57 protein-coding genes, 1 tRNA gene and 1 pseudogene (2 of these 59 only partly in view) are annotated in these 55258 nt (G+C 60.3%); 34 read left to right on the forward strand and 25 right to left on the reverse strand.

The annotated features are described in order from the left end of the window. Positions 1–549: the 5' end (the start) of a hypothetical protein gene (locus M5C71_RS23325; protein WP_248768831.1), read on the reverse strand. 939 nt of this gene lie to the left of the window's left edge; only the first 549 of its 1488 coding nucleotides appear in the window; its start codon is at positions 547–549; its stop codon lies beyond the left edge, outside the window. A gap of 224 nt (positions 550–773) precedes the next feature. Between M5C71_RS23325 and M5C71_RS23330 the strand changes: the two genes are divergently transcribed. After that, positions 774–1478: a cyclase family protein gene (locus M5C71_RS23330; RefSeq protein WP_103495271.1), complete on the forward strand. Its 705-nt coding sequence runs from the start codon at positions 774–776 to the stop codon at positions 1476–1478. A gap of 29 nt (positions 1479–1507) precedes the next feature. Here the strand turns inward: M5C71_RS23330 and M5C71_RS23335 are convergent, their stop codons facing one another. After that, positions 1508–2473: an NAD-dependent epimerase/dehydratase family protein gene (locus M5C71_RS23335; protein WP_103495272.1), complete on the reverse strand. Its 966-nt coding sequence runs from the start codon at positions 2471–2473 to the stop codon at positions 1508–1510. Positions 2474–2568: 95 nt separating this feature from the next. On the opposite strand from M5C71_RS23335, the gene M5C71_RS23340 reads away from it, so the two are divergent. Continuing rightward, a complete protein-coding gene (locus M5C71_RS23340; RefSeq protein ID WP_248768832.1) occupies positions 2569–3471 on the forward strand; it encodes a LysR family transcriptional regulator in 903 nt (300 codons plus the stop codon). 37 nt (positions 3472–3508) lie between these two features. On the opposite strand, the gene dmeF is transcribed toward M5C71_RS23340, so the two are convergent. Further along, positions 3509–4444 (reverse strand): CDF family Co(II)/Ni(II) efflux transporter DmeF, encoded by a 936-nt coding sequence (gene dmeF / locus M5C71_RS23345; RefSeq protein ID WP_103495274.1) that lies wholly within the window; start codon positions 4442–4444, stop codon positions 3509–3511. A gap of 73 nt (positions 4445–4517) precedes the next feature. Here dmeF and M5C71_RS23350 point away from each other — a divergent pair, with 73 nt between their 5' ends. Further along, complete coding sequence (locus tag M5C71_RS23350) at positions 4518–4793, forward strand: metal/formaldehyde-sensitive transcriptional repressor (RefSeq protein WP_103495275.1); 276 nt, start codon at positions 4518–4520, stop codon at positions 4791–4793. 106 nt (positions 4794–4899) lie between these two features. Here the strand turns inward: M5C71_RS23350 and M5C71_RS23355 are convergent, their stop codons facing one another. The 3 genes from M5C71_RS23355 to M5C71_RS23365 all read right to left on the reverse strand — a co-directional run bounded on the left by M5C71_RS23355 (position 4900) and on the right by M5C71_RS23365 (position 7394). Beyond that, on the reverse strand, positions 4900–5394 hold the full coding sequence (locus M5C71_RS23355; RefSeq protein WP_248768833.1) for a class I SAM-dependent methyltransferase: 495 nt from the start codon (positions 5392–5394) through the stop codon (positions 4900–4902). A gap of 1 nt (position 5395) precedes the next feature. Then, a complete protein-coding gene (locus tag M5C71_RS23360) occupies positions 5396–6409 on the reverse strand; it encodes a GlxA family transcriptional regulator (protein ID WP_247263377.1) in 1014 nt (337 codons plus the stop codon). A gap of 70 nt (positions 6410–6479) precedes the next feature. Next, positions 6480–7394 (reverse strand): LysR family transcriptional regulator, encoded by a 915-nt coding sequence (locus M5C71_RS23365; RefSeq protein ID WP_248768834.1) that lies wholly within the window; start codon positions 7392–7394, stop codon positions 6480–6482. A gap of 144 nt (positions 7395–7538) precedes the next feature. On the opposite strand from M5C71_RS23365, the gene M5C71_RS23370 reads away from it, so the two are divergent. From M5C71_RS23370 to M5C71_RS23380, 3 genes are all read left to right on the forward strand, one after another. Then, positions 7539–8414 (forward strand): aldo/keto reductase family oxidoreductase, encoded by an 876-nt coding sequence (locus tag M5C71_RS23370; RefSeq protein WP_248768835.1) that lies wholly within the window; start codon positions 7539–7541, stop codon positions 8412–8414. Between the two features lie 143 nt (positions 8415–8557). Further along, positions 8558–8797 carry a hypothetical protein gene (locus M5C71_RS23375; RefSeq protein WP_100940111.1) on the forward strand — a complete coding sequence of 80 codons (240 nt, stop codon included), beginning with the start codon at positions 8558–8560 and terminating at the stop codon, positions 8795–8797. A 137-nt stretch (positions 8798–8934) separates the two neighbouring features. After that, a complete protein-coding gene (locus M5C71_RS23380) occupies positions 8935–10326 on the forward strand; it encodes a glycerophosphodiester phosphodiesterase family protein (RefSeq protein ID WP_152739886.1) in 1392 nt (463 codons plus the stop codon). 107 nt (positions 10327–10433) lie between these two features. Here M5C71_RS23380 and M5C71_RS23385 read toward each other — a convergent pair whose 3' ends face one another. From M5C71_RS23385 to M5C71_RS23405, 5 genes are all read right to left on the reverse strand, one after another. Then, positions 10434–11078 (reverse strand): c-type cytochrome, encoded by a 645-nt coding sequence (locus M5C71_RS23385; protein ID WP_248768836.1) that lies wholly within the window; start codon positions 11076–11078, stop codon positions 10434–10436. Between the two features lie 40 nt (positions 11079–11118). Next, positions 11119–12555, reverse strand: coding sequence for a cytochrome C (locus M5C71_RS23390; RefSeq protein WP_248768837.1), 1437 nt, complete (start codon positions 12553–12555; stop codon positions 11119–11121). A 208-nt stretch (positions 12556–12763) separates the two neighbouring features. Then, complete coding sequence (locus M5C71_RS23395) at positions 12764–13315, reverse strand: cytochrome b (protein WP_248768838.1); 552 nt, start codon at positions 13313–13315, stop codon at positions 12764–12766. A 146-nt stretch (positions 13316–13461) separates the two neighbouring features. Beyond that, positions 13462–14805: an ATP-binding protein gene (locus M5C71_RS23400; protein ID WP_248768839.1), complete on the reverse strand. Its 1344-nt coding sequence runs from the start codon at positions 14803–14805 to the stop codon at positions 13462–13464. Continuing rightward, a complete protein-coding gene (locus M5C71_RS23405) occupies positions 14802–15461 on the reverse strand; it encodes a response regulator transcription factor (protein ID WP_248768840.1) in 660 nt (219 codons plus the stop codon). The genes M5C71_RS23400 and M5C71_RS23405 overlap by 4 nt, the downstream gene beginning before the upstream one ends. 197 nt (positions 15462–15658) lie before the next feature. On the opposite strand from M5C71_RS23405, the gene M5C71_RS23410 reads away from it, so the two are divergent. The 6 genes and pseudogenes from M5C71_RS23410 (at position 15659) to M5C71_RS23435 (ending at position 21948) form a co-directional block, all read left to right on the forward strand. Then, positions 15659–16129, forward strand: coding sequence for a DUF2271 domain-containing protein (locus M5C71_RS23410; RefSeq protein WP_103495284.1), 471 nt, complete (start codon positions 15659–15661; stop codon positions 16127–16129). Positions 16130–16154: 25 nt separating this feature from the next. Next, complete coding sequence (locus tag M5C71_RS23415) at positions 16155–18335, forward strand: PepSY domain-containing protein (protein ID WP_248768841.1); 2181 nt, start codon at positions 16155–16157, stop codon at positions 18333–18335. Beyond that, the gene (locus M5C71_RS23420) at positions 18325–19320 is read left to right on the forward strand and encodes an FAD:protein FMN transferase (protein ID WP_152739984.1); all 996 of its coding nucleotides are present in this window, start codon (positions 18325–18327) and stop codon (positions 19318–19320) included. Before M5C71_RS23415 ends, M5C71_RS23420 begins: the two co-directional genes overlap by 11 nt. Positions 19321–19374: 54 nt before the next feature. Further along, positions 19375–19833, forward strand: a complete 459-nt coding sequence (locus M5C71_RS23425; protein ID WP_248768842.1) for a hypothetical protein — start codon at positions 19375–19377, stop codon at positions 19831–19833. A gap of 4 nt (positions 19834–19837) precedes the next feature. Continuing rightward, a pseudogene (locus tag M5C71_RS23430) lies at positions 19838–19930 on the forward strand (RidA family protein); the annotation flags it as partial. Positions 19931–21094: 1164 nt separating this feature from the next. After that, positions 21095–21948, forward strand: a protein-coding gene (locus M5C71_RS23435) for an IS5 family transposase (RefSeq protein ID WP_103495021.1) whose coding sequence is annotated in 2 segments (ribosomal slippage) — positions 21095–21436 and positions 21439–21948 — 852 coding nt in all. Because the reading frame shifts where the segments join, the coding sequence is not laid out codon by codon here. 200 nt (positions 21949–22148) lie between these two features. On the opposite strand, the gene M5C71_RS23440 is transcribed toward M5C71_RS23435, so the two are convergent. The 4 genes from M5C71_RS23440 to M5C71_RS23455 form a co-directional block, all read right to left on the reverse strand. After that, on the reverse strand, positions 22149–22355 hold the full coding sequence (locus M5C71_RS23440; protein WP_248768843.1) for a hypothetical protein: 207 nt from the start codon (positions 22353–22355) through the stop codon (positions 22149–22151). Positions 22356–22644: 289 nt separating this feature from the next. After that, positions 22645–22941, reverse strand: coding sequence for a ferredoxin family protein (locus tag M5C71_RS23445; protein WP_103495289.1), 297 nt, complete (start codon positions 22939–22941; stop codon positions 22645–22647). Continuing rightward, positions 22938–23252: a hypothetical protein gene (locus M5C71_RS23450; protein ID WP_103495290.1), complete on the reverse strand. Its 315-nt coding sequence runs from the start codon at positions 23250–23252 to the stop codon at positions 22938–22940. The genes M5C71_RS23445 and M5C71_RS23450 overlap by 4 nt, the downstream gene beginning before the upstream one ends. A 12-nt stretch (positions 23253–23264) precedes the next feature. Then, the gene (locus M5C71_RS23455) at positions 23265–23819 is read right to left on the reverse strand and encodes a sigma-70 family RNA polymerase sigma factor (protein WP_248768844.1); all 555 of its coding nucleotides are present in this window, start codon (positions 23817–23819) and stop codon (positions 23265–23267) included. Positions 23820–24193: 374 nt separating this feature from the next. Between M5C71_RS23455 and M5C71_RS23460 the strand changes: the two genes are divergently transcribed. After that, the gene (locus tag M5C71_RS23460) at positions 24194–24955 is read left to right on the forward strand and encodes an SDR family oxidoreductase (protein ID WP_248768845.1); all 762 of its coding nucleotides are present in this window, start codon (positions 24194–24196) and stop codon (positions 24953–24955) included. A 104-nt stretch (positions 24956–25059) separates the two neighbouring features. Here the strand turns inward: M5C71_RS23460 and M5C71_RS23465 are convergent. After that, positions 25060–25147, reverse strand: a tRNA-Ser gene (locus M5C71_RS23465). Positions 25148–25269: 122 nt separating this feature from the next. On the opposite strand from M5C71_RS23465, the gene M5C71_RS23470 reads away from it, so the two are divergent. The 7 genes from M5C71_RS23470 to M5C71_RS23500 all read left to right on the forward strand — a co-directional run bounded on the left by M5C71_RS23470 (position 25270) and on the right by M5C71_RS23500 (position 29525). Beyond that, positions 25270–25938, forward strand: coding sequence for a Bax inhibitor-1/YccA family protein (locus M5C71_RS23470; RefSeq protein ID WP_218226906.1), 669 nt, complete (start codon positions 25270–25272; stop codon positions 25936–25938). Positions 25939–26049: 111 nt separating this feature from the next. Continuing rightward, entirely contained in the window at positions 26050–26442 is a 393-nt protein-coding gene (tusD, locus tag M5C71_RS23475) for a sulfurtransferase complex subunit TusD (RefSeq protein ID WP_100940103.1), read from the forward strand. A 1-nt stretch (position 26443) separates the two neighbouring features. Further along, positions 26444–26806 (forward strand): sulfurtransferase complex subunit TusC, encoded by a 363-nt coding sequence (gene tusC, locus M5C71_RS23480; RefSeq protein ID WP_248747125.1) that lies wholly within the window; start codon positions 26444–26446, stop codon positions 26804–26806. Then, entirely contained in the window at positions 26806–27105 is a 300-nt protein-coding gene (gene tusB / locus M5C71_RS23485) for a sulfurtransferase complex subunit TusB (RefSeq protein ID WP_103498225.1), read from the forward strand. The genes tusC and tusB overlap by 1 nt, the downstream gene beginning before the upstream one ends. After that, positions 27102–27437 carry a TusE/DsrC/DsvC family sulfur relay protein gene (locus M5C71_RS23490; RefSeq protein WP_248768846.1) on the forward strand — a complete coding sequence of 112 codons (336 nt, stop codon included), beginning with the start codon at positions 27102–27104 and terminating at the stop codon, positions 27435–27437. The genes tusB and M5C71_RS23490 overlap by 4 nt, the downstream gene beginning before the upstream one ends. Next, complete coding sequence (locus M5C71_RS23495) at positions 27434–28435, forward strand: glycosyl transferase family protein (RefSeq protein WP_248768847.1); 1002 nt, start codon at positions 27434–27436, stop codon at positions 28433–28435. The genes M5C71_RS23490 and M5C71_RS23495 overlap by 4 nt, the downstream gene beginning before the upstream one ends. Before the next feature lie 88 nt (positions 28436–28523). Further along, on the forward strand, positions 28524–29525 hold the full coding sequence (locus M5C71_RS23500) for a glutathione S-transferase family protein (protein ID WP_248768848.1): 1002 nt from the start codon (positions 28524–28526) through the stop codon (positions 29523–29525). 182 nt (positions 29526–29707) lie between these two features. Here the strand turns inward: M5C71_RS23500 and cysG are convergent, their stop codons facing one another. From cysG to M5C71_RS23530, 6 genes are read right to left on the reverse strand one after another with little or no spacing between them, the layout of a single operon-like run. Continuing rightward, entirely contained in the window at positions 29708–31102 is a 1395-nt protein-coding gene (gene cysG, locus M5C71_RS23505) for a siroheme synthase CysG (RefSeq protein ID WP_177104216.1), read from the reverse strand. Continuing rightward, the gene (gene serS, locus M5C71_RS23510) at positions 31103–32383 is read right to left on the reverse strand and encodes a serine--tRNA ligase (protein WP_103498220.1); all 1281 of its coding nucleotides are present in this window, start codon (positions 32381–32383) and stop codon (positions 31103–31105) included. 15 nt (positions 32384–32398) lie between these two features. Further along, complete coding sequence (gene crcB / locus M5C71_RS23515) at positions 32399–32773, reverse strand: fluoride efflux transporter CrcB (RefSeq protein ID WP_100940095.1); 375 nt, start codon at positions 32771–32773, stop codon at positions 32399–32401. After that, positions 32770–34095, reverse strand: coding sequence for a replication-associated recombination protein A (locus M5C71_RS23520; protein ID WP_100940094.1), 1326 nt, complete (start codon positions 34093–34095; stop codon positions 32770–32772). Before M5C71_RS23520 ends, crcB begins: the two co-directional genes overlap by 4 nt. 19 nt (positions 34096–34114) lie before the next feature. After that, entirely contained in the window at positions 34115–34738 is a 624-nt protein-coding gene (lolA, locus tag M5C71_RS23525) for an outer membrane lipoprotein chaperone LolA (RefSeq protein WP_103498219.1), read from the reverse strand. A gap of 57 nt (positions 34739–34795) precedes the next feature. Continuing rightward, a complete protein-coding gene (locus M5C71_RS23530; protein WP_248768849.1) occupies positions 34796–37207 on the reverse strand; it encodes a DNA translocase FtsK in 2412 nt (803 codons plus the stop codon). A gap of 157 nt (positions 37208–37364) precedes the next feature. Between M5C71_RS23530 and trxB the strand changes: the two genes are divergently transcribed. From trxB to infA, 4 genes are all read left to right on the forward strand, one after another. Beyond that, positions 37365–38315, forward strand: a complete 951-nt coding sequence (trxB, locus tag M5C71_RS23535) for a thioredoxin-disulfide reductase (protein ID WP_103498217.1) — start codon at positions 37365–37367, stop codon at positions 38313–38315. After that, positions 38315–38995 carry a leucyl/phenylalanyl-tRNA--protein transferase gene (gene aat / locus M5C71_RS23540; RefSeq protein WP_248768850.1) on the forward strand — a complete coding sequence of 227 codons (681 nt, stop codon included), beginning with the start codon at positions 38315–38317 and terminating at the stop codon, positions 38993–38995. The genes trxB and aat overlap by 1 nt, the downstream gene beginning before the upstream one ends. 102 nt (positions 38996–39097) lie before the next feature. Next, positions 39098–39805: an arginyltransferase gene (locus M5C71_RS23545; RefSeq protein ID WP_103498215.1), complete on the forward strand. Its 708-nt coding sequence runs from the start codon at positions 39098–39100 to the stop codon at positions 39803–39805. A gap of 146 nt (positions 39806–39951) precedes the next feature. Next, positions 39952–40170 carry a translation initiation factor IF-1 gene (gene infA, locus M5C71_RS23550; protein ID WP_002553999.1) on the forward strand — a complete coding sequence of 73 codons (219 nt, stop codon included), beginning with the start codon at positions 39952–39954 and terminating at the stop codon, positions 40168–40170. 240 nt (positions 40171–40410) lie between these two features. Here infA and clpA read toward each other — a convergent pair whose 3' ends face one another. Both clpA and clpS read right to left on the reverse strand, forming a co-directional pair. Further along, the gene (clpA, locus tag M5C71_RS23555) at positions 40411–42681 is read right to left on the reverse strand and encodes an ATP-dependent Clp protease ATP-binding subunit ClpA (RefSeq protein ID WP_103494146.1); all 2271 of its coding nucleotides are present in this window, start codon (positions 42679–42681) and stop codon (positions 40411–40413) included. Between the two features lie 28 nt (positions 42682–42709). After that, positions 42710–43072 carry an ATP-dependent Clp protease adapter ClpS gene (gene clpS / locus M5C71_RS23560; protein ID WP_040069302.1) on the reverse strand — a complete coding sequence of 121 codons (363 nt, stop codon included), beginning with the start codon at positions 43070–43072 and terminating at the stop codon, positions 42710–42712. A gap of 220 nt (positions 43073–43292) precedes the next feature. Between clpS and cspD the strand changes: the two genes are divergently transcribed. After that, positions 43293–43574 (forward strand): cold shock domain-containing protein CspD, encoded by a 282-nt coding sequence (gene cspD / locus M5C71_RS23565; RefSeq protein ID WP_305123111.1) that lies wholly within the window; start codon positions 43293–43295, stop codon positions 43572–43574. Positions 43575–43650: 76 nt separating this feature from the next. Here cspD and icd read toward each other — a convergent pair whose 3' ends face one another. Then, the gene (icd, locus tag M5C71_RS23570) at positions 43651–44907 is read right to left on the reverse strand and encodes an NADP-dependent isocitrate dehydrogenase (protein WP_248768851.1); all 1257 of its coding nucleotides are present in this window, start codon (positions 44905–44907) and stop codon (positions 43651–43653) included. Positions 44908–45403: 496 nt separating this feature from the next. Here icd and M5C71_RS23575 point away from each other — a divergent pair, with 496 nt between their 5' ends. The 9 genes from M5C71_RS23575 to aceA form a co-directional block, all read left to right on the forward strand. Further along, a complete protein-coding gene (locus M5C71_RS23575) occupies positions 45404–47629 on the forward strand; it encodes an NADP-dependent isocitrate dehydrogenase (protein ID WP_248768852.1) in 2226 nt (741 codons plus the stop codon). Positions 47630–47700: 71 nt separating this feature from the next. Continuing rightward, positions 47701–48147 carry an NUDIX hydrolase gene (locus M5C71_RS23580; RefSeq protein WP_248768853.1) on the forward strand — a complete coding sequence of 149 codons (447 nt, stop codon included), beginning with the start codon at positions 47701–47703 and terminating at the stop codon, positions 48145–48147. 60 nt (positions 48148–48207) lie between these two features. Then, positions 48208–49341, forward strand: coding sequence for a tRNA 2-thiouridine(34) synthase MnmA (mnmA, locus tag M5C71_RS23585; RefSeq protein WP_103494151.1), 1134 nt, complete (start codon positions 48208–48210; stop codon positions 49339–49341). Further along, on the forward strand, positions 49338–49961 hold the full coding sequence (hflD, locus tag M5C71_RS23590) for a high frequency lysogenization protein HflD (RefSeq protein WP_103494152.1): 624 nt from the start codon (positions 49338–49340) through the stop codon (positions 49959–49961). Before mnmA ends, hflD begins: the two co-directional genes overlap by 4 nt. Positions 49962–50073: 112 nt before the next feature. Then, the gene (gene purB, locus M5C71_RS23595) at positions 50074–51444 is read left to right on the forward strand and encodes an adenylosuccinate lyase (RefSeq protein ID WP_100940081.1); all 1371 of its coding nucleotides are present in this window, start codon (positions 50074–50076) and stop codon (positions 51442–51444) included. Positions 51445–51528: 84 nt separating this feature from the next. Beyond that, entirely contained in the window at positions 51529–52695 is a 1167-nt protein-coding gene (locus M5C71_RS23600; RefSeq protein ID WP_152739825.1) for a cupin domain-containing protein, read from the forward strand. Beyond that, the gene (locus M5C71_RS23605) at positions 52688–53113 is read left to right on the forward strand and encodes a GNAT family N-acetyltransferase (RefSeq protein WP_103494154.1); all 426 of its coding nucleotides are present in this window, start codon (positions 52688–52690) and stop codon (positions 53111–53113) included. The genes M5C71_RS23600 and M5C71_RS23605 overlap by 8 nt, the downstream gene beginning before the upstream one ends. A 134-nt stretch (positions 53114–53247) precedes the next feature. Beyond that, a complete protein-coding gene (locus M5C71_RS23610) occupies positions 53248–54045 on the forward strand; it encodes a secretin N-terminal domain-containing protein (RefSeq protein ID WP_177104238.1) in 798 nt (265 codons plus the stop codon). Between the two features lie 503 nt (positions 54046–54548). Beyond that, positions 54549–55258 carry the 5' portion of an isocitrate lyase gene (aceA, locus tag M5C71_RS23615; protein WP_103495052.1) on the forward strand. Its footprint extends 616 nt past the window's final position, so the window shows 710 of its 1326 coding nt (coding positions 1–710); its start codon is at positions 54549–54551; its stop codon lies off the right edge, out of view.

Raw genomic sequence — 55258 nt, forward strand, 5'->3', positions numbered from 1 at the left:
GCTGCGAAAGATCACGGTCTGCCTGATCTCATCGCCGCTCGCGCCCGCGACTTCGGGGCGCTCAAGCCCGGTCAGCAGGAAAACACTGGCCCCATCCGGGCTGGCCACCAGGCAGGCGGCGTCGCTGACATGGGCCACCATTTGAAACTGGCCTTGAGCGTCCAGGCGCGAGATAAAGGAGGTTTCCTTGTCCCGGCCCGAGAGAAGGCCGGAGAAAGCCCCCGAGTCTTCCGGCGCCAGATCCTTATTCTCAACCGGCTTGCCATGGAGTACGGCATCCAGGTCCACCACGTCGGCGGTGGGCTGCAGCTGTTTCGCGTCCCCCTCCAGGCGCCCCACCAGCCAGGTGCCCTGCGGGGTCACCACCACACCGGTGCAGTACTGGGTCATCGCGCGCTGACGGGTGTCCTGCACGGCGCCGACCTGCTGCTTGTCCGGGCTGCTCCCGCCCCACTCCAGCTTGGCGCTGGTAATCACCCACATGTACCAGAGCCCGGCGCCGACCAGCAGCGCGACAAACAGTTTGGTGAACAACTTTGATCGAGGCATGAGGGGATCCGAATCCATGGAAAAGGCTGAGAAGCTTTTCGCATTTCTTTCACCGGGAGTAAATTTTTATTGCTTGCGAACACCGGGCCCCAGTCGAAAAAATGTCAGCGCTGTGACGCCGATTCCATTCATCACACCCGGAAAACGTGCCGCCGCAACGACAGGCCTTGTGGAAACGGGCCGCTATCCTCCACCCTTTCGCCAAGGACCCGGGAGTCAAAGGAATGCAGAGCATCCAGTTTCAAAGAATCATCGATCTGAGCCACGTCATTACGCCGTCCATCCCCCTTTGGCCCCACGACCCTCCCGTTGCCTTCAGTGAGGTGGCCTCACAGGCACAGGACGGTTACTACCTGCGCAGTTTCAGCATGGGCGAACACAGCGCAACCCATATGAATGCGCCCAATAGTTTTCACCCCGATGGCATCGGGATCGATGCCTACACCCCGGAGTCGCTGGTACGACCGGCCGTGGTAATCGATGTGCGGGCGCAGGCACAGGCCAATCCCGACTATGTGATCAGCCCTCAAGATATCGAGCGTTGGGAGCAGGCCCATGGTCGCATCGCCCAGGGCTGTGTCGTGCTCTTCCATACCGGGTGGCAAGCGCTGTGGAACGACCCCAAGCGCTTTTTCAATGAGGATGACCAAGGTGGCCTGCACTTCCCCGGGGTCGGCGCCGATGCGGCAAGGCTGCTGGTCGAAGAGCGTGAGGTCGCCGGGATCGGGATCGACACCCACGGGGTCGATCCTGGTCAGAACACGGCATTTGCCACCAACCACCAAGTCCTGGCGAAAAATGGAATCATTCTGGAGTGCCTGACTCATCTGGATCAATTGCCCGCCACCGGCACCACGCTGGTCATCGGGATCCTGAAACTCAAGGACGGATCCGGCTCCCCCGCCTCCGTGCTGGCCTTTGTGCCCTGATCTTGTCAGGGTTCGAGCGCCTGATCCCCCTACAAACAGCCCACGCCCTTCAGCGTTACTTCCACCGCCTGATCCAGCGGCGTATGCGGCTCGGCCCCCAGCACGCTCAACAGATAGGCATTATTCATCCGTACCGGCGTACGCCACAGGTAACGCATCTCCAGCATTTCCCGAAAGGTGGTCACCAACGGCGAGGCCAGTCCTACCAGCCACCAGGGAAAGCGCCGCAGCCTGGTCTGGCCGCCCGCGCGCTCGACCACGCGGCTGATAGCGGCTGCTATCTGGGTGCCGTCGGCGTCCCAGTAGCCCTCCATATGAAAGGTCGCGAAGGGAGGCAAGTCCCCTCGACGCACCACCAGTTCGACCATGGTCCGCGCCACGTCCGGCAGATAGGCCCACTGATGACCGACGCCCGGATCACTTGGCAGATTGATCACTTTCACTGCCTGCCCGGGCTTGATCATCCCCTGGGAAAACCAACTGTTACCAGCCTGCGGGCCGAAGAAGTCGCCCGACCGCACGACAATCGCTCGAACCCCGTCCCGCGTCGCATCCTGCAATCGCTGCTCAAGCTCGACGCGAATACGCCCCTTGCGCGTCAACGGACGTTGCACCGCCTGTTCATTCAATTCGGCAAAGGCATCCGGGCCGTAGTTGTAGACCGTGCCCGGCAACACGACGGTCGCCCCTTCAATACGCGCCGCCGCAATCGTATTGTCGATCATCGGCAGCACCTGCTCGGCCCAGTGCCGATAGCCCGGCGGGTTGACCCCATGCACGATCACGCTGCAACCCCGCGCCGCGCGCACCACGTCGTCACGGTTGAGGGCGTCGCCACGCAACCACTGGATACCGTCGCGCTGTTCGGCCGCCGTCGCCAAACCCCGCTTGAGTGCCTGCACCTGCCAGCCGCCGTCACGCAGTTGCCGCGCCACTTCGCCGCCAATGCCACCGCCGGCGCCCAGTACCAAAACCTTGTTGCTCTGTGCTGCCATGTCAATTCTCCAGGAAGGTAACGATGAACAGAGTCTGGGCCTGCCCCTTCAGGAAATAAATTGCCTAGCACAAGCTATCCGCCATACATTTATGCATGGACCAGATCATGAGTTGGGAGCTGTACCGAACCTTGCTTGCCGTGCTGACGGAGGGCTCGCTCTCGGGCGCCGCACGGGCGCTGGGCATTGCCCAACCCACCGTGGGCCGACATATCGCCGCGCTGGAAGCGTCATTCAAGCAACCGCTGTTCACCCGTTCGCAGACCGGCTTGCTGCCCACCGAGACCGCCCTGGCGCTACGCGGCTATGCCGAAGCCATGCAGCACACCGCCGCCGCACTGGAGCGTGCCGCCACTGGACAGGGTCAGACGGTGAACGGCACGGTGCGGATCTCCGCCAGTGAAATCATTGCCATCGAGGTGCTACCTCCGGCACTGGCACTGCTGCGCCAGGAGCATCCGCAACTCAAAATCGAGCTGCTGGCCACCGACAAGATGCATGACCTGCTGCAACGGGAGGCGGATATTGCAGTGCGCATGACCGCGCCGAAACAGGATCAGCTGATCGCCCGGCGTGTCGGCCAGGTGGAACTGGGGCTTTATGCACATGTGGACTATCTGCAACGACACGGCACGCCTAGCACAATGGCCGATCTGTCGAGCCATGCCTTGATCGGCTTCGATGTCGCCACTCCCTTTATCCGTGCCGCCAGCAAACAAGTGCCCGGCTGGAATCGCGAGGCCTTCACGCTGCGCACCGACAGCACCCTGGCGCAACTGGCAATGATCCGCGCCGGCTGCGGCATCGGCATCTGCCAGAGCGCCCTGGCGATCCGCACGCCGGCATTGGTGCGGCTGTTGCCGGAGCGGTTCACCTTCCAGCTGGAAACCTGGGTGACCATGCACGAGGACCTGCGCACCAGCCCCCGTTGCAAGGCGACCTTCGATGCGCTGGTGGAGTGTCTGCAGGCCCATATCCGTGTGATGGGCCCATCATGAGTTTACCGGCCTTTACCCGGTGAACAGACGGCCAGCGTCACGCCAGCAGATGAAGCTCAACCGTGACGTGCACCAACTCTTCATGGATCGCCAGTTGCGCCTTGAAGTAGTCCGGCGTGGCCGGCAAGTGCGTCACCAGGCTTAGCACGCAGGCGAACTGGCCCTTGCCGACCCGCCAGACATGCAGGTCGCTGATGCTGGCTGGAATCGGGCTGGCCGCAATGACCTCGCGGATTTCCTCGACCACCGGCGCATCCATTTCCGCGTCCAGCAAGATACGGCTGGTCTGGCGGATCAGCCCATAGGCCCAGCTCGCCACCAGCCCCGCGCCGACAATCCCCATCAGCGGGTCGAGCCACGCCGCGCCCCAGACCTTGCCACCGATCAGCGCCAGGATCGCCAGCACCGAGGTGGCCGCATCGGCCACCACATGCAGGTAGGCGGAACGCAGGTTCAGATCGTGGGCATGTTCATGGCCGTGGTCATGATGATGGTCGTGGTGGTGATCGTGGGCATGGCCGTCCTTGAGCAGCCAGGCGCAGGCCAGGTTGACCATCAAGCCGACGATGCCGATGACAATGGCTTCGTCATAATGAATCGCCGCGGGTGAAATCAGCCGTTCAACCGACTGATACAGCATCAGCCCCGCCACCATCACCAGGAACAACGCACTGGTGTAGCCGCCCAGCACTTCGATCTTCCAGGTACCGAAGGCAAAACGGTTGTCACTGGACAGGCGCCGGGCAGCGCCATAGGCCAACACCGACAACCCCAGCGCCAACGCATGGGAACTCATGTGCCAGCCGTCGGCGAACAGCGCCATCGAGTTGTAGTACCAGCCGCCGGCGATCTCGGCGACCATCATGATGGCCGTCAGGATCATGGCGCGCCGGGTGTTGGTCTCCGCCAGGGGATTTCCATCGTTGAGGATTTTCGAATGGCAGTTCTGATGAGTAGCATTGGGCGAAGACATTGGGCTACAGTCCTGATGACAAGGTCGAAACATACTATACCCCAGTATAGATAACACACAATGGGACAATTCCATGCCGCATACCATCAAGGATAAAAAGCGCCTGCTGACCCGTGTCAGGCGCATCAAGGGCCAGGCCGAGGCCTTGGAAAACGCGCTGAATATGGAAGTCGAGTGCACCGCCGTGCTGCAACAGATCGCGGCGATCCGTGGCGCGGTCAATGGTTTGATGAACGAGGTGCTGGAAGGTCATATCCGCGAACACCTGGGCGCGGACGATGTCACGCCGGCCCAGCGCCGCGAGGATGTGGATGAAGTGGTGTCGGCGCTGCGCTCGTATTTGAAGTGACTTCGGCGGGCCTGTAAGGGCCGCCCAGGGCGCATGGGAAAACCAGCACGCCAAGCTGGCGGGCTGGTGTTGGCTGGCGGACTACAAGGGTTGGCGCCCGACGAAACTAGGCATTGCCCCGGCCATCAAACTCGAACCAGAAACTGGCGCCGTGACTTTCGGCTCGACCGTGCATGAGTGCGGTCAACAGATCATGATTGAAATGTTCGTGATACGCGCTGCCAAACAGCAGCTTCGTCCGCGGGTTATCCGTCATCAGCGCCAGCAGCAGATACTGTTCCGTCCAATAGATCTGATGATCAATCAGCCATTTCGTCGGCAGGCCAAAGGGCAGAAAGACATCATGCACGTGGACAAAGATCTTCTTGGTGATTTTCGGCAGCAGGCGCAGGTAAATATGCAGGCAATCGCTCCCTGTCTTTACCGTATGCGTGGAATCGATAAACAGGATATCGCCATCTTCCAGCGTGGCGTTCAACCACGCGGCGGTCAGATCCTGGGCACGCATCGCTTGCAGCTCAAGTGCCCCCTCGTTAGCCAGGGTGGTGATGAACGGCCTTGGAAAGGGTTCGATGCAACGTAATGTGCCTGAACCGCTCACGCTATTTAACCAGGCGCGTTTCCTTGGACGGCCGGTAGCCGAAATACGCGCTGTAGCATTTGCTGAAATGGCTCGGCGAGACAAACCCGCAAGCCACCAGCACATCGACCTGGGACAGCTCGGTGTGCTGCAGCAGCCGACGTGCCTCGGTGATACGCAGCTCCAGGTAATAGCGTTGCGGCGTGGTGCCCAATTGCTCCTTGAACAGGCGTTCGAGTTGCCGGCGGGAACGGCCGGCATAGGCCGCCAGTTGCTCCAGTTCCAGAGGCTCTTCGAGGTTGGCGTCCATCAGCTTGACCACCTCCCGCAGTGGTGCGCTCACGCACACATTCTCCGCCGGTTTGATACGCCGATAGCGCGACTCCTCGAACGCCAGTATGTCCTCGATACCCTCGACCAGGGCTTTATCGTGCAAACCCTTGATCCAGTCCAACGCCATATGGAAAGCCCCCGAGGGGCTGGACGCGGTGAGCCGGTCGCGATCGATGACATAGGCCTCGCTGGTGACATGGGTCGCCTTGGAGATCTCCGCGAGCGCCGGCCGATGTTCGGGATGAATCGCACAACGATAGCCATCGAGCACACCCGCACTGCCCAGGAACCAGGCGCCATTCCACAACCCGGCCAGGCTGACACCCTGGTCTGACGCCGCTCTCAGCAGGCTGATGAGCTCATCGTCGACCTTCAGCTCGGTCCGGTAGCCACCGCAGATGACCAGCAGGTCGAGGCTTTGAATGGCCGCCGAATCGATACGGGCATCGGGGCGAATCACCAGGCCCAGGTCACTGATCACCTCCCCTTCATGCAGACCGAAGGTTCGCGAAGAGAACAACCCTGGACGCAGGAGGTTCGCCGTGACCAGCGTATCCAGGGCCTGGGTGAATGCCGGCAAGGAGAAATGCTCGAGCAACAAAAAGCCTGTCCGGGCCATTTGCGCGGGCGCACCGGGGTTTTCATTCAGATAGCGGAGGTTTTTCCCCTTCATGCCTCCACTGAATTGGCGTCGTTCGATCAAGGTCTGAATCACTCGGTGGTGTTAACCACTCTTGTTGGGTGTGTTGATGAATGCCCGATTGTAATCAGACTCAGGCTCGCGAAGGCAACGCTTGCGACAATTCGTGCAGATAGTCGACAAAAGCACGCAACGGGGCCGGCAAATGACGCCGTCCAGGGTAATACAGGAAGGGGCCGGAAAACGTCGGCCACCAAGGCTCCAGGATGGGTTCGAGCTCGCCGCTGTCCAGTTGCGGTCGCAGCAGGTCTTCAAACAGATGCACCACCCCCAGGCCTGCGACAGCGGCGCTGACCGTCAGATCCAAGGCTCCACTGGGCGTCACCAGCAGACGTTCGGGCGGATCAATCTCGATCTGCTCGCCATCGCGCTCGAATTTCCAGGTGGGTTTGTTGCCGCCGGAGAACTGACAGCGCAGACAGGAATGGGTCAACAACTCGCGTGGATGGGCCGGTCGGCCATACAGGTCCAGATATCCGGGCGCCGCCGCCGTGACGAAGCGCTGCACCCTCGGACCGATGGGAATCGCGATCATGTCCTGCTCCAGCCTTTCGTCGTAACGGATGCCCGCATCGCAGCCCACCGAAAGCACGTCGACAAATCCGTCTTCCACCACGACCTTGATGCGGATATCCGGATAACGTCCGAGAAATCCGGCAATGACCTCAGGCAGCACGATACGCGCGGCGCTGGTGGGCACATTGAGCCGCAGCGTACCGGAGGGCTTGTTGCGAAAGCCATTGAGCACATCCAATGACGCTTCCATTTCAGAAAACAGTGGCTCCAGCCGGGTTAACAAGTGTTGCCCGGCTTCGGTCAAAGCCACGCTTCGCGTGGTGCGGTTGAGCAGACGCAAATCCAGCTGCGCCTCAAGACGCTGTACGGCTACGCTCAAGCTGGCGGCGGAAACGCCACCGCTGCGTGCTGCCTCGCGAAAACCACCCGCCTGTGCGACAGCGACAAAAGCCGCCATATCGTTAAATTTCATGACAATTGTTCACTAATTTAAACAGCCCGTAAACTTTATGCCTGATTATCAAACAGCGCAATTGGAACTATATTCGGCCCATCGAACCCCGCCGCGGAACGCGCTGCGACTCGCATCGAAACAGACCGATAGAGGAAAACCCATATGAGCACTTCCGCCCTCCCTGCCCATTTCAGCTTCGCGGGTCGCAAGGTCCGGCGAATGGGCTATGGCGCCATGCAACTTGCCGGACCGCAGGTATTCGGGCCACCGAAGGATCGAGCTGCCTGTATCGCCGTATTGCGCGAAGCCATCGCCGCCGGCGTCGACCATATCGACACCTCCGACTTCTATGGTCCGCACATCACCAATCAGATCATTCACGAAGCCCTGCATCCGTATCCCGACAACCTGACCCTGGTCACCAAGATCGGCGCGCGCCGCAACGACAAGGGCGACTGGCTGGCCGCCCAGAGCCCGCAAGAGTTGCGTAGCGCCGTCGAGGACAACCTGCGCCATCTCGGCCTCGCCTCCCTGGACGTGGTCAATCTGCGTGTCTTTGGCCATGGCCTGACTCAGGACAGCATCGGCCATCTGGTCGAGGCCACGGCGCAGTTACAGCAGGAGGGGCTTATCCGCCATATCGGGCTGAGCAACGTAACCGCCGGGCAGATAAAGGAAGCCCAGGCGATCGCCGATATCGTCTGCGTGCAGAACCAGTACAACCTGGTCCACCGCGAGGACGATGGGTTGATCGACGACTTGGCGGCGCAGGGTATCGCCTATGTGCCGTTCTTCCCCCTGGGCGGGTTCACGCCCATCCAGTCAACGGCGCTGTCGGATATCGCGGCTCGCCTGCAAGCCCAGCCGATGCAAGTGGCGCTGGCCTGGTTGCTGCACCGCTCGCCCAACATCCTGCTGATTCCGGGTACGTCCTCGGTCGCGCACCTGCGCGAAAACCTGAAGGCCGGGCAGTTGCAGCTCACGCCGGACACGCTGGCCGAACTGGATGCGATTGGCGATAAACCGAAAGCAAGTTGATACCAGGCTGATAAACTGTAGAAACGACAAGGCCCCGGATTCCGGGGCTTCTTCATTGAAGCCGCGACACCGTCCAATAATTGGTGCACCGTGTCCCCTACCCCACCAATGCATCACAGACCCACCTTTTATCTGGACGTCACATGACACCCAACGCAGAACATTACAACCCGTCCACCGAATATGCCGACAAGCTGATTTCGCGCATCGGACAAACCCCCTCCTGGATCGCAAAACGCATCGGCGTGACCGACAAGCGCATTCGTTACATCCTCGATGGCGAAAGGACCGTCAAGGGAGAAACCACTCCTATCCAGATGACGTACACCGAGCAGTTTGCCCTTGAGTGCCTGGCCGCTGAGGCTGCGGCCAAGAAGAAATAGAAGTTTATCCGGACGATAAGTGTGCCTACGGCCAGTGGGTGGTTTGCCCGGGAGCGGACCCGATGAGCCATGATTTTGTCATGTGTCCGTGATTACTATTGGTTGATAACCGCTCTTCCCATCTTGAAGGACTGCACATGTACACTCGCCCAGGTCTGCCTCTTGCCCGCTTTATCGCTCTCGGATGCAGCTTGTTAGTGAGTGCTTGTGACGGTACTAACGGGAGTTTACCTGGCGCACAGTCAACCGCATCTGCTTCGCTCAAAACCCTCGACGGTAAGCCACCCTTGATTATCGGGCATCGCGGCCTGCCGGGATTGTATCCGGAAGAAACCCGGGCCTCTTACGAGCATGCCGCCGATGCTGGCGCAGATTCGCTCGAACTGGATCTGCACATGACCAAGGACTGCGTATTGGTGGCTCGACACAATCCCTGGTTGAGCGACAACACCAACATCAGCGAAGTCGCGAAGACCAACGCCGAAGTTGCACGCCGTAAACGCACCGTTCCAGGCGTATTGGTCAATGTCAAATATCCCGCCACGGCAGAAAATGGTCCGGCACAGTACCTGAGTGACTTGACCAACCCCAACGATCCGAAATCAGTATTGAAATCACTGGTCGTTGATGGCGAAGACCACACCAACGACTGGTCAATCAGCGATTTCACCATGGCCGAACTCAGGCAATGGATAGGCGGTACCACTTACGATGCCCGCGACCAGCGCCCAACCGAACTGAACGGCAAGTTGCCGATCCTGAGTTTTCAGGACGTGATCGACATTGCAAAAGCCAAAAGCGCAGCGACAGGGCGCGTCATTACGGTCTATCCAGAAAGCAAGAATCCGATCTGGAACAATGCCCAAGCCATTGCCAATGGTTGCGGCGTACCGGGCAGTCATCCGTTTGAGAAGGCGTTCCTCAAAACCCTCAACGACAACGACCTCAATCGCAAGGAAGCCCCGGTCTTTGTGCAAAGCTTTGATCCGGGCAGCTTGAAATACCTGCGCTCTATCGGCCTGAAATCCAAAGCCGTTCAGTTGGTCGATGGAAACGGAATAAACTTCCAGACGGGCGAAACCATTTTCATCACTGACAAACCCAATACGTTCGTCAGCGGCCGCCCCTATAGCTGGACCGTAGCAGGTGATCCACGCTCCTTCGGTGCGATGCTGACGCCGGCAGGATTGGCCGAGGTCAAGACCTACGCCGACGGCATTGGTCCATGGAAGCCGCAAGCAATGTCGCTCACCGTCGCCGCGGCTCAAGATTCGTCGTCCAACCCCAGCTTGGACAAGGTCGACACCCTCAAGCCAACCCGCCTGATCAGCGACGCCCACAAGGCCAATCTGTTCGTTCATATATTCACCTTCCGCAACGAGGCGAAATACCTGGCAGGTGTCTATAAGGGGGATCCAGCGGCAGAATACCTGGCCTTTTTCCGAGCCGGTGTTGACGGTGTATTTACCGATTTCACGCCTAATGCCTTGGCGGCCCGCAATCTCTATCTTAAAGAAGTAGCGCGTTAAACGATGCAATCCATACCCTGCTGATGGGGCTCATTCTTGTCCCGCCCTCAAGCTTTTGGGGGCGGTTTTTTCAGCCCGAAGGCGGTATCAGAGGGCCACAAAGACACCTATTTTTTTGCCCCGAGTGTCGCAATGTAGCGAGCAACCGACTCAGCATCGGCATCAGACAGTGAATGAGTGACCTGCTTCATCAGGGCCCCGCGGGGGCGCTGGTCAGTCTGTTGAAAAATCTTGATCTGGCGGATCAGATAGTAGGCATGTTGACCCGCCAGACGCGGAAATGGGCCATTGCCCTGACCGTCAGCACCATGACAGGAATTACACTGGACGACACCCGCCCCAGGCAGCCCCTGGCGAAAGATTAATTCGCCGCGTGCATCAGGCGCCTCAGCGTCAGCCTTCATGGGCTTCTGACTTGAAAAATAGTCTGCCAGTTCGCTGATTTGGGCCTCTGTCAAATGGGTAAATCCCCACATGTACTGAGTACCGGTTTCATCGCTGCGAGCATGCCCCTTGAAGTCAGTCAGTTGCAACTTCAAATACTCTTTTTGCTGGCCGGCCAACTTTGGAAACATCGGCGAGATAGACTCCCCCGTCAGTCCATGGCACATGGAGCACACCTTTTCCGCCATGGCGGTACCGGACAGGGAGGAGGTTTTTTTAGATATCTCCCCGTTCGTACCCGTACAGCCCGTGAGCACAACCACGCAGAGGGCAAGAAAAAAAGGTGAACGCTTGAAAGTACCCTTCATGCCCATCGCCTCCAGGGGTTACACCACTGCGCTCAACAGTTCAAAGCGCGTACCACATATAGAAATACGTGGTGTTATTGTCGCTGGCATCACGGCCGTTACCGTCGTAGTTGCTCGATGCGCCCAAATAGCGGGTGAAATAGTTATATTGCAGTCCGACCCTCAGGTTTTGCATCGGTAACCAAAAAATCTCTGGCGTCCACATCTGTGTATCGGGTGAGAAACTGGCACTGTCCGGGTACGCCATGGCATCCGAACTGCCATTGACATTGGTATAGGCCAGGCTCGCACCATATTTGGCACGGTACACATAACTGCCCTTCAGTTTGAATGATCGGAGGGACGCCGGACCGTCAAAGAGCGTATGGGTGTCATCTTTGATTTCTTCCTTGACATACCGTATCTGCGCAGTAAAAGCGTGGGGTTCAAGGAGGTACTGATACTGCCCATCGAAGCCCAGGTCCCGGTACTCAGTGCTGCCCTGGCCGTAGACCGGATTGTTGGAGTCATCCATGGGAAGAATCTTGGCCTTCATCGCAAAGGCACCCACCATGATGTTCTGGGCCCCCCACTCATAGGTATAAGCCAGCCTCGCATAGGGGCTTGAGCCATCCATGTACGTCAACGGATGGTAGGTGTCACCCTTCTTGTTACCCAGACTGAGAAAGCCCCACGTATCCTTGGCTGTCTGGTAGGAGGTCAGCTCCAGATACAACGACTTGTTCAAATAGACATAGGCGCCGATGCCCGCCACCTGTTGCGCCAATCCGCCTTCAATCAGCGTCGAGGCCGGGACCCCGCCAAAAGCCCCCAATGTGGAACTGACATACGGATAGCCCCAGGCGGGAGTGCTGTTCCAGACATCCTGCACCGTTGGGTTGTTGTTCAATGTAACCCCCCAGATGACATCCCGTGAGGCATCTGCCCGGCGATCCGCGTAGCGCAGATCAAAATTGTCCGAGCCCAGGTGACTGACCCAATTACCCGAGCCATCCTGGTGGTCATAAGAGCTGTAGGTGAATTGGGCAAAGCCGCCGATGACGTCAGTGATTTTTCCGCCCAGGAACACGCTGGCGTAATCAGCGATGAATTGCTTGTCCTTCGGTGAAATCGAGCCGCCCGCACCATCGTTGTTGTTACGTGTCGAGGTGAGGTCACCGACGATCATGGCGGCCAGTGGGTTGGTTTGTACGCCGTTGGTATACCCTGTCAGCTTGAACAGACGTCCATAAGGGGTTAGCTCAGGAAATTGCCCACCCGCATGGCAGGCAACGCAGCTTTGCCCCGTCTGACGCGCAAAGGAAGGCAGAGCCTGGGCGAATTGACAGAACAGGAGGAACATTACCCCCCCCAGCAGGATTCCCGGCCGCCCAAGCATCCTGAAAAAAAACGACCACATCACCGCCTTCTTTCCGCCTGCGTCGCCATCCTTCAGATACATTTCAATGCCCTCTGGAAAGAGGCTGTCAAGTGACATGACCTTTGGTGGAGCCTAGCTAGGCGCGGACCATTTACAAGTTATGCCGGGCATTGTGTTGTTATAAATGTCAGTAGGGCTGAAGCGGCGACCGGATGTGACCCAGACCTGGCCCCAATTCAGTTGCACCGCAACACTGAGAAGCCTGGGTCAAGACCACAGGTCGTTTCTAGCGTTATCCAGCCCACTCCATTGCCAGACTGCACACTTAGGGATGAAAACGTTTGGGTATCATCCGTACCATCGTGTTATCGCCGACCCAATAATGGTGGAAAAGTCCTGCGCAGGCGTGTAATCCGATCAGCCAGTACCCCGCATTCCCAACCCACTCATGCCAACTTTTGAATTGCTTTGCCATATCAGGATCGAGCGCTATTGGCGAGGGGAGCATAAAGTCAAAGTACGGGATCGGCTTGCCAGCAGCACTGAGCATCAACCAGGCCAGTAGTGGGGTAGCGATCATCAGCCCATACAGCGCCAGATGAGTAATGTGGGCTAACAGCGTTTGCCAGGCAGGTGGCTTGGGCAAGATCGGCGGACTTGCTTTCAAGCGTCCTAACAGGCGCACCCATACCAAGGCGAAAATGGCCATGCCAAACACTGCATGGGTACCGAGAAAGAAACCGCGCAAGGCATCACCACGAGGAATCAACCCCTTGATTTCGATACTGGCATAAACACCGACAAAGAGCGCCAGCATTAGCCAATGCAAAATTATCGATATTTTTGCGTAACGTTGGACGACTGTTTCGTGGGGCATGACATACCTCTTTGCTTTATTGGCACATGGGTGATTTGTTCAAACCACCCCGCTCACATGAATGACGCTTGTCTACCGACTCAAAATCAGAAAAGCAGCGCCATCCTCAAACCTGAGTGCTGGCGCTTGAAGCCAAATGGCGGCGCTCAACCGGACAGCGTCGGCGCGAGATGAAATTGGATGGCAACTTCGAAACCATCTGTCCTGCCCGGCGCAGGTGAGGCTAGCGTCATGCTTGCCTTGACCCCATGGACAATGGTCTTTGCGATCGCCAGGCCCAGCCCCGAACCACTGCTCTCGCTACTGCCCCTGACAAAGCGCTCGGTCAGGCGCTGCAACACCGGCTCCGGCACCGCAATCCCAGCATTGACCACCCGCAGTAGCCCCTGGTTGGTGAGACTGACCTCGACCGGCTGATCCGTAGCGCCGTACTTCAACGCGTTCTCGATCAGGTTGCGCAACAGGATGCCGAAGGCGTCCGGATCGATTGCCGCACAAACACTGGCCCGCGCCGGAAGTTGCAAGTTGATCCGCCGACCGCTGTTCTGGTTCCACTCATCAACCACATGGGCCAGCAAGGGAATCAGGTCCTGGGGCGTTTCGGACAGCAGCCCGCCCCCTTCGGCCTTGGCCAGTTGCATAAGCTTTTCCGAGAGCCGGATCAACTCCCGCAAGGAGCTTTCGATCTTGGTCGCACGCACGCGCAACGGCCCCTCGGGAGCTTCGTGGCGCAGTCGCTGGGTCTGCGCCAGGGTCGCGGCCAACGGTGTACGCAGTTCATGGGCACTGTTGGCGGTGAAGCTGCGTTCTGTCTCCAACGCCTTGCGCAAGCGTTCCAGCAGATGATTGACCGCCTCGGCCAGCGGATCGATTTCAGCCGGCAGGCGCGCCACCTTGATCGGCGACAGATCACCGACGCCACGAACCTCGACAGCCCGGCGATAGGCCAATACGCTGCGCAGGCTGATCCGCACCAGCAGCCAGGTACCCAGCAGACTGATGGGAATCAGCGCCAGCAACGGCAACAACAAGGCAAACAGCGCTTCGCGCGCGGCTTCACGACGATGGCTCAGGGGCTCGGCAATCTCGATGAACACCGCTCCATGCCGCGCACTGGCGCCGTACAGGCGGTACTTTTCAGTGGTGGAAAAGCCTTCGCTCGGCGGTTTGCTGAAGATCTCCGGGCTGGCGTCATGGGACTGCATGAGGATTACACCCTCGGCATCGCGCACCCGATAAGCCAGATATTCCTTGTGCATTCTCAAGGTGGGCACGTGTTGTGCCTCGGGCGCCCGGTCACGACTGCCGATCTCCAGCACCGCCAACGGCAGGATGCGTTGCGCGGTTTCTTCCAACGCACTGTCGAACGCTTCGTTCAGCTCATTCTGCACCACCAGCCAGGCGCCGACAGTGCCCCCCAACCACAGCAAGGTCAGGCCCAGGGTCAGGCCCAGGCCCAAGCGTTTCTGCAGGCTTGCGGACGGCTTCATTCGCAGATCAACCGGTAACCCATGCCACGCACGGTTTCAATCATCTCCCGGCCGAGCTTTTTACGCAGGCGGCTGATATAGACCTCGATGGTATTGCTCTCGATTTCGGCGCCAAAGGCATACAGCCGCTCCTCAAGCTGTGACTTGGACAGCAGCGCCGTGGGACGTTGGACAAACGCCTCGAACAGCGCCCACTCACGGGCCGTGAGGTCCACGATCAGGCCGCCGCGCTGCACCGTGCGGGCACTCATATCGACCTGCAGATCGCCGAGTCTGATGTGCGGGTTGGGATTGCCGCTGTACCGTCGGGCCACGGCGGCAACCCGGGCCGAGAGTTCAAACAGATCGAACGGCTTGACCAGGTAGTCGTCGGCACCGGCATTGAGGCCGGCTATACGTTCGGATATCTGATCCTGGGCGGTCAGGATGATCACCGGTGTCACATCCCCCGCCGTGCGCTGCTGACGCAGGAAGTCCAGCCCGCGACCGTCCGGCAGCATCAGGTCGAGCAGGATCAGGTCGTAAGGCGTGGTGCGCACGCTACTGCGTGCATGGTCCAGGCACTGCACCCAATCCACGGCGTGGCCGTCGTCGGCGATCTGCTCGCGTACGGCATCCCCCAGTCCTACGGCGTCCTCGACCAGCAAAACCCGCATGCGGCACCTCTCGTGATGGTTGTCGTGGCACACCTTAAACGCCTTTGCTGACGTGAACCTGAAGATTCAGGTGATTGTCAGGAATGCGCTCCAGGGTATGCCACGCAGACCTCCTCCGGCAGCTGTTTCCAAGGGTTCAGGTTGCTGTCAGCCGGCAGGTCCAGACTCTTGCCACACCGTTCAAACAGGATACCGTCATGAAGACCCTCATCGCCGCAACCTGCCTCGTCGGCGCCCTCGCCCTGCCGGAGTTGGCACAGGCCCGTGAAGTGACCCTGACCACCCAGCTCAAGGACTACAGCGGTAGCGACGCCTATCTGGCGATCTACCTCACCGACGGCAACGGCCAGTACCAGAAAACCCTCTGGGTCGCCGGCCGCAAGGCCAAGTATTACCGGCATCTGAGCGACTGGGCGCGGGGGAGCGGCCAAAGACCCGCCGAATTTGATGGGATCAGCGGCGCCAGCGTCGGCAGCGGCGACACCCTCAAGGTCAGCGTCGAGCTGGCGGACACGTTGATCGATGCCGGGTTCCAGATCCGTATCGACAGCGCCGTGGAGAACCAACGCGAAGGCCGTGCCGACGTCAGCGTGCCCCTGACCGCCAAAGGGGCGGGCAAGACAACCCTCGGTAATACCTACGTCAAGTCCTTTACCTACGACCTGTAACACCTGCTGTTTCCGGAGGCTGAACATGCTTCGCCAATTCCACTCACTGCCCGGCCTGATCGCTGCATTGCTGGTTATGCTCCTGGCCATCAGTGGCGCGCTGCTGTCCATTGACCCGGCCGTCGAGCGCCTGCACAGCGTTCCGAGTGCCACCGGGCAGGTCACTGTCGGGCAATTGGCCGGGCGCGTTGCCGAGCATTTCCAAGGCGTGGAGCAGATCCGCCGCACCGCGTCCGGAACGGTAATCGTCTACTACAACCAGAACGATCAGGCCGCGATGGAAACGGTCGATCCATTGACCGGCCAAGGCCTCGCGCCCTATGCACCGTCGTCCTTTTCGCGCTGGGTGAAAGACCTGCATCGCTCACTGTTCCTCGGCACACCGGGCCATGCCGTATCCGGCGCCGGCGCGTTATTCATGCTGATGCTGTCGGTGTCCGGCGCGCTATTGCTGGCGCGGCGCCTGGGTGGCTGGCGCAATCTGCTGCGCCCGCTACGGGGCACGTTCAGCCAGCGCTGGCATTCGGAAGTCGGACGCCTGGCCCTGCTCGGCCTGCTGCTGTCGGCACTGAGCGGGCTATACATGTCCGCCGGCACCCTGGGACTGATCGCCGACGGCAGCCAGGATGAACCGCCCTTCCCCAGTGGGATCAATGTTGCTCCGGCATTACCCGTGGCGAGTCTGCGGGCCTTGCAAACCACCGACCTGAATGATCTGCGCGAGCTGGTTTACCCCAGCCCCGACAACCCACAGGACCTGTTTTCCCTGCGCACGGCACAGGGCGACGGCTACGTGAATCCGGCCAGCGGGGAGTGGCTGTCCTATCAGCCCCATGACGCGATGCTCAGGATTTACGAATGGATTTACCAGTTGCACACGGGCGAAGGTCTCTGGTGGCTGGGCCTGCCACTCGGTGCCTGTGCGCTCTGCGTTCCCTTGATGAGCATGACCGGCGTCCTGCTGTGGTGGCGCCGCCGCCAGGCCGGTCCGGAGCTGAGCCACAACAGCGACGCGCAATCAGCCGACAGCGTGATTCTGGTCGGCAGCGAAAACAACAGCACCTGGGGCTTTGCCGAGGCTCTACATCGAGCCTTGCACCAGGCCGGCCATCAGGTACACAGCACCTCGATGAATGAATGGACTGGCCAATACCCTGGCGCCAAGCGTCTGTTCATTCTCACCGCGACCCATGGCGACGGCGATGCACCCGCCTCCGCTTCACAGTTCCTGGCGCGGCTTCGTGAGACCGGCCTCAACCCCGGCCAGCCCTTTGCCGTGCTGGGCTTTGGTGATCGACAGTTTGCCCGGTTCTGCCAGTTTGCCCATCAGATCCAGAACGCGATGCTGCAAGCCGGCGGCTCGGCGTTGCTGGCACTGGAAACCATCAACCGCCAATCCTCCCAAGAGTTTGCCCGCTGGGGATACGCACTGGGAAGAGTACTGGGACAGGACCTGACACTGACTCACACGCCCGAGCGCCCGCGCACCCAGGCACTGCGATTGACGGGGCGCATCGTCTACGGCGAACAAGTGAATGCGCCAACCCAGATACTGCGTTTCAAGGCGGTCGGCGAGTTACCGAGTTTCCAGGCCGGTGACCTGGTAGGGATCCTCCCCCCGGGCAGCCCGGTACCTCGCGTCTACTCGCTGGCCAGTCGTTCGGAGGATGGCGTGCTGGAAATCTGCGTCCGTAAACATGAAGACGGCCTGTGCTCGGGGTTTCTGCATGATCTGGACATCGGTGCGCAGATCGACGTCTTTATCCAGCCCAACCCGCAATTCCGTCCGGCATCCGGCAGCCAGCCGGTGATCCTGATCGGGGCCGGGACCGGTATCGGTCCCCTGGCCGGCTTTATCCGTAACAACAAGGAGCGTAACGCGATGCACCTGTATTGGGGTGGACGCCACCCGGCCTCGGACTTTCTCTACGAACCGGAGCTCAAGCGCTATCTGGCTGACCGACGCCTCACGGCCTTGCGCGCGGCTTTTTCCCAAACCCAGGAGCGCAGCTACGTGCAGGACCGACTGATCAACGATGCGCTGTCCCTGCGCCGGCTGATTGAAAAAGGCGCCCAGGTATTGGTGTGTGGCCGTCGCGAAATGGCCAGGGCGGTGATGCAGGCGCTGGATGAAGTACTCGCGCCTCTCGACCTCAGCGTGATGACCCTGAAAGCCCAAGGACGCTACCGTGAAGATGTCTACTGAGCTGCAACGCTACAGTTTGAGTGGCGAAACCATGGGCACCCGCTACACCGCCTTGTTCTACGCCGCGGCGGGGATCGATACCGATGCCATTGGCCAGGACCTGGCGCACGCCGTGGGCCGGGTGGACCAGCAGATGTCGACCTGGAAGGCCGACTCCGACCTCAATCGCCTCAATGCCGCCCCCGAACAGGAATGGGTGCCGGTACCCAGGGAGATGATCGGGGTGTTGTCCGCGGCGCTGCGAATCAACCAGCAATCCAATGGCGCCTTTGACATCGCCGTTGGTGATCGGGTACAGGCCTGGGGATTCGGCCCAGGCGAACAGACGGTCACACAACCGCCGTCCGCGACGAGCCCGCCACCGGCCCGCCTGTCGGCCAGCGCGGCCCTGGTGGTCGATACACGACGCAATCAGGTGCGCAAGCGCGCCGCGCTCAACCTTGATTTGAACGGTATCGCCAAGGGTTTCGGCGTGGATGAACTGGCCCGCAGCCTGGAAGACGTTGGTATCACACAGTACCTGGTGGGTATCGACGGCGAAATGCGCGCCCGTGGCGCCAAACCCGACGGCAGGGCCTGGGCCGTGGCCCTGGAAAAACCCAACCGAGGCGTACGTGAAGTGATGGGGGTGATGGAGCTCAGCGACGCCGCCATTGCAACCTCCGGCGACTACCGACGGTGGGTCGATGTGGCCGGTCGATCCTACGCCCACACCATGGACCCGGCGACCGGCGCACCGCTGAGCAACAACCTCGCGGCCGTCACCGTAGTGGCGCCAACCGGCCTGCTCGCCGACGCCTGGGCCACGGCCCTGATGGTGCTGGGCGAAAACGAAGGTCCACGCCTGGCTCAGGAGCGCGGCATGGATGCCTTGTTCGTGTTACGCGACGGGCAGGACTTCAAGCAGATATACGTTTCTGCTGGAAAAGTCGCCTTCTTTTCGACCTCACCTGCGTCAAGCCTTTCCAATGAGCCAGGACATTAATAAGGCGCCGACTGAGCGGCATAATGCGGTTCCAATCATCCAAGGAGCCGGGCCATGTTGTTTTCTGCCTATACCGAAGAATCCCTCAGCGGAATCGGTCATGTCGTCCAGGACATCGAGCAAGTCAACAGACACACCGATGGGTTGCGAAACCGTCTTTCCGGCCTTTTCGAATTAACGGCGAGCCGGTTTGGCGTGAGTTTTTCCATTCCCTCGGGGAGCTACTTCCAGATTGAAGGCCACTTTGGCCTGGTCAGGGCCAACCTGGTCTATGCAAATGAGGGGAACGGGACATTCGCTCGCGTGGTGCTGCGCAAACACACGCTGGATGAGCAGGGAAAAGAGGCATGGCCAGAAATCTGGGCGTTCAGGATTCTGAAGGATGGCGATATTTTGATGAGCGATGCTGGCCCGGTCCTCTACAACTCATGGAATACACCAGACGGGCAGAGAGACGTCGCCACTCAGCCTCTGATTGAATCAATCGTCTTGTCTGCCATGAAGCCTCGGTAAGCCGGCAGGTTGCACCTTCGACGATGTTCAGGACGTGACGGTTTTCATGGTAGAGCCGTGGAAGATCTTCGAAGAGGTGTGGGAAATGGTCCCGGAGTAGAGCACCTGCCCTTATTGCACTCTTTCAGAAAATTAGCGAGCCTAATCAATGATAAAGGCGCGTCACGCCTTACACCTGACGCGCCTTTACAATCGCACTAAAACTAGTGACCGTAAGAAGTCGTACCGACATAAGTTTTTGCGGCGGCCGTGTTATTAACTTGCCTTACTCGGTACGTACCCAGCGCTCCCAAATACGAAGCGGTAGTACCGGTATTACCTGCAACCTGCACCCAACTCCCCCCAGTCTGCTTGTCAATATACAACTGCGGGGTACTCCCTGCACCAGAGGCTGTGATAGTAGAGGCGATGTTAGCCGTGGTACAGGTCGAGCCAATCGTGAATGGACCGTAAGCAATCACTGTCCCATTGGCAGGAATAGTTCCAGTGTAGGTATCCTTAATTGTCAAGCAGGCCGATGCTTGAAACGATAGAGGCAGCAAAGCCATGAGAGGCAACAAAAATAAACGCTTCATATATTTCCCTATATTGATGTGAGTTTTTTAATTAATTACTCCTGACAGATGCCTGCTGAGCGCGCCGACCAGGAAATATCACTTTTCAACCATACCTAATAAACTAGCGATTACCAGGATTATGCCTCCATACACACCCCTATTATGAGCCACATAAAATCGTGAAATAACGGGCAAGAAAAAACGACTCGAGAACAGCCGCTGATCGACTCAAACAATATTGGCCGAACCCATCAGCGCAACTGTAGCGGACCGACGATCAATTCGAAGCTTGAGGCGAACAATGCGCCTCGAACAGGATAAGCGCGCGGGGTATTGAAGGCGCAAGAACTACAGCTTAACAACATCATCACCTCACAACTCCCTGAGCATGAAATGGCTATAAAACCAACGAGCCATTCCTGCAATTTTCCATATGCAAATATTTAGACACACCTCATCAATGCGCGTCAACGGCTCGCTCTAATTTTTCCAGGCCTTAGTGGAGGATCTTTCTAAAAACCAGGTTTAAGCCCAAGGTTCTCGACGCCATTTGGCATAGAACCTCCGGACATGATGGCCATTTTTGTCAATGCCCATCCGTTGTGCTGCGTTAGGTTTTGTATGAAAACCTTTGAAACCCCATCGCGGCCCCTGACGGCCTGAGTTTCCGTAGAGTTCTTGCCATTTAGGCGAAGGACTCTGCCATGCCCAAACGATACGAACTTTCCGACGCAGACTGGGAAATAGTCGCTGATCTTTTTGCTGAACATCGGCGCACCGGGCGCCCAAGAGTCGACGACCGCTTGATGCTCAACGGCGTGCTGTGGGTGCTTTGCTCCGGTGCAGCATGGCGGGACATGCCTGAGCGATTTGGGCCTTGGTCGACGGTCTATCAGCGATTTCGAGACTGGCGAAACCAGGGCACCTTCAACAAGATGCTCAAGCGGCTACACGTCAAACTTAATGCACAAGGTCTGATCGACCTGAATACCTGGTGCATCGACTCAACGGCAGTGAAAGCCACCCGAGCCTCTTCCGGCGCAGGCAAAAAAGGGGGGCGCAAGAACCAGCGGACCACGCACTTGGACGAAGTCGGGGTGGACTGACGACGAAAGTTCACATGGTCTGCGACGCCCGAGGCATACCGCTCCACTTCACCCTCTCTGGTGGTCAGGCAAGCGACATTTCACATGCTCAACCGCTGCTCGATGGTGTCCACATCCCCTCTGGTCGCGGTAGACCACGCAAGCGATGCCGCTGGCTCTTGGCAGACAAGGGGTATGACGCTGACTCGTTGCGCCGGTACTGCGATCGTTATCGAATGCAGCCGGTGATTCCCCTGCGGGACATGAAACGCAAGCCAAAGCCCGGCTTGCCGCGTCTCTTCGACAAGCCCAAATATCGGCAGCGGAATGTAATAGAGCGGTTATTTGGTTGGCTTAAGGAACACCGCCGCCTGGGAACACGCTATTGCAAGCTGGCGGAAAGCTTCGCCGCGATGGTCACACTGGCTTGCTGGCGGCGGTGTCTACGACATTTCTTTTCGTACAGTGCCTAGAGCACAGAGACTTTATTTCCTCTTATTTGGACCACGCCTGTGTGTGGGGGGGGGACCCCAATACCCGCATCAGTCTGATAAGCTGCGATTTATTAAATTGATGCTCATACAAACGCTCCATTACCCCATTTGCGAATGGTCTGACGAACAATCTCAATGATCAGCTCGATCAAGCCGGCGACTGGCTCGGCCTGGCGCAGTCAGAGCAAGCCGCTGGCTGCTTGCCCGAGCAGATTGTCCTGCGCTCCGGAGATGAGGTGCAGCGGAATATGCTGTTGAGCATCACTGGATGGGATTTCGAAGCTACACACTATCTGGAGGTGTAGCTCACTCAGTCCGGTCGACTCTTCTTCCTTTGCCTTGGCCATTCTCGCGTGGTTCGCTGCGATTTCATTGAGAGTTGACACGGTACATCTCCCGGTGACTGACCAAGCGTATCGCTGGAGTCCTGAAGCGTTGATGTGATTGCCGCCGCGTCAGAATTACGTCGTTCTGGGGCTGCTACGACCGTCCTCTGCAAGCCGCAAGCCAGAGAGGGTCGTGTATTGCGCGCCAGGTTTTTAGAGGCGACGAATGGTGTAGCGGCGTTATCCATAAGCTCGGGAGACGTTCCTGTATATCAGCCCGGTATGCAAAGAACGCGAGTATCTACCGGCCAGAGTTCTCCTTCCTTCATCAGAGGTGAACGTGCGACAGCTATGCTGTTCTGGCGAGCTTGATCGCGCTTTCGGGACATGCCGTCACGCAAAGGCCGCACGACCGGCAGGCATCCGCGTTAGGCGTGTACGCGACTTTCATTCCATGCACTCGTAGTTTGAGACGGTGCATCAAGCCGAGGTCAAGGTAGTCGACCTCGTCGATGCGCCGAATCTCAAACACATCCTCGGGACAGACCTCGAGACAATCGCCCTTACCTTCACAACGCTTCAGGTCGACGATTGGCGCAATCACGCCCGGCTGCTGTTTGCAATTGGTCTTTGAATTCTCGGTCATGTTCGATCTCCCACGTGCCGACCCCGGTCTGATCGGCAGGTCGTCTGAAATTGCTCCCGCTCTTCGGGCGTCATGGATTCCCATTTGCGCCAGTGACGTCGTTCGCGCCAGCCGCCGTGTCCGCGAAATCCGCCAAACAGAATTCGGCTCAACAGCAGCAAGCCCAACGCATGTGCGAAGTCGATCTCCCGGGCTCCGACGAATAGCCCCGGCATCACCCAATTCCATAGAACCATGACCACCCAGCCGAGCACGCCTATAGCCAACACCACCAGGAACGCCTTACCCACAAATCTGATTCGAAATTTCATCCGTCAACTCCTCTAAAATCCCAGTTCGTCGTAAATAGCCCGCAGCCGCTTGCGCAGATGCAAAACCGCGTAGCGTTTGCGCGCAAGCAGCGTATTGAGCGTGACACCGGTTTCCACCGCCATATCCTTGAAGGACTGCCCCTCTAGCTCGTGCGCAATGAATACCTCACGTTGATTCGGCGGCAACTCCTCGAGCGCATCCTGTAATGCCTTGAGCAAAAGCGCTCGCGCATAGGCGGCCTCGGGACCACCGTCTCGTGCAGGCAGGGCAAGGTCCAAGCGATACTCACTGCCAGGGTCATCCTCGTCGCCAGACAGTTCTGGCAGCGGCTGCTCTTTCTTCTTGCGAAAGCTATCGATGATGCGGTTTCGCGCGACGCGAAACAGCCACGCACTCGCCTGCTCGATCGGAGCTGGAAGTCGGTACGCCTGCACGAATTCATGGAATACATCCTGAAGGATGTCCTCGGCGTCGCCCGGATCGCGTATTCGACGCCGGATAAAATTGGCGAGCCTGGCGCGCTCACGCACCACGGTTGCAGTGATGTCTCTGTATCGTTCGGTCATCGTGTGCGCAATTAAGTGGCTCAATACGCCTGAAGACGTTTCAGAAACGCAAATATTGTGGTCGATTCGAAAAATCGAAGGTCCGCTTCAAGTCGGGTGCAACCGACTGCACCGGCCGAGGGTCGAGCAACGTTCGTGACTGGTTGTTTCGAGTCCAGGTCGAAGGAGAGAATTCAACCCGGGAAGGCGCAACACAAGAGGCCACGCAAAAAGCTTCCCGCCCGAACCAATCATTGTAAAACTGCGCCTGGCCGAAGTGGCCATGAGCAGCGGCAAGCCCCCCCTGTTGGCCTGCAAAAAAGCCAGCCTCTCAGAGCAGAGCTACAGAAGCGTCTACGGTGATGGCTCTCTAGCAACCCATTCGAGATATCCATATGAAACCCGATCCGACAATCGATAACGTATTACGCGTCGCGTTGGTTACAGGATCCACTTCCGGTATCGGCGCAGCCATTGCACGTGTACTAAGCCAGGCAGGCTATGCGCTGGTGCTCCATTCGCGAAATTCTGCGGATACGGGACGCGCTATGGCTGCCGAAATGAAGCAGGCTATTTACGTGCAAGCTGATCTTGCTTTCGAAGCTGACAGGGTCAGGCTTATTAACGAGGCGATCGCCGCGTGGGGGCAGCTCGACGTATTGGTCAATAACGCCGGTATCAGCAGAGTCATTCCCCACGGCGACCTGGCCGCTGCCAGTTCGACGGTGTGGCACGAACTTAACGAGATTAATGTCGTGGCGCCGTTCCACCTGGTCACATTGGCCGAGTCGGCATTGCGCGATGCCGCCCGTTACCGTCGAGCAGGTAGCGTCGTCAACATCAGTTCGCATGCCGGTATCCGTCCTAAGGGCGCATCGATTCCCTATGCGGTAAGCAAAGCGGCGCTTAATCACATGACCCGCTTGCTCGCGGTATCGCTTGGGCCGGAAATTCGCGTAAACGCTGTGGCACCTGGCTTGGTCGACACGCCTCTGACCGCAGAGTGGACAGAAGCCCAAGAGTTGTGGCGAACCCGCGCACCTATGCGCAGGGCCGCCAGCCCAGACGACATCGCAAAAGCTGTTTTAATGCTGGTCGAGTCGGACTACTTGACCGGTGAGATACTCCTGTCAGACGGAGGATTGAATCTGACCTAGGTTTTGCGTGCTCCGGTGGAGCGCATCAGAATTTTCAAGATTGCAATTTGACCACGCCAGAAACGACAAAGCCCCGGATTCCGGGGCTTTGAGGTATCTCGATATGGCGGAGGCGCAGAGATTCGAACTCTGGGACCTGTTACAGTCGGCAGTTTTCAAGACTGCTGCCTTAAACCACTCGGCCACACCTCCTATGTACTGCGGGCGCCATAATACCGGAATGAAACACACTGTCAAACTCTCGTGATAGCTTGTTACAGAGCCTCTGGTATGATCTTTGAGACTGAACATTTCAAACCCGAAGGAGTGTCGCCATGCGCGAACAGGATTACGCCGTTAACAGCGTGCAGGCTGAGCAGCTAGAAGTTAGCCGCGTCCTGCGCAACACCTACAGCCTTCTGGCCCTCACCCTCGCCTTCAGTGGCCTGACGGCCTATATCTCCCAGCAGATGCACGTCGGCTACCCGAACGTATTCGTGGTGCTGATCGGTTTCTACGGGCTGTTCTTCCTCACCAACAAACTCCGTGACTCGGCCTGGGGCCTGGTCTCCACCTTCGCCCTGACCGGCTTCATGGGCTACCTGCTCGGCCCGATCCTCAACCGCTACCTGGGTATGCAGGGCGGCTCCGAAGTGGTCAGTTCGGCCTTCGCCATGACCGCCCTGGTCTTCGGCGGCCTGTCGGCCTACGTGCTGATCAGCCGCAAGGACATGAGCTTCCTCAGCGGTTTCATCACCGTCGGCGTTTTCGTCCTGCTGGGCGCGATGCTGGCCAGCATCTTCTTCCACATCAGTGGCCTGCAGTTGGCGATCAGCGCCGGTTTCGTGCTGATCTCCTCGGCCATAATCCTGTTCCAGACCAGCGCCATCATCCAGGGCGGGGAACGTAACTACATCATGGCGACCATCAACCTGTATGTGTCGATCTACAACCTGTTTATCAGCCTGTTGCAGATCTTCGGCATCATGGGCCGCGATGATTGATCGCAGCTGTTAAGCAAAAAGCCCGCTTCGGCGGGCTTTTTCTTGCCCGCGATTTAGCTTCTTGGGGGTTCTGGCTTTATCATGACGGCAGGTTTGCTGACAGAGTCTCCCATGAAGTTTGCCATTGCGCTGTTTTCCGCGCCCCACGCGCCCTCCTCCCGCCGCGCCCTGCTGTTCGCCCAGGCCGCGCTCGCCGGTGGGCATGAGATTGTGCGGCTGTTCTTTTATCAGGACGGCGTGCACAGCGCGTCGAGCAGTGTGGTCACGCCCCAGGACGAGCAGGACCTGCCCCGGCAATGGGCGGATTTCGTCAGCGAACACCAACTTGACGGCGTGGTCTGCATCGCCGCGGCCTTGCGCCGTGGCGTGCTGAACGACGAAGAAGCCCAACGCTATCAACGCTCGGCGGTCAATCTGAGCGCACCCTGGGCCTTGTCCGGCCTGGGCCAGTTGCACGATGCGGTGCAAACCGCCGACCGCTTGATCTGCTTTGGAGGGCCTTGAAATGCCCAAGTCCCTGTTGATTATCAGCCGCCAGGCGCCCTGGTCCGGCCCGGCCGCCCGTGAAGCACTGGATATCGTGCTGGCCGGCGGTGCGTTCGATCTGCCCATCGGCCTGCTGTTCATGGACGACGGTGTCTTCCAGTTGATGCCCGGGCAGAACGCCAAGGCCCTGCAACAGAAAGACCTGACCGCCAACCTCCAGGCCCTGTCGCTGTTCGGCATCGACGAACTGTACGCCTGCGCCGACAGCCTGGCCGACCGCGGGATTTTTCCGACCCAGGTCGCCGGCGAAGACCTTGAGGTGCTCACCGCTGAACAGCTCAGTGCACTTGTTAACCGTTATGACCAGGTGATCACCCTCTGATGTCGACCTTGCATGTGTTGTCCCACTCCCCTTTTACCGACAGTCGCCTGGGCAGTTGCCTGCGCCTGCTGGGCAGCGAGGATGCGCTGCTGCTCTGTGGCGACGCGGTGCATGCCGTGCAACCGCGCAGCCTGCCGCTTGAAGCGCTGGAAGAACGCGCTGATGACCTGCGCCTGTTCCTCCTTGACGAAGACCTGCAAGCCCGCGGCCTGGAGTGCCCGACCTGGGCCACCAGCGTCGACTACCCGGCATTTGTCGAACTGTCGATCCGTTACGACAAGGTCAATACCTGGCTATGAACACGTTGACGGTGAACGGACAGGCCATCGCCCTGGACAAGGACGGCTACCTGGTCGAACTGGGCGACTGGTCGCCGGAAGTCGCGGCCGCCCTGGCCACGCGGGAAGAACTCGAACTGAGCCCCGAGCACTGGGAAATCCTCGAATTGCTGCGCGGCTTCTACCGCGAGTTCGACCTTTCCCCCGCGACCCGCCCGCTGATCAAGTACACCGCCTTGAAGCTGGGCGCCGAGAAAGGCAACAGCCTGCACCTCAACCGTTTGTTCAAAGGCACCCCCGCCAAACTCGCCGCCAAGCTGGCGGGCCTGCCCAAACCGACGAACTGCTTATGACCGAGTACACGCCGTTGATTATCGAAACGCCCGCCGAGCACCCGTTTGCCCAGTTTGTCCGCATCCTTGGCAAGGGCAAGCGTGGCGCCCGCAACCTGACCCGCGAAGAAGCCCGCGAGGCCATGGGCATGCTGTTAGACGGCAATGTCGAGGACACCCAGCTCGGTGCCTTCCTGATGCTGTTGCGCCACAAGGAAGAAAGCCCGGAGGAGCTGGCCGGTTTCACTGAAGCCCTGCGCGAGCGTTTGCAAGCGCCCAAGCTGGCGATCGACCTGGACTGGCCAAGCTACGCCGGCAAGAAACGCCACCTGCCCTGGTACCTGCTGGCCGCCAAGTGCCTGGCACAGAACGGCATCAAGATATTCATGCACGGCGGCGGCGCCCATACTGCGGGCCGTCTCTACACCGAACAGTTGCTCGAGACGCTGCAGATTCCATTGTGCCGCGACTGGCCGGCCGTCGAGCAGGCGATCGGCCAGGGCAATATCGCCTTTATGCCCCTGGGCGACTGGGCCGCGCCCTTGCAGCGGATGATCGACCTGCGCAACATCCTCGGCCTGCGTTCACCGATCCATTCCCTGGCGCGATTGCTCAACCCGCTGGGCGCGCGCTGTGGCCTGCAAAGCATCTTCCACCCCGGCTACCAGGCGGTGCACCGCGACGCCAGCGGCTTGCTGGGCGACACGGTGATCGTGATCAAGGGCGACGGCGGCGAAATCGAGGTCAACCCGGACAGCAGCAGCCATCTCTACGGCACCACCGGCGGCGAAAGCTGGGACGAGGAATGGCCGGCGCTGTCCGAGCAACGCCATGTGAAACCGGCGACCCTGGACCCCGAACACCTCAAGGCGCTCTGGCGCGGCGACGTCGAGGACAGCTACCCGCAACTGGCCCTGATCTCGACCATGGCCCTGGCCCTGCGCGGCCTCGGCACGCCCCGCGAAGAGGCCTTCGAACAGGCCCGGCGCTACTGGGATGCACGGGATAGATCGATCTGATCGATGATTAACCCCCAGGGTTTGCGCTATTTTTTCGAACAAAGGCCTTTAGACTGGACTCCATTGCACACTTGCCGAGGAGTTTCCGATGGGCCTTTTGATCGACGGCCGCTGGCATGACCAGTGGTACGAAAGCAGCAAAGACGGCGCCTTCCAGCGCGAACAGGCGCAACGCCGCAACTGGCTGACCGCCGACGGCAGGCCCGGCCCCAGCGGCGAAGGCGGGTTCAAGGCCGAAGCCGGGCGTTATCACCTTTATGTGTCCCTGGCCTGTCCCTGGGCCCACCGCACCCTGATCCTGCGCAAGCTCAAGGGCCTGGAAAGCCTGATCGATGTATCGGTGGTCAGCTGGTTGATGCTGGAAAACGGCTGGACCTTCGACAAGGCCTACGGCTCCAGCGGCGATGCGCTGGATAACCACACCTTCATGCACCAGCGCTACACCGCCGATACCGCCGACTACACCGGCCGCGTGACCGTGCCGGTGCTGTGGGACAAGCAATTGCAGCGCATTGTCAGCAATGAATCGTCGGAAATCATCCGGATGTTCAACAGCGCGTTCAATGGACTGACCGGCAATCAGCTGGATTTCTATCCCCAAGCCTTGCACCCGCAGATCGACAGCTGGAACGAACGCATCTATCCGGCGGTGAACAACGGTGTCTATCGCGCCGGGTTTGCCACGTCACAGGGAGCTTATGAAACAGCCTTTGATGATGCGTTCGGTGAGTTGGAGCAGTTGGAACGGCATCTGGCGGAAAGCCGTTATCTGGCGGGGGAATACCTGACGGAAGCGGATGTACGGCTGTTCACCACGCTGATTCGTTTTGACGCGGTGTACTACGGACACTTCAAGTGCAATCTGCGGCGGATTGCCGATTATCCGAGCCTGTCGAACTGGCTGCGAGAGCTATATCAATGGCCGGGCGTCGCCGAGACGGTGGATTTTGCCCATATCAAGGGGCATTACTACGCCAGTCACCGGACCATCAATCCGACCGGGATTGTGCCCAAGGGACCGGAGCAGGATTTCATGGGAAGCCATGATCGGGAAAAACTGGCTGGACGTGGTGTCTGGCGCGACCTCTAACACACCGCAAAACTGTAGGAGCGTGGCTTGTCCGGACGCCGCACCGCCGCGAAGCTTTTAGCGATCTCAAGGACCTCTTCGCGGGCAAGCCCTGCTCCTACAGGTTGATGTCGTGCACAAAATTGTGCTCGACACCGCACTTTAGATATCGTCAGGCCCAGATCCCACAGTAGGGATTTGCATCAAACCTGGGATTGTGCGCCTTCGAACCAGGCCAGTTTCTCGCGCAACTGCACCACTTCCCCGACAATCACCAGCGTCGGCGCATGCACTTCATGCTCCGCCACCAACTGCGGCAGATTCGCCAAGGTCCCGGTAAACACCCGCTGATTCGATGTAGTGCCCTGCTGGATCAACGCCGCCGGGGTCTGCGCCGAACGACCATGGGCAATCAACTGCTCACAGATCACCGGCAACCCGACCAACCCCATGTAGAACACCAACGTCTGCGCCGGTGCCACCAGATCCGCCCAGGGCAGGTCCGTGGAGCCATCCTTCAAGTGCCCGGTGACAAACCGCACCGACTGCGCGTAATCGCGATGGGTCAGCGGAATCCCGGCATAAGCCGAACAGCCGCTGGCCGCCGTGATCCCCGGCACCACCTGGAACGGAATCCCCTGGGCCGCCAGTTCTTCGATCTCTTCGCCGCCACGGCCGAAGATAAACGGATCACCGCCCTTCAATCGCAGCACACGCTTGCCCTGCTTCGCCAGATCAACCAGTTGCTGGTTGATCTGATCCTGGGGCACGGCATGATCGGCGCGACGCTTGCCGACATAGATCCGGTCCGCATCGCGGCGGCACAGTTCCAGAATCGCCGGCGCCACCAGGCGGTCATACAGCACCACATCCGCCTGTTGCATCAGACGCAGGGCACGGAAGGTCAGCAGGTCCGGATCACCCGGCCCCGCTCCCACCAGATACACCTCACCCGGCGCATTCGGCGGCGCACCGCTGATCTTCTCCAGCAGCAAGCGCTCGGCTTCAGCGCCTTGCCCGGCCAGTTGCCGGTCGGCAATCGGGCCCTGGAACACTTCTTCCCAGAACGCCCGGCGCTGCTGCACAGCCGGAAACAGGCCTTTGACCTGGCTGCGGAAACGCGCCGCCAAACCGGCCAACTGGCCGTAGGTCGAAGGAATCCAGGTTTCCAGCTTGGCCCGGATCAAACGCGCCAGCACCGGCGCATCGCCACCGCTGGACACCGCGATAATCAACGGCGAACGGTCGACAATCGCCGGGAAGATCACGCTGCACAAGGCCGGCGCATCCACCACATTGACCGGCACGCAGCGCCGATGGGCATCCGCCGAGACCTGGGCATTGAGCGGCTCGTCGTCGGTGGCGGCTATGATCAGCCCGCAACCGTCGAGGTCGGACTCAAGGTAACCGCGCAACAGCAACTCGCCGCCGCTGCCACTGACCAGCTCGCCCAGCTGACCCTCGACCTCGGGCGCGACAACCCGCAGCACCGCACCGGCATCGGCCAGCAGGCGGGATTTGCGCAAGGCAATCTCCCCCCCGCCGACCACCAGCACAAGGCGGCCACGCAGGTTGTGGAACAGCGGCAGAAATTCCATTTAGCCGATGACCTCGATGCCGCCCATGTAGGGCTTGAGCACTTCCGGCACACGGATCGAACCGTCGGCCTGCTGGTAGTTTTCCAGCACCGCCACCAGCGTACGGCCCACGGCCAGGCCGGAACCGTTCAGGGTGTGGACCAGCTCGGGCTTGCCGGTTTCCGGGTTACGGAAACGCGCCTGCATGCGACGGGCCTGGAAGTCTCCGCAGTTGGAGCACGACGAGATTTCACGGTATTTGTCCTGGCTCGGCACCCAGACTTCCAGGTCGTAGGTCTTCACGGCGCTGAAACCCATGTCGCCGGTGCACAGCGCCAGAACGCGGTACGGCAGCTCCAGCAATTGCAGGACCTTCTCGGCGTTGGCGGTCAGGCCTTCCAGGGCTTGCATGGAGGTCGACGGCTCGACGATCTGGACCATCTCGACCTTGTCGAACTGGTGCTGGCGGATCATGCCGCGGGTGTCACGACCCGACGCACCGGCTTCACTGCGGAAGCACGGGGTGTGGGCGACGAACTTCAGCGGCAGCAGTTTCGGATCGACGATTTCGCCGGAAACGATATTGGTCAACGACACTTCGGCGGTCGGGATCAGGTACAGGTCAGCTTCGCCTTCGCGGCTGATCTTGAACAGGTCTTCCTCGAACTTCGGCAACTGGCCGGTGCCCTGCAAAGCAGGCGCCTGGACCAGATAAGGCGTGTAGGCCTCTTCGTAGCCGTGTTCGGTGATGTGCAGGTTGATCATGAATTGCGCCAGGGCGCGGTGCAGGCGGGCAATCGGGCCCCGCAGCAAGGCGAAACGGGCACCGGACAGCTTGGCGGCGGTTTCGAAATCCAGCCAGCCGAACTTCTCGCCCAGGGCAACGTGGTCCTGGATCGGGAAGTCGAAAGCGGTCGGCGTGCCCCAACGGCGCACTTCGACGTTACCTTCTTCGTCGGCACCGACCGGCACGGACTCGTGAGGCAGGTTCGGCAGGCTCAGCAGGATCGCATCCAGATCCGCCTGGATCGCATCCAGCGCAACCTTGCCTTCACTCAGCTCGGAGCCCATGGTTTCAACACTGGCCATCAACGGCGCGATGTCTTCGCCGCGCTGCTTGGCCTGACCGATACTCTTGGAAACCGCATTGCGCTCGGCCTGCAATTGTTCGGTGCGGGTCTGCACCACCTTGCGCTGGTTTTCCAGCGCTTCGATGCGGGCGACATCGAGGCTGAAGCCACGGGAGGCCAGGCGATCCGCTACGTCCTGAAGGTTGCTACGTAACAGTTTGGAATCGAGCATGTCGGTTTCTCGTTATCAGAGTTTGGTCAAGGACAGGCCGGCCCAGGTCGCGAGCAGCCCGCCGAATACGCTGAGGGCCGCATAGCCCAGGGCAATCAGTACCTGCCCGCTTTCCAGCAGGCGCACCGTATCCAGTGAAAAGGATGAAAATGTGGTCAGGCCGCCGACAAATCCCACGATCAAGCCGGCGCGGATCTCAATCGGCACCTCGGGACGCAGCAAAAACAGACCGTAGAGCACGCCAATCACCAGGCAGCCCACGATATTAACGGCCAATGTCGCGGTATAGAAGTGCCGCGGCCAATTGGCGTTGATCAGGTTGCCGGTGGCGAAGCGCACCAGGGTGCCGATAATCCCGGCGAAGGAGACGGCAAGGACGGTGCGGATCAAGGCTTTCTCCGTTGTTTCGGGCTGTTGCGGTCAAGGGCCGCGAGGTGGTTGAGCTTTTCGCCGATCTTCAATTCCAGCCCGCGTGGCACTGGCTGGTAGAAGGGCTGGGGCTCCAGTTCTTCGGGGAAATAGTCCTCGCCCGCCGCATAGGCGTCGGGTTCGTCATGGGCGTAGCGGTATTCGTCGCCGTAGCCCAACTGCTTCATCAGCTTGGTCGGTGCGTTGCGCAGGTGCAGCGGCACTTCCAGCGAGCCATGTTCGGCGGCGCTGCGCATGGCGGCCTTGAAGCCCATGTAGACGGCGTTGCTTTTCGGCGCGCAAGCCAGGTAGGTAATGGCCTGGGCCACCGCCAATTCGCCTTCGGGGCTGCCGAGTCGCTCCTGCACATCCCAGGCCGCCAGGCACAGGCTCAGGGCCCGTGGATCGGCGTTGCCGATATCCTCGCTGGCCATGCGCACCACCCGGCGGGCCAGGTACAGCGGGTCGCAGCCGCCGTCGAGCATGCGCGCGAACCAGTACAGGGCGCCATCGGGATTGGAGCCGCGCACCGACTTGTGCAAGGCGGAAATCTGGTCGTAGAACGCCTCGCCGCCCTTGTCGAAACGCCGGCGGGTATCCCCCAGCAAGCTTTGCAGCAATTCGACGCCGATTTCCTCGCCGTCTTCAGCCAGGTCCGAGGCGTTTTCCAGCAGGTTGAGCAACCGCCGACCATCGCCGTCGGCCGCCGACAGCAGCATCTTGAAGCCTTCCTCGCCCAGGCTCAGCTGGCGCTTGCCGAGGCCTCGCTCTTCGCTCAAGGCCCGCTGCACCAGCTTGTTCAGGGCCGCTTCGTCGAGGCTTTTCAGCACATAGACCCGCGCCCGGGAGAGCAAGGCGTTGTTCAGTTCAAACGAGGGGTTTTCGGTGGTGGCGCCGATAAAGATCAGGGTGCCGTCTTCCACATAGGGCAGGAAAGCGTCCTGCTGGGACTTGTTGAAGCGGTGCACTTCGTCGACGAACAGGATGGTGCGCTTGCCGTACTGCCCGGCCTGCTGCTTGGCGATTTCCACCGCCTGGCGGATCTCCTTGACCCCGGCCAGCACCGCAGAAACGGTTTCGAAGTGGGCGTCCGAGACTTCCGCCAGCAGCCGCGCCAGGGTGGTCTTGCCCACCCCCGGCGGGCCCCAGAAGATCATCGAATGCAGCGCGCCCTGCTCCAGGGCTTCGCGCAACGGCTTGCCACGAGCCAGCAGGTGCTCCTGGCCGACGTACTCATCCAGGTTGGTCGCGCGTAAACGGGCGGCCAGGGGCTGGGCAATCGGGGCACGGCTGAACAGGTCCATGGCGGGCGTCTGAAACCTCTTATTCCTGGATCACGTCCGCACCCTTGGGGATGACGAACTTGAACTTGGCGGCGTCGATGGGTTCATTGGCCTTGACCCCGGTGAACAGCAGGTTGGTGCGCTGGCCGACGCTGTCGACCAGTTGCATGTCATTGATCAGGCCGTTGCGGAACGACAGGCGCAGACTGTCGAACAGGGTGTCCTTGGTTTTCGGCTTGAGGACGAAGTCGATCACGCCGCCGGCTTCCTTGGCACTGATATCGAAGCTTTCGCTGATCTTGGAGACATCACCGGAGAGCAGCAGGGCCGGGGTCTGGGTCAGGCGCAGGTCGAGCTTCTTGATGGTGACCTGTTCCAGGTCCGGGTCCCAGAGGGTGACCTTCTGGCCGTCGGAGATCATGGTCTGCTCCTGCGGCGCATCGGTGTGCCAGTAGAACAGGCCCGGGCGCTGGAGGGTCATCTCGCCGGCGGTTTCCTGCAACTGGGTACCGCCGCCGTCCAGGGTCAACTGCGAGAAACGCGCGGTCAGGGTCTGGGACTTTTCGAGCAATTGGGTCAAACGCGCCACGTCCTTCGGATCGGCGTGGGCCGACAGCGTGGTCAGGGCCAGAACCGGCAGCAACAGCATGCGGATAAAACGCATGGGAATCCTCATTGAACTCGTTGAAAGGGCGCGCCGCGTGACTCCACGCGGCGCGGATCAGTCGCGCGACGGCCCGGGGGCGAGTACTTCACGCGAGCCGTTGGTGTTCATGGCGGTCACGACCCCGGCCATTTCCATGGACTCGATCATGCGGGCGGCCCGGTTGTAGCCGATCTTCAGCTTGCGCTGCACCGCGGAAATCGAGGCCCGGCGGCTTTCCAGCACGAACTGTACGGCTTCGTCGTAGAGCGCGTCGGCTTCAGCGTCGTCGCTGTCGCCACCACCGCTGCCGCCGTCGAAGCCGCTGCCGGCCTCTTCAACGCCATTGAGGATGTCGTCGTTGTATTCCGGTGCTCCGCGCAGTTTCCACGCCTCGACCACCCGGTGAACCTCATCGTCGGAGACAAAAGCGCCATGCACACGAATCGGCAGGCTGGTGCCTGGCGGCATGTAGAGCATGTCACCGTGACCGAGCAATTGCTCGGCGCCGCCCTGGTCGATGATGGTCCGCGAGTCGATCTTGCTCGACACCTGGAACGCCATGCGCGTCGGGATGTTGGCCTTGATCAGGCCGGTGATCACGTCCACCGACGGCCGCTGGGTCGCGAGGATCAGGTGGATACCGGCGGCCCGGGCTTTCTGGGCGATACGGGCGATCAGTTCTTCGACCTTCTTGCCGACGATCATCATCATGTCGGCGAATTCGTCGACCACCACCACGATGGTCGGCAGTTTCACCAACAACGGCGCTTCATCGTGGATGCTTTCGCGGTTGTACAGCGGGTCGGTCAGCGGCGTGCCGGCGTCCTGGGCTTCCTTGACCTTGTGGTTGAAACCCGACAGGTTACGCACGCCCATCTTGGCCATCAGCTTGTAGCGCCGCTCCATCTCGGCGACGCTCCAGCGCAAGGCGTTGGCCGCGTCCTTCATGTCGGTGACCACCGGGCAAAGCAGGTGCGGAATGCCTTCGTAGATCGACAACTCGAGCATTTTCGGGTCGATCATGATCAGCTTGGCGTCTTCCGGGCCGGACTTGAACAGGATCGACAGGATCATCGCGTTCACGCCCACCGACTTACCGGAACCGGTGGTACCGGCCACCAGCAGGTGCGGCATCTTCGCCAGGTCGGTGATGACCGGCTTGCCGCCGATATCGTGACCCAGGGCCAGGGTGACCGGGGATTTCGCGTCGTCGTATTCCGGGGTCGAGAGCACTTCGGAGAAACGCACGATCTGGCGGTCCTCGTTGGGGATCTCGATACCCACGGTGGTCTTGCCGGGGATGACTTCCACCACCCGCACGCTGGTAACCGCGAGCGAACGCGCCAGGTCCTTGGCCAGGTTGGAGATCCGACTGACCTTGACCCCCGCCGCCGGTTGAATTTCGTAGCGGGTAATCACCGGCCCCGGATGGATGGAATCCACCGAGACTTCGACGCCGAATTCCTTGAGCTTGATTTCCAGTAGATGGCCGACGGCCGCTAGGGATTCCGGCGAGTAGTTGAGCTGCTTCTTTTCCGCCGGGTCGAGGATCGAGATCGGCGGCAAGGTGCCTTCCACCGCGCTGTCGACAAACAACGGCGCCTGTTTCTCTTTCTCCACCCGCTTGCTCTGCTGCACCGGTTTGACTGGCGCCGGGGCAATCACCGGCGGGATCTGCTTCTCGCGCTCGGACATATGCTTGCTGAGGGCCTGCTCGCGTTCGATCAGGCGCTCCTTGACCTTGGCCTGCTCGCGTTTGTCGGGAACGCTCGGCGCCACCACTTCGTGAACGCGGTCGTCGACCTCACGCAGTTGCGCCACCAACTGCTTGCGCTCGACCCGGGCCGACCACCAGCGATTCAGCGCGCCCTGGAACAATTCGAACAGGTCCAGGGTGATCTTGCCGGTGACGTCCATGACCTTGAACCAGGACAGGTCGGTGAACACCGTCAGGCCGAACAGGAACAGGGCGATGAACAGCAGCGTGCTGCCCTGGATATTCAGGGCGTTTTTCGCCAGGTTGCCGAGGCTTTCGCCCAGGGCGCCGCCCGCCCCTGCCGGCAGGCCGAAGGGCTGGTGGAAATGGATATGGGCCAGCGCGGCCCCGGACAGCACCAGGAACACCAGGCCGATCAGCCGCCAGGAAAACAGCCAGCCGCTCCATTGCCAGGGTTCGTGGCGCTGGCGGAAGATCTGGTAGGTCTTGATCGCCAGCAACAAGGGGAACACATAGGCGAAATAACCCAGCACCATGAACAGGATGTCGGCGCTGTAGGAACCGGCGGGACCGCCGAAGTTCTGCACGTTATCGATCTTGCTGTTGTGGCTCCAGCCGGGATCGTCCTTGCCATAGGTCAGCAAGGCCATCATCAGGAACAGGCACAACGCGCCGATAGCAATCAGCGCACCTTCCTTGAGGCGATAATGCAGCTGCTGCCGCCAGAGCGGAACGACTGCTTTAGAGGGTGTGGCGGTGGATTTCTTCAAAATGATTCACTGCTTCATTACATAACCGGCATTGTACGGATTTGTCCGCCCGATGCCACGCTGTCACCGCATGGGTGTAGCATAACCGACAGCACTTTTCACGCGGTTCAATTTGAGCACGCATTCTCTTTTGTGACAAAGGCTTATGAGGTGTTTTATGAGCGCAACCAAGCATTCACGCCTGATCATCCTGGGTTCCGGCCCTGCCGGTTACAGTGCGGCGGTTTATGCCGCCCGCGCCAACCTCAAGCCTTTGGTCATTACCGGCCTGCAAGCCGGTGGTCAATTGACCACCACCACCGAAGTCGACAACTGGCCCGGCGACGTCGAAGGCCTGACCGGCCCGGTGCTGATGGAGCGCATGCAGAAACACGCCGAGCGTTTCGACACCGAGATCGTCTATGACCACATTCACACCGCCAAGTTGCAGCAGCGCCCGTTTATCCTCGAGGGCGACAGCGGTATCTATACCTGCGACGCCTTGATTATCGCCACCGGCGCCTCGGCGCAGTACCTTGGCCTGCCATCCGAGGAGGCCTTTGCCGGCAAGGGCGTCTCGGCCTGCGCGACCTGCGACGGGTTCTTCTACCGCAACCAGGTGGTGGCGGTGGTCGGCGGCGGCAATACCGCGGTGGAGGAAGCCCTGTACCTGGCCAATATCGCCAAGGAAGTGCACCTGGTGCACCGCCGGGACAAGCTGCGTGCGGAGAAGATCCTCCAGGACAAGCTGTTCGAGAAAGCCGCCAACGGCAATATCCGCCTGCACTGGAACGAGAACCTCGATGAAGTGCTCGGCGATGCCAGCGGCGTCACCGGCGCCCGCCTGCGCCACAGCGACACCGACGAAACCCGCGAACTGGCGCTGACCGGGGTGTTTATCGCCATCGGCCATAAGCCCAATACCGATCTGTTCGAGGGCCAGTTGAGCATGCACAACGGCTATTTGCGGGTACAGGGCGGCAGCGAGGGCAATGCCACGGCAACGGAAATCCCCGGGGTATTCGCCGCCGGCGATGTCGCCGACCATGTCTATCGCCAGGCCGTCACCTCGGCCGGCGCCGGCTGCATGGCGGCGCTGGATGCCGAGAAATTCCTGGACGATAACTGATGCTGACCTGGTTACAACGCAACTCGCTGACCTTCCCGCCCCTGGCCAAGGCCATGCGCGAACCCAATGGCCTGCTGGCCGCCGGCGGCGACCTGTCCGCCGATCGACTGATCCAGGCCTATCGCCATGGCTGTTTTCCCTGGTTTTCCGAAGGCCAGCCGATCCTCTGGTGGTCGCCGGACCCGCGCACCGTGCTGTTTCCCGATGAATTGCATGTCTCCCGCAGCCTGAACAAGCTGTTGCGCCAGCAACGCTACCAGGTCACCTTCGACCGGGATTTCGCCGCCGTGATCCGCGCCTGCGCCGCCCCACGGGCCTATGCCGAGGGCACCTGGATCACTGAGGCCATGCAAACCGCCTATCTGCAATTGCATGAGCGCGGTTTTGCCCACTCGGTGGAGGTCTGGGATAACGATGAGTTGGTGGGTGGCCTCTACGGCCTGGCAATGGGCCAGCTGTTTTTCGGCGAGTCCATGTTCAGTCGTGCCGACAACGCCTCGAAATTCGGTTTCGCCACCCTGGTCCGGCACCTCAAGGCCTCGGGGTTCGTCCTGATCGACTGCCAGATGCCCACCGATCACCTGCACAGCCTTGGCGCCCGGGCCATTCCCCGGGAGGACTTCGCCCGCTACCTGGGCGAACATCTGGACCAGCCCAACAGCGCGACCTGGCTGCCCTGACCCACTACGATCAGGTAACCTTCACACAGCACCTAGGCGTCTTTTCCCAGGCTGGCTTACACTTGATTCAACGCAATTGAAAGCTTATTCCGAGGGTCGATCATGACCGAGCTGGCGCGCTTGAAGTTCTATGCCACTCAACCCCACTCTTGCAGCTATCTGCCCGAAGAGCAGGCGACCACGCTGTTCCTCGACCCTAGCCAGCCCATGGACGTGCATGTCTACGCAGACCTGTCGGAAATGGGTTTCCGTCGTAGCGGCGACCACCTGTACCGGCCCCATTGCCAGAACTGCAACGCCTGCGTGCCGGCGCGGATTCCCGTGGCGCAGTTCCTGCCCGATCGCCAGCAGAAACGTATCTTCAAACGCAACGCCGAGCTCAAGGTCAGGGCCGTCAAGCCGGGGTTCAGCGAGGAATACTTCGACCTGTACCAACGCTACATCGAACAACGGCACGCCGATGGCGACATGTTCCCACCCAGTCGTGACCAGTTTTCCACTTTTCTGGTGCGCGACCTGCCGTTCTCACGTTTCTATGAATTCCGCCTGGAGGGGCGCCTGCTGGCCGTGGCCGTCACCGACCTGCTGCCCAACGGACTATCAGCGGTCTACACCTTCTATGAGCCCGCTGAGGAGCGTCGCAGCCTGGGGCGCTACGCTATCCTCTGGCAGATCGGCGAAGCCCGGCGGCTGGGGCTGGAGGCGGTCTACCTCGGCTATTGGATCAAGAACTGCAAGAAGATGAACTACAAGACCCAATATCGACCGATCGAACTGCTGATCAACCAGCGCTGGGTGACGCTCAGTTAGCTCGTCGCCCCCACCGGAATCGAACTGTATTTTCCAGGCCGGTACTAACCCCTTGGCGTGAACCCCCTTTTTCGGGCACAATGCACGCCGCTTTTGCCTGGCGCAGTTGCACCGGGCCATTCACTGGACACCGAGGGCTTTACTGCATGTCGAAAGAAGACAGCTTCGAAATGGAAGGCACTGTCGTCGACACCCTGCCGAATACCATGTTTCGCGTGGAATTGGAAAATGGGCACGTCGTAACCGCGCATATCTCCGGAAAGATGCGCAAGAACTACATTCGTATTCTCACCGGTGACAAAGTGCGCGTCGAGCTGACGCCCTACGACTTGAGCAAAGGGCGCATCACCTACCGCGCCCGCTAAGCAAGTCGATACAAAAACGCCCGGCACTTGCCGGGCGTTTTTGTTTGTGCGCCTTTCTGGCCCGCCGCCCCTTTTTTTGTGGGAGCCGGCTTGCTGGCGATGAACGATAACGCGGTGCGCCAGATACACCGCGCCGCCTGAATCGCCAGCAAACAGGCTCCTGCAGGGGAGCGAGGTGTTTTCAGGAGCACGGATAAAACAAAGGCGCCCGAAGGCGCCTTTGTGTTTTGCGGGTCTAGATCACGCCATTTCAGCCGTGGTTTCGAACTCGAAGGTCAGCTCGCCATCCTTCAGATCGATGTGCACCACACCGCCATGGTCGGACAACTCGCCGAACAGGATCTCCTCGGCCAACGGCCGCTTGATCTTGTCCTGGATCAGACGCGCCATCGGGCGTGCGCCCATCGCCGCGTCATAACCACCTTCCGCCAGCCAGTTGCGCGCCGCATCGGTGACTTCCAGTTGCACACGCTTGTCTTCCAGCTGCGCCTGAAGCTCGGTAAGGAACTTGTCCACCACGCTCTTGATCACCTCATGGCTGAGGCGACCAAACTGGATAATGGTGTCCAGACGGTTGCGGAACTCCGGCGTGAAGCTCTTCTTGATCACTTCCATCGCATCGGACGAGTGGTCCTGATGCGTGAAGCCAATCGACGCACGTGCCGCGGTTTCGGCACCGGCGTTGGTGGTCATGATCACGATCACATTGCGGAAGTCCGCCTTGCGCCCGTTGTTGTCGGTCAGGGTCCCGTGGTCCATCACCTGCAGCAGCAGGTTGAAGACTTCCGGGTGGGCCTTCTCGATTTCATCGAGCAGCAGCACGCAATGCGGTTGTTTGGTGATGGCCTCGGTCAGCAGGCCGCCCTGGTCGAAACCGACATAACCCGGAGGCGCACCGATCAGACGCGAAACGGTGTGGCGCTCCATGTACTCGGACATGTCGAAACGCACCAGTTCGATCCCCATCGCCTTGGCCAACTGCCGCGCCGCTTCGGTCTTGCCGACGCCGGTTGGACCGGCGAACAGGAACGAACCGACCGGTTTATCCGGCGACTTCAAGCCGGCACGGGACAGCTTGATGGCGGTCGACAGCGAGTCGATGGCCGCATCCTGACCGAACACGGTCAGTTTCAGGTCGCGCTCCAGATTACGCAGCAGTTCCTTGTCGGAGCTGGTGACGTGTTTTGGCGGAATCCGCGCGATCTTCGCCACGATGTCCTCGACCTGAGGCACCTCGATGCGTTTGACCCGTTTCTCGATCGGTTGCAGGCGCTGATAGGCACCGGCCTCGTCGATCACGTCGATGGCCTTGTCCGGCATGTGCCGATCATTGATATAACGCGACGCCAGTTCGGCGGCGGCGCGCAAGGCCTCGTCGCTGTACTCGATATTGTGGTGCTGCTCGAAACGCCCTTTCAGGCCGCGCAGGATACCGATGGTGTCTTCCACCGAAGGCTCGGACACGTCGACCTTCTGGAAGCGCCGCGCCAAAGCCCGGTCCTTCTCGAAGATGCCACGAAACTCCTGGAAGGTGGTCGAACCGATGCAGCGGATATCACCCGAGGATAGCAACGGCTTGAGCAGGTTCGAGGCATCCATGACGCCGCCGGAAGCGGCACCCGCACCGATGATGGTGTGGATTTCGTCGATGAACAGGATCGCCTGCGGACGTTTTTTCAACTCGCCGAGCAACGCCTTGAAGCGCTTCTCGAAATCGCCACGGTATTTGGTACCGGCCAGCAGTGCACCGAGATCAAGGGAGTAGACCACGCTGTTGGCCAGCAGGTCCGGGACCTGGTTGTCGACGATGCGCTTGGCCAGGCCTTCGGCGATGGCCGTCTTGCCCACGCCCGCCTCGCCCACCAGCAGCGGGTTGTTCTTGCGCCGGCGCGCCAGGATCTGCGCCACGCGCTCGACTTCCAACTCACGCCCGACCAGCGGATCGATACGACCCTGGCGCGCCAGTTCGTTCAGATTGCTGGCATAAGCGTCCAGTGGATTGCCTGAAGATGAAGACTCACCGCCCTCTTCGTCCTGCATATCTTGCTCGCCTTCGGAGTGATCGCCGTGCCCGGGCACCTTGGAGATGCCATGGGCGATGTAGTTGACGACATCGATACGTGCAACGCTTTGCTGCTTGAGCAGGAAGACCGCCTGGCTCTCCTGCTCGCTGAAGATCGCGACCAGCACGTTGGCGCCCGTCACTTCACGTTTACCGGAACTCTGCACATGGAAGACAGCACGTTGCAGGACACGCTGAAAGCCCAGAGTCGGCTGGGTTTCGCGATCCTCGTCATGGACGGGGATCAGCGGCGTGGTGGAGTCGATGAACTCCTGCAGATCGTGCTTGAGTTTATCGAGATTGGCGCCACAGGCACGCAGGACGGTGGCGGCAGCCTCATTATCCAAAAGGGCCAGCAGCAGGTGCTCGACGGTCATGAATTCATGACGCTTCGAGCGAGCCTCCTTGAAGGCAAGATTGAGGGTGACTTCGAGTTCGCGGTTTAACATAGTTCACCTCATACCCAAGTGGTCGGCATTAACCGTCCTTCTCGATTTCACAGAGTAGCGGATGCTGGCTTTCCCTGGCGTACTGATTGACCTGCATGGCCTTGGTCTCGGCGATGTCGCGGGTAAACACTCCACATACTGCCCGTCCTTCTGTGTGGACGGCCAGCATGACCTTGGTCGCCAGCTCGCGATTCAGGTTAAAAAACACCTCGAGCACTTCGACGACGAAATCCATCGGTGTGTAGTCATCATTGAACAAAACCACCTTGTACATCGGTGGCGCCTGCAACGCGGGCTTGGATTCCTGTACAGCAATACCCGCGGAATCGTCGTCGTGGGAATCCGGGCGATCCTGATTGAATGTTAGTCGAATCTGGCTGATTGCATGCATGGAAAGAAAGGTTCGTCAGTTGAGCAATTGCAGTGATGGGGGCACTTCGGACAGATTTCAACACTGGCCGTCGCGTCACCTTGACTATCGGCAAAACGGTGTTACAACCAATAGAGCCCACATTGGGTAATAAGGTCCATACCGTCAACCGTTTTTCTGGTTCACGCAGTGAAGGATGAACTGGATGATACTCCAGTGATGGGGTCGTTTGCAGAGGGATATGAGCATGCTGAGTGGTAAAGTCAAGTGGTTCAACAATGCCAAGGGCTACGGCTTCATCATTGAAGAAGGCAAGAGTGAAGACCTGTTCGCCCATTACTCGGCCATCCAGATGGATGGCTACAAAACCCTTAAGGCTGGCCAGGCAGTAAGCTTTGAGATCATCCAGGGTCCCAAGGGGCTGCATGCGGTCAACATCCGGCAACTGGTCACCGCTGCCGCACCTGTTGCCAAACCGCAAAATGCTGCGACACAAGCCCCCGCTGTAACCGCCAGAGCCTGAAAGCCACACGCTTTCAGATAGAGAAACGCCCGGTCCAATCACTTGGGCCGGGCGTTTTCGTTTACCGTCGGTCAGCCTACATGTGCTTGATCAGCGCATCGCCAAAGCCGGAAGACGACACCAGCGTCGCACCGTCCATCAGACGCTCGAAATCATAGGTCACGGTTTTCGCGCCGATGGCGCCATTGGTGCCCTTGATGATCAGGTCGGCCGCTTCGATCCAGCCCATGTGCCGCAGCATCATTTCCGCGGACAGGATCAGCGATCCGGGATTGACCTGGTCCTTGCCCGCGTACTTGGGCGCGGTACCGTGGGTCGCTTCGAACATTGCCACGGTATCGGACAGGTTGGCCCCCGGCGCGATACCGATACCGCCCACTTCGGCGGCCAGGGCGTCGGACAGATAGTCGCCGTTCAGGTTCAGGGTCGCGATCACGTCATACTCCGCCGGACGCAGCAGGATCTGCTGGAGCATGGCATCGGCGATGGCGTCCTTGACCACCACGTTGCGGCCGTTTTTCGGGTTCTTGAACTGCATCCACGGGCCGCCGTCGAGCAGGGTCGCGCCGAACTCCTCGGCCGCCACTTCATAGGCCCACTCCTTGAAGGCACCTTCGGTGAACTTCATGATGTTGCCTTTATGCACGATGGTCAGCGACTTGCGATCGTTGTCGACGACATATTGCAGGGCCTTGCGCGCCAGTCGCTTGGTGCCCTCTTTGGACACCGGCTTGATGCCGATCCCGCAGTCCTGGTCGAAACGGATCTTGGTGACACCCATTTCTTCCTTCAGGAACTTGATGACCTTGATCGCTTCCGGCGAACCGGCCTTCCATTCGATACCGGCATAGATGTCTTCGGAGTTCTCACGGAAGATCGTCATGTCAACGTCGCCGGGCTTCTTCACCGGACTGGGCACGCCTTCGAACCAGCGCACCGGACGCAGGCAGACATACAGGTCGAGCTGCTGACGCAGGGCCACGTTCAGCGAACGGATGCCGCCACCCACCGGTGTGGTCAGCGGCCCCTTGATGGAAACCACATAATCCTTGACCGCATCCAGGGTTTCCTGGGGCAGCCAGGTGTCCTGGTCATAGACCTGGGTGGCCTTCTCGCCGGCAAAGACTTCCATCCAGGAAATCTTGCGCTTGCCGCCGTAGGCCTTGTGTACCGCCGCATCGACGACCTTGATCATCACCGGGCTGATATCGACGCCAATACCATCGCCTTCGATGAAGGGGATGATCGGGTTGTCAGGAACATTGAGAGAATGGTCTGGATTGACGGTGATTTTTTCGCCGACGGCCGGAACCTGAATCTTCTTGTATCCCATGTTGAACTCCATCTATGGATTGAACATCTGGCTGCGTTCGAGCGTACCCCAGGCGCTTGCCCGTGGGAACCTCACACCCGACTCATCTGCCGCGAAAAACCTCGATTTCGCGGCTTACAAGCTTGAAAGCAAAGGTAAAAGCGCCAAAGTCGAGCACTGCTTGCGACACCTCGCCACAGGGTGCCCTGCGACCTTTAGACCAATGGACGAGTGTAGTCGCTTATGAAGCATCGGCGTTTTGCCAGCAACCTATGTATAATCGCGCCGCTGACCATGGAGTCACGACGGCCGACCTCTCTACAACGAGACTTTCCGCCTGAAAAAGCCGGGTTGTTATCGCAATCCGACCGCTTGACGCTCGACTGATGCACCCAACATCACCGCGCGCGAAGAAACCTCGACATTCGGCTCATGGATGACTTTTGAACGAACGCGCTTACCCGGCGCATCTCGAGTTTCTGCGCATGCTTTAGCAAAGAAGAGAGTTAATCCGAATATGCCCAACCGTTCGAAGATCATCTACACCTTCACCGACGAAGCCCCTGCCCTCGCCACCTATTCACTGCTGCCTATCGTAGAGGCCTTTACCGCTTCGGCTGATATCGCCGTGGAAACCCGCGATATCTCGCTGGCCGGCCGCATTCTCGCAAGCTTCCCTGAACAACTGGGCGCCAAGGCCGTGCCGGATCACCTCGCCGAGCTGGGCGAGCTGGCCATCACCCCCGAAGCCAACATCATCAAGCTGCCGAACATCAGCGCCTCGGTCCCACAACTGCAGGCCGCGATCAAGGAACTGCAAGCCCAGGGTTTCAACATCCCGGACTACCCGGAAACCGTCGGCACCGACGCCGAGAAAGACGCTCGCGCCCGTTACGACAAGATCAAGGGCAGCGCCGTGAACCCGGTCCTGCGCGAAGGCAACTCCGACCGCCGCGCGCCGCTGTCGGTCAAGAACTATGCCCGCAAGCACCCGCACAAGATGGGCGCCTGGGCTGCCGACTCCAAGTCCCACGTCGCTCACATGAGCACCGGTGACTTCTACGGCAGCGAAAAAGCCGCACTGATCGACGCTGCCGGCAGCGTCAAGATCGAGCTGATCGCCCAGGACGGCACTGCCAGCGTCCTGAAAGAGAAAACCAACGTACAAGCCGGTGAGATCCTCGACTGCGCCGTGCTGAGCAAGAACGCCCTGCGCAGCTTCATCGCCGCTGAAATCGAAGACGCCAAGCAACAAGGCGTGCTGCTGTCGGTTCACCTGAAAGCCACCATGATGAAGGTCTCCGACCCGATCATGTTCGGCCAGATCGTTGCCGAGTTCTATAAAGACGCCCTGGCCAAGCACGCTGACGTGCTGGAGCAGATCGGCTTCAACCTGAACAACGGCATCGGCGACCTGTACGCCCGCATCAAGACCCTGCCGGCCGAGCAGCAGGCGCAGATCGAAGCCGACATCCAGGCGGTCTACGCTGCCCGTCCGTCGTTGGCCATGGTCAACTCCGACAAAGGCATCACCAACCTGCACGTGCCGAGCGACGTCATCGTCGACGCCTCGATGCCAGCGATGATCCGTGACTCCGGCAAGATGTGGGGCACCGACGGCCAGCTGCACGACACCAAGGCGGTGATCCCGGATCGCTGCTACGCCACCATCTACCAGGCGGTGATCGAAGACTGCAAGCAACACGGCGCCTTCGACCCAACCACCATGGGCAGCGTGCCGAACGTCGGCCTGATGGCGAAGAAAGCCGAAGAGTACGGTTCCCACGACAAGACCTTCCAGATCAAGACCGACGGCGTGGTTCGGGTTTCCGACAGCACCGGTCGTACCCTGCTGGAACAGACCGTGGAAGCCGGCGACATCTTCCGTATGTGCCAGACCAAGGACGCGCCGATCCAGGACTGGGTCAAACTGGCCGTCAACCGTGCCCGCGCCAGCAGCACTCCAGCGATTTTCTGGCTGGACCCAATGCGCGCTCACGACGGCGTGGTCATCGAGAAGGTCCAGACCTACCTGAAGGACCACGACACCACTGGCCTGGATATCCAGATCATGTCGCCGGTCGACGCGATGAAGTTCACCCTGGACCGCACCCGCGCCGGCAAGGACACCATCTCGGTGACCGGTAACGTGCTGCGCGACTACCTGACCGACCTGTTCCCGATCATGGAACTGGGCACCAGCGCCAAGATGCTGTCGATCGTGCCGCTGATGAACGGCGGTGGCCTGTTCGAAACCGGCGCCGGCGGTTCGGCACCGAAACACGTGCAGCAACTGGTGGAAGAGAACTTCCTGCGCTGGGACTCCCTGGGCGAATTCCTGGCCCTGGCCGCGTCCCTGGAACACCTGGGCGTGACCTACAACAACCCGAAAGCCCTGGTGCTGTCGAAGACCCTGGACCAGGCCACTGGCCAGTTCCTCGACAACAACAAGTCGCCATCGCGTAAAGTCGGCAACATCGACAACCGCGGCAGCCACTTCTACCTGGCGCTGTACTGGGCCCAGGCCCTGGCCGCCCAGAGCGAAGACACTGCGCTGCAAGGCCAGTTCACCCAACTGGCCAAGACCCTGGCCGAGAACGAGGCGACCATCGTTGCCGAGCTCAACGCCGTACAGGGCAAGCCAGTGGACATCGGCGGCTACTACCACGCCGACGCCGAGCTGATCAGCAAGGCCATGCGTCCGAGCGCAACCCTCAACGCGGCGATTGCCGCGCTGGTGTAAGCTCCTCGGCAGTACCACAAGCCCCGGCCCAGTGCCGGGGTTTGTGTTTTCACAACCAGAGAAACTACCCTATGGAATGGCAACCCCACATCACCGTCGCCACTGTCGTCGAAGACAACGGTCGCTTTCTCTTCACCGAAGAGTGCTACGAAGCAGCAACGGTCCTCAACCAGCCCGCCGGGCACCTGGACCCGAATGAAACCCTCAGCGAGGCCGCCATCCGCGAAACACTCGAGGAAACCGGCTGGGAGGTGGAACTGACCGGCGTCGTCGGCATCTACCTGTATACCGCCCCGAGCAACGGCGTGACCTACCAGCGCGTCTGCTTTGCCGGCAAAGCGCTCAAGCACCGCCCGGACTATCAACTGGACCACGGCATCATCGGCCCACGCTGGCTGACCCGCGACGAATTGCTGGCCCTGCGCCCGCAATGGCGCAGCGAGCTGATCATCCGCTGCCTGGACGATTATCTGGCCGGCCCCCTGCACAGTCTCGAGCTGATCCGCCCTTCTCTTTAGCCTTGCGGGCCCGGGCCTGTTAGAATCGCGTCCTTTTTCGAAGACACTCATTGAATCCCTATGCGTGATCCAGCTGCCACCGCCCCAGAAAACCTGCGCGTCATCGTCGGCATGTCCGGCGGCGTAGACTCTTCCGTTTCCGCCGTACTGCTGATGGAGCAGGGTTACCAGGTGGAAGGCCTGTTCATGAAGAACTGGGAAGAAGACGACGGAACGGAGTACTGCACCGCCATGGACGACCTGGCGGACGCCCAGGCGGTGTGCGACAAGATCGGCATCAAGCTGCACACCGCCAACTTCGCCGCCGAATACTGGGACAACGTGTTCGAACACTTCCTGGCCGAATACAAGGCCGGACGCACGCCGAACCCGGACATCCTCTGCAACCGCGAAATCAAGTTCAAGGCGTTCCTCGACTACGCCCTGATGCTGGGTGCCGACCTGATTGCCACCGGCCATTACGTGCGTCGCCGCGACATCGACGGCCGCACCGAACTGCTCAAGGGCCTGGACCCGAACAAGGACCAGAGCTATTTCCTCCATGCCGTCGGCGGCGAACAGATCGCCAAGACCCTGTTCCCGGTCGGCGAACTGGAAAAGCCCGCAGTGCGCGCCATTGCCGAGAAACACGAACTGGCCACGGCGAAGAAGAAGGACTCCACCGGTATCTGCTTTATCGGCGAGCGGCGCTTCAGCGACTTCCTCAAGCAGTACCTGCCGGCCCAGCCGGGTGAGATCAAGACCACCGAAGGCGAAGTCATCGGTCGTCACCACGGCCTGATGTACCACACCATCGGCCAGCGCCAGGGCCTGGGCATCGGCGGCCTGAAGGACGCCGGCGACGAGCCCTGGTACGTGCTGCTCAAGGACCTGGAGCACAACGAACTGATCGTCGGCCAGGGCAACGAGCACCCATGGCTGTTTTCCCGCGCCCTGCTCGCTTCCGAGATCTACTGGGTCAACCCGGTGGACCTGAGCGTGCCGCGCAAGCTGACGGCCAAGGTGCGTTATCGCCAGGGCGACCAGTCCTGCACCCTGGAACAGACTGAAAACGGCTATCGCGCCGTGTTCGACGAACCCCAGCGCGCGGTGACTCCGGGCCAATCGGTGGTGTTCTACGACGGTGAAGTCTGCCTCGGTGGCGGCGTGATCGAAGTCGCCGAGCCCTGGACCTTCAAGGAACAGCGCCCATGAGCCCGACCCAGGAGCAACTGACGGCGCTGGGCGGCGTGTTTCTCGCCGCGGTGCTGGTGGACAAGATCGCCAAGAGCGGCCAGTCCAGCGAAGCCGGCTTGAGCTGCATGCTCAACAGCCTGCTGGTGCGCGACCCCAAGGACACCCTGGAAGTCTACGGCGGTGACGACCTCCAACTGCGCGACGGCTACCGCGCGCTGATCGGCGCCCTGGAGCGCGACCCCAGCGCCCTGCAACGCGAACCGCTGCGCTACGCCCTGTCGATGCTCGGCCTCGAGCGCCAGTTGGCCAAGCGTGACGACTTGCTGGAGATCATCGGCAAGCGCCTGCCGCAGATCCAGTCCCAGGTCGAGCATTTCGGCCCGTCCCACGAAAACGTCGTGGCTGCCTGCGGCGCCCTCTACCAGGACACCCTGAGCACCCTGCGCCAGCGTATCCAGGTGCACGGCGACATGCGCAACCTGCAACAACCGAGCAACGCCTCGAAGATCCGCGCCCTGCTCCTGGCCGGTATCCGCTCGGCGCGCCTGTGGCGACAACTGGGTGGCCATCGCTGGCAACTGGTGGTCAGCCGGCGCAAGCTGCTCAAGGAACTCTACCCGCTGATGCACAGCGCCTAGGCGCCGTTATCCGCGAAAAGCGCAAGACGCCGGTCGGTTGGCAACAGACCGGCGAGTATTTTCATGTATGATACGCGCCCCATTTCGTTGCCCGACTGTCCGAGAACACCCCATGCAGCTTTCTTCGCTCACTGCGGTTTCCCCTGTTGACGGCCGCTACGCCGGCAAAACCCAGGCCCTGCGCCCAATTTTCAGCGAATACGGCCTGATCCGTGCACGCGTGCTGGTGGAAGTGCGCTGGCTCCAGCGCCTGGCCGCCCACGCCCAGATCAGCGAAGTTCCGGCCTTTTCCGCCGAAGCCAACGCGGTCTTGAACACCCTCGCCGAGAACTTTTCCCTGGAACACGCCGAGCGTGTGAAGGAGATCGAGCGCACCACCAACCACGACGTCAAAGCCATTGAGTACCTGCTCAAGGAACAGGCCGCCAAGCTGCCTGAACTGGCCAACGTCAGCGAATTCATCCACTTCGCCTGCACCAGCGAGGACATCAACAACCTGTCCCACGCCCTGATGCTGCGCGAAGGCCGTGACGACGTGCTGCTGCCGCTGATGCGCCAGATCGCCGAATCCATCCGCGAACTGGCCCAGCGCTTCGCCGCCGTGCCGATGCTCTCGCGCACCCACGGCCAGCCGGCCTCGCCGACCACCCTGGGCAAGGAACTGGCGAACGTCGTCTACCGCCTGGAGCGCCAGATCGCCCAGGTCGCCGCCGTGCCGCTGCTGGGCAAGATCAACGGTGCCGTGGGCAACTACAACGCCCACCTGTCGGCCTACCCGCAGATCGACTGGGAAGAAAACGCCCGCGCCTTTATCGAAGACGAACTGGGCCTGGGCTTCAACCCCTACACCACCCAGATCGAGCCGCACGACTACATTGCCGAGCTGTTCGACGCGATCGCGCGCTTCAACACCATCCTGATCGACTTCGACCGCGATATCTGGGGCTACATCTCCCTGGGCTACTTCAAGCAGCGCACCATTGCCGGCGAAATCGGTTCCTCGACCATGCCGCACAAGGTCAACCCGATCGACTTCGAAAACTCCGAAGGCAACCTGGGTATCGCCAACGCGCTGTTCCAGCACCTGGCCAGCAAGCTGCCGATCTCCCGCTGGCAGCGTGACCTGACCGACTCCACCGTGCTGCGCAACCTCGGCGTCGGCTTCGCCCACAGCGTCATTGCTTACGAAGCCAGCCTCAAGGGCATCAGCAAGCTGGAGCTCAACGAGCAGAAAATCGCCGCCGACCTGGACGCCTGCTGGGAAGTCCTGGCCGAGCCGATCCAGACCGTCATGCGTCGCTACAACATCGAAAACCCGTACGAAAAACTGAAAGAACTGACCCGCGGCAAGGGCATCAGCCCCGAAGCGCTGCAGACTTTCATCGACGGCCTCGAAATGCCCGCGGACGCCAAGGCCGAGCTGAAAAAGCTCACCCCGGCCAACTACATCGGCAACGCCGTGGCCCAGGCCCAGCGTATCTGATCGCGCCGTACCCGCTCTGAACGCCCGGCTGAGCCGGGCGTTTTTATTCCAGCCTTAAAAATGCTTTTTTTCAATAGGTTACACATGAATCCTGATACTCCTCTGCAACTTCTGGGCGGCATCACCGCCCGGGAATTCCTGCGTGACTACTGGCAGAAGAAACCCCTGCTGATCCGCCAGGCCATTCCGGATTTCGAAAGCCCGATCGACGCCGACGAACTGGCCGGCCTGGCCCTGGAAGAAGAAGTCGAATCGCGCCTGATCATCGAGCACGGCGAACGCCCCTGGGAACTGCGCCGCGGCCCGTTCGCCGAAGACGCCTTCAGCCAACTGCCGGAGCGTGAGTGGACCCTGCTGGTGCAGGCCGTGGACCAGTTCGTCCCGGAAGTCGCCGAACTGCTGGAGCACTTCCGCTTCCTGCCGAGCTGGCGCATCGACGACGTGATGATCAGCTTTGCCGCGCCCGGCGGCAGCGTCGGTCCGCACTTCGACAACTACGATGTATTCCTGCTCCAGGGCCACGGCAAGCGCAACTGGAAAATCGGCCAGATGTGCGATTCCGCCAGCCCGCTGCTGGAACACGCCGACCTGCGCATCCTCGCCGAATTCGAGGAAACCGCCGAGTGGACCCTGGAACCCGGCGACATGCTCTACCTGCCACCGCGCCTGGCCCATTGCGGCGTGGCCGTGGATGACTGCATGACCTATTCGGTCGGCTTCCGCGCACCGAGCGCCGCCGAAGTGCTGACCCACTTCACCGACTTCCTCGCCCAGTTCCTGCCGGACGAAGAACGCTACACCGATGCCGACGCGCAACCGGTGGCTGACCCGCACCAGATCCAGCACGACGCCCTCGACCGCCTGAAAAGCCTGCTGGCCGAGCATATGAGCGACGAACGCCTGCTGCTGACCTGGTTCGGCCAGTTCATGACCGAGCCGCGTTATCCGGAACTGGTGGTGGGCCCGGAACTCGAAGAAGAAGACCTGCTCAGCGGCCTGCAAGATGGCGCGATCCTGATCCGCAACCCGAGCGCGCGCCTGGCCTGGTCCGAAGTCGACGACGACCTGCTGCTGTTCGCCAGCGGACAGAGCCGCCTGTTGCCGGGCAAACTGCGCGAGCTGTTGAAAATGATCTGTGCGGCCGATGCGCTGCACGCGGATAATCTGGCGCCATGGTTGGCCGATGAAGACGGCCGCAGCCTGCTGTGTCAGCTGGTCAAACAAGGAAGCCTGGGATTTGCCGATGAATAGAATTCACGTACGTGTCGCGGACTGGCAAAAGGATAACGCCGAGATTCGGCGCATTCGTGAGTCGGTGTTCATTGCCGAGCAGTCGGTTCCGCCGGAGCTGGAGTGGGACGCCGATGACAGCGGCGCCGTGCACTTCCTGGCCGTCGAGGGGGACTTCCCGATCGGCACCGCCCGGCTGTTGCCGGACGGCCATATCGGCCGGGTCTCGGTCCTCAAGGACTGGCGCGGGCTGAAGGTCGGTGACGCGCTGATGCAGGCGGTGATCGGCGAGGCCGAGAAACGTGGCCTCAAGCAACAGATGCTCAGTGCCCAGGTCCAGGCGACCCGGTTCTATGAGCGCCTGGGGTTCAGCATCGTCAGCGAGGAGTTTCTCGAAGCCGGGATTCCCCACGTGGATATGGTGCGCAACTCCGCCTGATTCCACCGTTTGAGCATCACCCAGAACGCCCCGCCATCGGGGCGTTTTGCCGTCCGCGATTCAACTTGACCCACCAATGGCCGAGAAACTGTCAAACTCAACCCATTGCCCAGTCCAACGCGGAGATAACGGACATGTCCCTACGCACCCTGCTCACCGGCCTGCTACTGACCTGCACCCTCAGCGCCCAGGCCGCCACCGAAATCATTCCCCTGAACTACCGCACCAGCGCCGACCTGCTGCCGGTAGCCCAGGACTTTCTCGGCAAGGACGGCAAGGCCAGCGCCTACCAGAACCAACTGATCGTCAATGCGGAACCTTCCAAGATCAAGGAACTGCGTGACTTCCTCGGCCAACTCGACACCCCGGCCAAGCGCCTGCTGATCAGCGTCGACACCAGCGAAAACAACGACCAGAACAACGGCTACACGATCAACGGCCAGAACCAGACCCGCGTCATCAACTATGGCACCGCCAGTCGCGACGGCGGCATCCAGCAGGTGCAGACCGTCGAAGGCACCCCGGCGCTGATCCAGGTCGGCCAGAGCGTACCGCTGACCACCGCCATCAGCACCAACCAGACCCAGGGTAACGGCTCGAACCAGAATCAGAACCCCAATCAACAGCCCCTGACGCAGATCCAGAGCCAATACCGCAACGTGACCCAGGGTTTCTACGTCACCGCCAGCGTCACCGGCGACATCGTTCACCTGTCCATCAGTACCAATCGTGACCGGATCAGCCAGGAGCGTCAGGATGTAGTGAACGTGCAAAGCACCGACACAACCGTCAGCGGGCGCCTGGGCGAGTGGATCACCCTGGCCGGCGTCAATGGCCAGAGCCAGGCCGACCGACAGGCGCTAACCCGCAGCTACTCGACCTCTGGGCGTAACGACATGACTTTGCGGGTGAAAGTCGACAGCCTGGACTAAAGCACCAAAAACTGACTGGCGAGTCGTATTAGACTAAAGATGTAGTGCCTGAAAAAAAGCACTACAAAATGTTTGACGAGCCAAAAAACCGAAGGCATGATGGCCTCGCTCCCGCTAATCAGGGGCCCTGGCAAGGGCCTTCGGATCGCCGCTCTGACCTACCCACCTGAGCCGATTCGTGTCTGTACCGCCCACAAGGCGCGTTTGACGAGGTTGCGACTGGAACGAAGTTGTCCCGAGGGACGGAAGCGTAATAGGTAGAACGGCAAGATCCCTGAAGTCCGCATAAAGGCCCACGATGCCCCAATGCGCCCGACGGCTCGCCCTCGCCTCGCTCACTTCCCCCTTGAGCCCATCGTTCAATCGTCGCCTTCCCCGCCGAACCGCACCTGAGCGCCTAAGCTTCTGGTCAGCGAGCAGCCGTTTGTCCAAGCCCTCGGCTTGAACACCCGGCGGAGCAAGGAATTCTCCACCTAAAGACCTATGCGACGAGGTTTATCTCCATGGCACTGACACGCGAACAGCAAATTGCAGCCCTTGAAAAAGACTGGGCTGAAAACCCGCGCTGGAAAGGCGTGACACGCACTTACTCCGCCGCTGACGTGGTCCGCCTGCGTGGCTCGGTTCAACCTGAGCACACCCTGGCCCGCATGGGCGCCGAGAAACTGTGGAACCTGGTGACCCAGGGCGCCAAGCCGTCCTTCCGTCCGGACAAGGATTTCGTCAACTGCATGGGCGCCCTGACCGGCGGCCAGGCCGTGCAACAAGTCAAGGCCGGTATCCAGGCGATCTACCTGTCGGGCTGGCAAGTGGCCGCGGACAACAACTCCGCAGAATCCATGTACCCCGACCAGTCGCTGTACCCGGTGGACTCCGTGCCGACCGTGGTCAAGCGCATCAACAACTCGTTCCGTCGCGCCGACCAGATCCAGTGGAAAGCCGGCAAGAACCCGGGCGATGAAGGCTACATCGACTACTTCGCACCCATCGTGGCCGACGCCGAAGCCGGTTTCGGCGGCGTGCTGAACGCCTACGAGCTGATGAAGAGCATGATCGAAGCGGGCGCCGCCGGCGTGCACTTCGAAGACCAGCTGGCTTCCGTGAAGAAATGCGGCCACATGGGCGGCAAGGTGCTGGTTCCGACCCAGGAAGCCGTGCAGAAGCTGACCGCCGCCCGCCTGGCCGCCGACGTTGCCGGTACGCCGACCATCAT

This window comes from Pseudomonas sp. MWU12-2345, from assembly GCF_023242385.1.
Taxonomy (GTDB): Bacteria; Pseudomonadota; Gammaproteobacteria; order Pseudomonadales; family Pseudomonadaceae; genus Aquipseudomonas; species Aquipseudomonas gingeri_D.

What these genes read in the sequence shown, in the direction of transcription:
- M5C71_RS23330 (WP_103495271.1), top strand. Translation starts at nt 774, where the DNA reads ATGCAGAGCATCCAGTTTCAAAGAATCATCGATCTGAGCCACGTCATT.
- M5C71_RS23335 (WP_103495272.1), bottom strand. Translation starts at nt 2,473, where the DNA reads ATGGCAGCACAGAGCAACAAGGTTTTGGTACTGGGCGCCGGCGGTGGC.
- M5C71_RS23340 (WP_248768832.1), top strand. Translation starts at nt 2,569, where the DNA reads ATGGACCAGATCATGAGTTGGGAGCTGTACCGAACCTTGCTTGCCGTG.
- dmeF (WP_103495274.1), bottom strand. Translation starts at nt 4,444, where the DNA reads ATGTCTTCGCCCAATGCTACTCATCAGAACTGCCATTCGAAAATCCTC.
- M5C71_RS23350 (WP_103495275.1), top strand. Translation starts at nt 4,518, where the DNA reads ATGCCGCATACCATCAAGGATAAAAAGCGCCTGCTGACCCGTGTCAGG.
- M5C71_RS23365 (WP_248768834.1), bottom strand. Translation starts at nt 7,394, where the DNA reads ATGAAATTTAACGATATGGCGGCTTTTGTCGCTGTCGCACAGGCGGGT.
- M5C71_RS23370 (WP_248768835.1), top strand. Translation starts at nt 7,539, where the DNA reads ATGAGCACTTCCGCCCTCCCTGCCCATTTCAGCTTCGCGGGTCGCAAG.
- M5C71_RS23375 (WP_100940111.1), top strand. Translation starts at nt 8,558, where the DNA reads ATGACACCCAACGCAGAACATTACAACCCGTCCACCGAATATGCCGAC.
- M5C71_RS23380 (WP_152739886.1), top strand. Translation starts at nt 8,935, where the DNA reads ATGTACACTCGCCCAGGTCTGCCTCTTGCCCGCTTTATCGCTCTCGGA.
- M5C71_RS23385 (WP_248768836.1), bottom strand. Translation starts at nt 11,078, where the DNA reads ATGAAGGGTACTTTCAAGCGTTCACCTTTTTTTCTTGCCCTCTGCGTG.
- M5C71_RS23390 (WP_248768837.1), bottom strand. Translation starts at nt 12,555, where the DNA reads ATGTCACTTGACAGCCTCTTTCCAGAGGGCATTGAAATGTATCTGAAG.
- M5C71_RS23395 (WP_248768838.1), bottom strand. Translation starts at nt 13,315, where the DNA reads ATGCCCCACGAAACAGTCGTCCAACGTTACGCAAAAATATCGATAATT.
- M5C71_RS23400 (WP_248768839.1), bottom strand. Translation starts at nt 14,805, where the DNA reads ATGAAGCCGTCCGCAAGCCTGCAGAAACGCTTGGGCCTGGGCCTGACC.
- M5C71_RS23405 (WP_248768840.1), bottom strand. Translation starts at nt 15,461, where the DNA reads ATGCGGGTTTTGCTGGTCGAGGACGCCGTAGGACTGGGGGATGCCGTA.
- M5C71_RS23410 (WP_103495284.1), top strand. Translation starts at nt 15,659, where the DNA reads ATGAAGACCCTCATCGCCGCAACCTGCCTCGTCGGCGCCCTCGCCCTG.
- M5C71_RS23415 (WP_248768841.1), top strand. Translation starts at nt 16,155, where the DNA reads ATGCTTCGCCAATTCCACTCACTGCCCGGCCTGATCGCTGCATTGCTG.
- M5C71_RS23420 (WP_152739984.1), top strand. Translation starts at nt 18,325, where the DNA reads ATGTCTACTGAGCTGCAACGCTACAGTTTGAGTGGCGAAACCATGGGC.
- M5C71_RS23425 (WP_248768842.1), top strand. Translation starts at nt 19,375, where the DNA reads ATGTTGTTTTCTGCCTATACCGAAGAATCCCTCAGCGGAATCGGTCAT.
- M5C71_RS23445 (WP_103495289.1), bottom strand. Translation starts at nt 22,941, where the DNA reads ATGACCGAGAATTCAAAGACCAATTGCAAACAGCAGCCGGGCGTGATT.
- M5C71_RS23450 (WP_103495290.1), bottom strand. Translation starts at nt 23,252, where the DNA reads ATGAAATTTCGAATCAGATTTGTGGGTAAGGCGTTCCTGGTGGTGTTG.
- M5C71_RS23455 (WP_248768844.1), bottom strand. Translation starts at nt 23,819, where the DNA reads ATGACCGAACGATACAGAGACATCACTGCAACCGTGGTGCGTGAGCGC.
- M5C71_RS23460 (WP_248768845.1), top strand. Translation starts at nt 24,194, where the DNA reads ATGAAACCCGATCCGACAATCGATAACGTATTACGCGTCGCGTTGGTT.
- M5C71_RS23470 (WP_218226906.1), top strand. Translation starts at nt 25,270, where the DNA reads ATGCGCGAACAGGATTACGCCGTTAACAGCGTGCAGGCTGAGCAGCTA.
- tusD (WP_100940103.1), top strand. Translation starts at nt 26,050, where the DNA reads ATGAAGTTTGCCATTGCGCTGTTTTCCGCGCCCCACGCGCCCTCCTCC.
- tusC (WP_248747125.1), top strand. Translation starts at nt 26,444, where the DNA reads ATGCCCAAGTCCCTGTTGATTATCAGCCGCCAGGCGCCCTGGTCCGGC.
- tusB (WP_103498225.1), top strand. Translation starts at nt 26,806, where the DNA reads ATGTCGACCTTGCATGTGTTGTCCCACTCCCCTTTTACCGACAGTCGC.
- M5C71_RS23490 (WP_248768846.1), top strand. Translation starts at nt 27,102, where the DNA reads ATGAACACGTTGACGGTGAACGGACAGGCCATCGCCCTGGACAAGGAC.
- M5C71_RS23495 (WP_248768847.1), top strand. Translation starts at nt 27,434, where the DNA reads ATGACCGAGTACACGCCGTTGATTATCGAAACGCCCGCCGAGCACCCG.
- M5C71_RS23500 (WP_248768848.1), top strand. Translation starts at nt 28,524, where the DNA reads ATGGGCCTTTTGATCGACGGCCGCTGGCATGACCAGTGGTACGAAAGC.
- cysG (WP_177104216.1), bottom strand. Translation starts at nt 31,102, where the DNA reads ATGGAATTTCTGCCGCTGTTCCACAACCTGCGTGGCCGCCTTGTGCTG.
- serS (WP_103498220.1), bottom strand. Translation starts at nt 32,383, where the DNA reads ATGCTCGATTCCAAACTGTTACGTAGCAACCTTCAGGACGTAGCGGAT.
- M5C71_RS23520 (WP_100940094.1), bottom strand. Translation starts at nt 34,095, where the DNA reads ATGGACCTGTTCAGCCGTGCCCCGATTGCCCAGCCCCTGGCCGCCCGT.
- lolA (WP_103498219.1), bottom strand. Translation starts at nt 34,738, where the DNA reads ATGCGTTTTATCCGCATGCTGTTGCTGCCGGTTCTGGCCCTGACCACG.
- trxB (WP_103498217.1), top strand. Translation starts at nt 37,365, where the DNA reads ATGAGCGCAACCAAGCATTCACGCCTGATCATCCTGGGTTCCGGCCCT.
- aat (WP_248768850.1), top strand. Translation starts at nt 38,315, where the DNA reads ATGCTGACCTGGTTACAACGCAACTCGCTGACCTTCCCGCCCCTGGCC.
- M5C71_RS23545 (WP_103498215.1), top strand. Translation starts at nt 39,098, where the DNA reads ATGACCGAGCTGGCGCGCTTGAAGTTCTATGCCACTCAACCCCACTCT.
- infA (WP_002553999.1), top strand. Translation starts at nt 39,952, where the DNA reads ATGTCGAAAGAAGACAGCTTCGAAATGGAAGGCACTGTCGTCGACACC.
- clpA (WP_103494146.1), bottom strand. Translation starts at nt 42,681, where the DNA reads ATGTTAAACCGCGAACTCGAAGTCACCCTCAATCTTGCCTTCAAGGAG.
- clpS (WP_040069302.1), bottom strand. Translation starts at nt 43,072, where the DNA reads ATGCATGCAATCAGCCAGATTCGACTAACATTCAATCAGGATCGCCCG.
- cspD (WP_305123111.1), top strand. Translation starts at nt 43,293, where the DNA reads ATGAGCATGCTGAGTGGTAAAGTCAAGTGGTTCAACAATGCCAAGGGC.
- icd (WP_248768851.1), bottom strand. Translation starts at nt 44,907, where the DNA reads ATGGGATACAAGAAGATTCAGGTTCCGGCCGTCGGCGAAAAAATCACC.
- M5C71_RS23575 (WP_248768852.1), top strand. Translation starts at nt 45,404, where the DNA reads ATGCCCAACCGTTCGAAGATCATCTACACCTTCACCGACGAAGCCCCT.
- M5C71_RS23580 (WP_248768853.1), top strand. Translation starts at nt 47,701, where the DNA reads ATGGAATGGCAACCCCACATCACCGTCGCCACTGTCGTCGAAGACAAC.
- mnmA (WP_103494151.1), top strand. Translation starts at nt 48,208, where the DNA reads ATGCGTGATCCAGCTGCCACCGCCCCAGAAAACCTGCGCGTCATCGTC.
- hflD (WP_103494152.1), top strand. Translation starts at nt 49,338, where the DNA reads ATGAGCCCGACCCAGGAGCAACTGACGGCGCTGGGCGGCGTGTTTCTC.
- purB (WP_100940081.1), top strand. Translation starts at nt 50,074, where the DNA reads ATGCAGCTTTCTTCGCTCACTGCGGTTTCCCCTGTTGACGGCCGCTAC.
- M5C71_RS23600 (WP_152739825.1), top strand. Translation starts at nt 51,529, where the DNA reads ATGAATCCTGATACTCCTCTGCAACTTCTGGGCGGCATCACCGCCCGG.
- M5C71_RS23605 (WP_103494154.1), top strand. Translation starts at nt 52,688, where the DNA reads ATGAATAGAATTCACGTACGTGTCGCGGACTGGCAAAAGGATAACGCC.
- M5C71_RS23610 (WP_177104238.1), top strand. Translation starts at nt 53,248, where the DNA reads ATGTCCCTACGCACCCTGCTCACCGGCCTGCTACTGACCTGCACCCTC.